53 protein-coding genes (1 of these 53 running past the window's edge) are annotated in these 57,053 nt (G+C 71.2%); 20 read left to right on the forward strand and 33 right to left on the reverse strand.

The features are described from left to right. Positions 1–55: 55 nt before the first annotated feature. The gene (locus HGK34_RS14440) at positions 56–1,582 is read right to left on the reverse strand and encodes a DUF6114 domain-containing protein (RefSeq protein ID WP_201848594.1); all 1,527 of its coding nucleotides are present in this window, start codon (positions 1,580–1,582) and stop codon (positions 56–58) included. After that, positions 1,573–2,166 carry a DUF6230 family protein gene (locus HGK34_RS14445; RefSeq protein ID WP_201848596.1) on the reverse strand — a complete coding sequence of 198 codons (594 nt, stop codon included), beginning with the start codon at positions 2,164–2,166 and terminating at the stop codon, positions 1,573–1,575. The genes HGK34_RS14440 and HGK34_RS14445 overlap by 10 nt, the downstream gene beginning before the upstream one ends. Positions 2,167–2,365: 199 nt before the next feature. Here HGK34_RS14445 and HGK34_RS14450 point away from each other — a divergent pair, with 199 nt between their 5' ends. After that, positions 2,366–2,986, forward strand: coding sequence for a TetR/AcrR family transcriptional regulator (locus tag HGK34_RS14450; RefSeq protein WP_201848598.1), 621 nt, complete (start codon positions 2,366–2,368; stop codon positions 2,984–2,986). A 69-nt stretch (positions 2,987–3,055) separates the two neighbouring features. On the opposite strand, the gene HGK34_RS14455 is transcribed toward HGK34_RS14450, so the two are convergent. The 4 genes from HGK34_RS14455 to HGK34_RS14470 all read right to left on the reverse strand — a co-directional run bounded on the left by HGK34_RS14455 (position 3,056) and on the right by HGK34_RS14470 (position 6,488). Further along, on the reverse strand, positions 3,056–3,604 hold the full coding sequence (locus HGK34_RS14455) for a GNAT family N-acetyltransferase (RefSeq protein WP_201848600.1): 549 nt from the start codon (positions 3,602–3,604) through the stop codon (positions 3,056–3,058). A gap of 176 nt (positions 3,605–3,780) precedes the next feature. Next, positions 3,781–5,526 (reverse strand): S1C family serine protease, encoded by a 1,746-nt coding sequence (locus HGK34_RS14460; RefSeq protein ID WP_307815966.1) that lies wholly within the window; start codon positions 5,524–5,526, stop codon positions 3,781–3,783. A gap of 150 nt (positions 5,527–5,676) precedes the next feature. Then, entirely contained in the window at positions 5,677–5,880 is a 204-nt protein-coding gene (locus tag HGK34_RS14465) for a PLDc N-terminal domain-containing protein (RefSeq protein WP_201848604.1), read from the reverse strand. Between the two features lie 131 nt (positions 5,881–6,011). Then, positions 6,012–6,488, reverse strand: coding sequence for a PLD nuclease N-terminal domain-containing protein (locus tag HGK34_RS14470; protein ID WP_201848606.1), 477 nt, complete (start codon positions 6,486–6,488; stop codon positions 6,012–6,014). 118 nt (positions 6,489–6,606) lie between these two features. Between HGK34_RS14470 and HGK34_RS14475 the strand changes: the two genes are divergently transcribed. Beyond that, on the forward strand, positions 6,607–6,879 hold the full coding sequence (locus HGK34_RS14475; protein ID WP_201848608.1) for a DUF4229 domain-containing protein: 273 nt from the start codon (positions 6,607–6,609) through the stop codon (positions 6,877–6,879). Positions 6,880–7,076: 197 nt separating this feature from the next. After that, a complete protein-coding gene (locus HGK34_RS14480; protein ID WP_201848610.1) occupies positions 7,077–7,946 on the forward strand; it encodes a 1,4-dihydroxy-2-naphthoate polyprenyltransferase in 870 nt (289 codons plus the stop codon). Positions 7,947–7,982: 36 nt separating this feature from the next. On the opposite strand, the gene HGK34_RS14485 is transcribed toward HGK34_RS14480, so the two are convergent. Continuing rightward, complete coding sequence (locus tag HGK34_RS14485) at positions 7,983–9,104, reverse strand: DUF3048 domain-containing protein (protein WP_201848612.1); 1,122 nt, start codon at positions 9,102–9,104, stop codon at positions 7,983–7,985. A gap of 125 nt (positions 9,105–9,229) precedes the next feature. Here HGK34_RS14485 and HGK34_RS14490 point away from each other — a divergent pair, with 125 nt between their 5' ends. After that, positions 9,230–10,435 carry an AMP-binding protein gene (locus HGK34_RS14490; protein WP_201848614.1) on the forward strand — a complete coding sequence of 402 codons (1,206 nt, stop codon included), beginning with the start codon at positions 9,230–9,232 and terminating at the stop codon, positions 10,433–10,435. Between the two features lie 56 nt (positions 10,436–10,491). Continuing rightward, the gene (locus tag HGK34_RS14495) at positions 10,492–11,121 is read left to right on the forward strand and encodes a maleylpyruvate isomerase family mycothiol-dependent enzyme (RefSeq protein WP_201848616.1); all 630 of its coding nucleotides are present in this window, start codon (positions 10,492–10,494) and stop codon (positions 11,119–11,121) included. Positions 11,122–11,203: 82 nt separating this feature from the next. Here HGK34_RS14495 and HGK34_RS14500 read toward each other — a convergent pair whose 3' ends face one another. Beyond that, a complete protein-coding gene (locus HGK34_RS14500; RefSeq protein WP_201848619.1) occupies positions 11,204–12,187 on the reverse strand; it encodes a 1,4-dihydroxy-2-naphthoyl-CoA synthase in 984 nt (327 codons plus the stop codon). A gap of 38 nt (positions 12,188–12,225) precedes the next feature. Between HGK34_RS14500 and HGK34_RS14505 the strand changes: the two genes are divergently transcribed. Beyond that, the gene (locus tag HGK34_RS14505) at positions 12,226–13,269 is read left to right on the forward strand and encodes an o-succinylbenzoate synthase (RefSeq protein WP_201848621.1); all 1,044 of its coding nucleotides are present in this window, start codon (positions 12,226–12,228) and stop codon (positions 13,267–13,269) included. A 141-nt stretch (positions 13,270–13,410) separates the two neighbouring features. Beyond that, complete coding sequence (gene menD / locus HGK34_RS14510; RefSeq protein WP_201848623.1) at positions 13,411–15,252, forward strand: 2-succinyl-5-enolpyruvyl-6-hydroxy-3-cyclohexene-1-carboxylic-acid synthase; 1,842 nt, start codon at positions 13,411–13,413, stop codon at positions 15,250–15,252. Positions 15,253–15,306: 54 nt separating this feature from the next. On the opposite strand, the gene ccsB is transcribed toward menD, so the two are convergent. From ccsB to HGK34_RS14535, 5 genes are read right to left on the reverse strand one after another with little or no spacing between them, the layout of a single operon-like run. Next, positions 15,307–16,299 (reverse strand): c-type cytochrome biogenesis protein CcsB, encoded by a 993-nt coding sequence (ccsB, locus tag HGK34_RS14515; protein ID WP_201848626.1) that lies wholly within the window; start codon positions 16,297–16,299, stop codon positions 15,307–15,309. A 3-nt stretch (positions 16,300–16,302) separates the two neighbouring features. Next, a complete protein-coding gene (resB, locus tag HGK34_RS14520; RefSeq protein ID WP_201848628.1) occupies positions 16,303–18,102 on the reverse strand; it encodes a cytochrome c biogenesis protein ResB in 1,800 nt (599 codons plus the stop codon). Further along, positions 18,103–18,930 carry a cytochrome c biogenesis CcdA family protein gene (locus HGK34_RS14525; protein WP_201848630.1) on the reverse strand — a complete coding sequence of 276 codons (828 nt, stop codon included), beginning with the start codon at positions 18,928–18,930 and terminating at the stop codon, positions 18,103–18,105. After that, a complete protein-coding gene (locus tag HGK34_RS14530; RefSeq protein ID WP_201848631.1) occupies positions 18,930–19,574 on the reverse strand; it encodes a TlpA family protein disulfide reductase in 645 nt (214 codons plus the stop codon). Before HGK34_RS14530 ends, HGK34_RS14525 begins: the two co-directional genes overlap by 1 nt. Then, positions 19,571–20,215: a histidine phosphatase family protein gene (locus tag HGK34_RS14535; protein WP_201848633.1), complete on the reverse strand. Its 645-nt coding sequence runs from the start codon at positions 20,213–20,215 to the stop codon at positions 19,571–19,573. The genes HGK34_RS14530 and HGK34_RS14535 overlap by 4 nt, the downstream gene beginning before the upstream one ends. A gap of 215 nt (positions 20,216–20,430) precedes the next feature. Here HGK34_RS14535 and aqpZ point away from each other — a divergent pair, with 215 nt between their 5' ends. Further along, positions 20,431–21,225 carry an aquaporin Z gene (aqpZ, locus tag HGK34_RS14540; RefSeq protein ID WP_244666764.1) on the forward strand — a complete coding sequence of 265 codons (795 nt, stop codon included), beginning with the start codon at positions 20,431–20,433 and terminating at the stop codon, positions 21,223–21,225. Between the two features lie 468 nt (positions 21,226–21,693). Here the strand turns inward: aqpZ and HGK34_RS14545 are convergent, their stop codons facing one another. Then, positions 21,694–22,185 (reverse strand): MarR family winged helix-turn-helix transcriptional regulator, encoded by a 492-nt coding sequence (locus HGK34_RS14545; protein WP_201848635.1) that lies wholly within the window; start codon positions 22,183–22,185, stop codon positions 21,694–21,696. Positions 22,186–22,360: 175 nt separating this feature from the next. Between HGK34_RS14545 and HGK34_RS14550 the strand changes: the two genes are divergently transcribed. Then, the gene (locus tag HGK34_RS14550; RefSeq protein WP_201848637.1) at positions 22,361–22,912 is read left to right on the forward strand and encodes a YceI family protein; all 552 of its coding nucleotides are present in this window, start codon (positions 22,361–22,363) and stop codon (positions 22,910–22,912) included. A 447-nt stretch (positions 22,913–23,359) separates the two neighbouring features. Here HGK34_RS14550 and HGK34_RS14555 read toward each other — a convergent pair whose 3' ends face one another. Continuing rightward, positions 23,360–23,953 carry a helix-turn-helix domain-containing protein gene (locus tag HGK34_RS14555; protein ID WP_307815967.1) on the reverse strand — a complete coding sequence of 198 codons (594 nt, stop codon included), beginning with the start codon at positions 23,951–23,953 and terminating at the stop codon, positions 23,360–23,362. A gap of 207 nt (positions 23,954–24,160) precedes the next feature. Here HGK34_RS14555 and HGK34_RS14560 point away from each other — a divergent pair, with 207 nt between their 5' ends. Together HGK34_RS14560 and HGK34_RS14565 are read left to right on the forward strand one after the other, a co-directional pair. After that, a complete protein-coding gene (locus HGK34_RS14560; RefSeq protein ID WP_244666765.1) occupies positions 24,161–25,777 on the forward strand; it encodes an NCS1 family nucleobase:cation symporter-1 in 1,617 nt (538 codons plus the stop codon). Positions 25,778–25,787: 10 nt separating this feature from the next. Continuing rightward, positions 25,788–26,507, forward strand: a complete 720-nt coding sequence (locus HGK34_RS14565; protein ID WP_201848641.1) for an aspartate/glutamate racemase family protein — start codon at positions 25,788–25,790, stop codon at positions 26,505–26,507. Between the two features lie 84 nt (positions 26,508–26,591). On the opposite strand, the gene HGK34_RS14570 is transcribed toward HGK34_RS14565, so the two are convergent. Beyond that, entirely contained in the window at positions 26,592–27,245 is a 654-nt protein-coding gene (locus tag HGK34_RS14570; RefSeq protein WP_201848644.1) for a redox-sensing transcriptional repressor Rex, read from the reverse strand. Positions 27,246–27,305: 60 nt separating this feature from the next. Continuing rightward, a complete protein-coding gene (locus HGK34_RS14575; protein WP_307815970.1) occupies positions 27,306–27,560 on the reverse strand; it encodes a glutaredoxin family protein in 255 nt (84 codons plus the stop codon). Positions 27,561–27,687: 127 nt separating this feature from the next. Here HGK34_RS14575 and HGK34_RS14580 point away from each other — a divergent pair, with 127 nt between their 5' ends. Then, the gene (locus HGK34_RS14580) at positions 27,688–28,494 is read left to right on the forward strand and encodes an HAD family hydrolase (protein ID WP_201848646.1); all 807 of its coding nucleotides are present in this window, start codon (positions 27,688–27,690) and stop codon (positions 28,492–28,494) included. Between the two features lie 72 nt (positions 28,495–28,566). Here HGK34_RS14580 and HGK34_RS14585 read toward each other — a convergent pair whose 3' ends face one another. Together HGK34_RS14585 and HGK34_RS14590 are read right to left on the reverse strand one after the other, a co-directional pair. Continuing rightward, positions 28,567–29,238 carry a potassium channel family protein gene (locus tag HGK34_RS14585; protein ID WP_201848648.1) on the reverse strand — a complete coding sequence of 224 codons (672 nt, stop codon included), beginning with the start codon at positions 29,236–29,238 and terminating at the stop codon, positions 28,567–28,569. Between the two features lie 108 nt (positions 29,239–29,346). Continuing rightward, the gene (locus HGK34_RS14590) at positions 29,347–30,753 is read right to left on the reverse strand and encodes a TrkH family potassium uptake protein (protein ID WP_201848650.1); all 1,407 of its coding nucleotides are present in this window, start codon (positions 30,751–30,753) and stop codon (positions 29,347–29,349) included. A gap of 176 nt (positions 30,754–30,929) precedes the next feature. Between HGK34_RS14590 and HGK34_RS14595 the strand changes: the two genes are divergently transcribed. Continuing rightward, entirely contained in the window at positions 30,930–32,108 is a 1,179-nt protein-coding gene (locus HGK34_RS14595) for an acetoin utilization protein AcuC (RefSeq protein ID WP_201848652.1), read from the forward strand. Positions 32,109–32,290: 182 nt separating this feature from the next. Then, on the forward strand, positions 32,291–32,389 hold the full coding sequence (locus HGK34_RS14600) for a 30S ribosomal protein bS22 (RefSeq protein ID WP_003792170.1): 99 nt from the start codon (positions 32,291–32,293) through the stop codon (positions 32,387–32,389). 118 nt (positions 32,390–32,507) lie between these two features. Here the strand turns inward: HGK34_RS14600 and HGK34_RS14605 are convergent, their stop codons facing one another. From HGK34_RS14605 to HGK34_RS14665, 13 genes are all read right to left on the reverse strand, one after another. Continuing rightward, positions 32,508–33,233 (reverse strand): ABC transporter permease, encoded by a 726-nt coding sequence (locus tag HGK34_RS14605; RefSeq protein WP_201848654.1) that lies wholly within the window; start codon positions 33,231–33,233, stop codon positions 32,508–32,510. Continuing rightward, positions 33,230–34,081: an ABC transporter ATP-binding protein gene (locus HGK34_RS23845; RefSeq protein ID WP_201848656.1), complete on the reverse strand. Its 852-nt coding sequence runs from the start codon at positions 34,079–34,081 to the stop codon at positions 33,230–33,232. The genes HGK34_RS14605 and HGK34_RS23845 overlap by 4 nt, the downstream gene beginning before the upstream one ends. 8 nt (positions 34,082–34,089) lie before the next feature. Beyond that, positions 34,090–34,743 carry a TetR/AcrR family transcriptional regulator gene (locus HGK34_RS14615; RefSeq protein WP_201848659.1) on the reverse strand — a complete coding sequence of 218 codons (654 nt, stop codon included), beginning with the start codon at positions 34,741–34,743 and terminating at the stop codon, positions 34,090–34,092. A 209-nt stretch (positions 34,744–34,952) separates the two neighbouring features. Continuing rightward, on the reverse strand, positions 34,953–36,137 hold the full coding sequence (mmsB, locus tag HGK34_RS14620) for a multiple monosaccharide ABC transporter permease (protein ID WP_201848661.1): 1,185 nt from the start codon (positions 36,135–36,137) through the stop codon (positions 34,953–34,955). Next, positions 36,134–37,699 carry a multiple monosaccharide ABC transporter ATP-binding protein gene (gene mmsA / locus HGK34_RS14625; protein ID WP_201848663.1) on the reverse strand — a complete coding sequence of 522 codons (1,566 nt, stop codon included), beginning with the start codon at positions 37,697–37,699 and terminating at the stop codon, positions 36,134–36,136. Before mmsA ends, mmsB begins: the two co-directional genes overlap by 4 nt. A 78-nt stretch (positions 37,700–37,777) precedes the next feature. Further along, positions 37,778–38,950 (reverse strand): multiple monosaccharide ABC transporter substrate-binding protein, encoded by a 1,173-nt coding sequence (gene chvE, locus HGK34_RS14630; protein ID WP_201848665.1) that lies wholly within the window; start codon positions 38,948–38,950, stop codon positions 37,778–37,780. Between the two features lie 261 nt (positions 38,951–39,211). Beyond that, complete coding sequence (locus tag HGK34_RS14635) at positions 39,212–40,285, reverse strand: arabinan endo-1,5-alpha-L-arabinosidase (protein WP_201848667.1); 1,074 nt, start codon at positions 40,283–40,285, stop codon at positions 39,212–39,214. An 8-nt stretch (positions 40,286–40,293) separates the two neighbouring features. Next, positions 40,294–41,805: an arabinosylfuranosidase ArfA gene (arfA, locus tag HGK34_RS14640; protein ID WP_201848669.1), complete on the reverse strand. Its 1,512-nt coding sequence runs from the start codon at positions 41,803–41,805 to the stop codon at positions 40,294–40,296. Between the two features lie 140 nt (positions 41,806–41,945). After that, entirely contained in the window at positions 41,946–43,847 is a 1,902-nt protein-coding gene (locus tag HGK34_RS14645) for a glycogen debranching N-terminal domain-containing protein (protein ID WP_201848671.1), read from the reverse strand. Beyond that, positions 43,844–44,995 (reverse strand): ROK family protein, encoded by a 1,152-nt coding sequence (locus HGK34_RS14650; RefSeq protein ID WP_201848673.1) that lies wholly within the window; start codon positions 44,993–44,995, stop codon positions 43,844–43,846. Before HGK34_RS14650 ends, HGK34_RS14645 begins: the two co-directional genes overlap by 4 nt. Position 44,996: 1 nt before the next feature. After that, positions 44,997–45,863: a carbohydrate ABC transporter permease gene (locus tag HGK34_RS14655; protein WP_307815971.1), complete on the reverse strand. Its 867-nt coding sequence runs from the start codon at positions 45,861–45,863 to the stop codon at positions 44,997–44,999. Further along, a complete protein-coding gene (locus tag HGK34_RS14660; protein ID WP_307815972.1) occupies positions 45,860–46,798 on the reverse strand; it encodes a carbohydrate ABC transporter permease in 939 nt (312 codons plus the stop codon). Before HGK34_RS14660 ends, HGK34_RS14655 begins: the two co-directional genes overlap by 4 nt. Next, positions 46,795–48,189, reverse strand: coding sequence for an ABC transporter substrate-binding protein (locus tag HGK34_RS14665; RefSeq protein WP_201848675.1), 1,395 nt, complete (start codon positions 48,187–48,189; stop codon positions 46,795–46,797). Before HGK34_RS14665 ends, HGK34_RS14660 begins: the two co-directional genes overlap by 4 nt. 97 nt (positions 48,190–48,286) lie before the next feature. Between HGK34_RS14665 and HGK34_RS14670 the strand changes: the two genes are divergently transcribed. From HGK34_RS14670 to HGK34_RS14690, 5 genes are all read left to right on the forward strand, one after another. Beyond that, complete coding sequence (locus HGK34_RS14670; protein ID WP_307815973.1) at positions 48,287–50,041, forward strand: alpha-amylase family glycosyl hydrolase; 1,755 nt, start codon at positions 48,287–48,289, stop codon at positions 50,039–50,041. A 256-nt stretch (positions 50,042–50,297) separates the two neighbouring features. Further along, a complete protein-coding gene (locus tag HGK34_RS14675) occupies positions 50,298–51,644 on the forward strand; it encodes an ABC transporter substrate-binding protein (protein WP_201848677.1) in 1,347 nt (448 codons plus the stop codon). Beyond that, positions 51,644–52,534 carry a carbohydrate ABC transporter permease gene (locus HGK34_RS14680; protein ID WP_201848679.1) on the forward strand — a complete coding sequence of 297 codons (891 nt, stop codon included), beginning with the start codon at positions 51,644–51,646 and terminating at the stop codon, positions 52,532–52,534. Before HGK34_RS14675 ends, HGK34_RS14680 begins: the two co-directional genes overlap by 1 nt. 15 nt (positions 52,535–52,549) lie before the next feature. Next, positions 52,550–53,662, forward strand: coding sequence for a carbohydrate ABC transporter permease (locus tag HGK34_RS14685; protein WP_244666766.1), 1,113 nt, complete (start codon positions 52,550–52,552; stop codon positions 53,660–53,662). A 1-nt stretch (position 53,663) separates the two neighbouring features. Next, complete coding sequence (locus HGK34_RS14690; RefSeq protein ID WP_201848681.1) at positions 53,664–54,500, forward strand: DUF624 domain-containing protein; 837 nt, start codon at positions 53,664–53,666, stop codon at positions 54,498–54,500. Here the strand turns inward: HGK34_RS14690 and HGK34_RS14695 are convergent. After that, positions 54,385–55,479 carry a LacI family DNA-binding transcriptional regulator gene (locus HGK34_RS14695; protein WP_307815974.1) on the reverse strand — a complete coding sequence of 365 codons (1,095 nt, stop codon included), beginning with the start codon at positions 55,477–55,479 and terminating at the stop codon, positions 54,385–54,387. The genes HGK34_RS14690 and HGK34_RS14695 overlap by 116 nt on opposite strands. Positions 55,480–55,767: 288 nt before the next feature. Here HGK34_RS14695 and HGK34_RS14700 point away from each other — a divergent pair. Further along, positions 55,768–57,053: part of an alpha-N-arabinofuranosidase coding region (locus HGK34_RS14700; RefSeq protein WP_201848683.1), annotated on the forward strand (this coding region is incomplete at its 3' end). Its footprint extends 296 nt past the window's final position; the window shows 1,286 of its 1,582 annotated nt.

Consider the following 57,053-nt stretch of genomic DNA (forward strand, 5'->3'; position numbering starts at 1 on the left):
GAGATCTACACGAGCCTTATCGTCGGCAGCGTCAGATGTGTATAAGAGACAGGGGTTATGGGGTGCCCGCCTTCGGGCCCTCGCCGATGGGGTGGAGCGGGTCGCCCCAGACCTGCTCGCGGAAGTTCGACCAGACCTGCACGTCGCTGGTGGCGCCCAGCAGGTCGATCTGCGCGCCGGACAGAGCCAGCAGCCACGCGATGACCGACGTCGGCGGCTCGTCGACGATGTCCCCGAAATCGGGGCAGCCCAGGTTGATGCCGGAGATGTACATCGTCGCGTCGCCGTCCATGGAGACGTAGCCCGCGCTCGTGTCCGTCCCGGCCACGGTGGGCTCGCCGCCGGCGGGCGTGTCGTACGCGTAGGTCTTGAGCCAGAATCCCGGGACCTTCACGTGGTCCGCGACGATCCTCAGCGCGTCACGTCGCTCGACCTCGTGCGTCACGGGGACGGAGACGAGCGCGACGGACTTGATCCCGCTGATCTCCAGGTCCTTCGTGCGCAGGTCCGCCGGGAGCGAGAACGTGGTGGTGTTGTCCTGTCCCGCCGGGATCATCGGCAGGGTGACGTTCTGCTTCTCGCCGTCGCAGACGTAGCCGATCGAGAGCCCCTTCTCGGACTCGTCGGTCGAGAAGAGCTCGCCCGCCGCCGCGTCCGACTCCTCGGACGACGTGCCGTCGTCCCCGGACCCGTCGGAGGTCCCGGGCGAGTCGTCCTGCGATCCGCCGGTGACACCGTCGACGGCGTCGCCCACCCCGTCGGTCACGTCGTCCACCACGCCCGTGACCGGGTCATCGGCCGGTGTGCCGCTCGGGGACGGGGACGCCGAGGGAGACGGGGTCGGCTCCGGGTCCTCGTCGTCGCACGTGATGATCGGGAGCCAGTCGATCGGGTCCCAGCAGTCCTCGCCCGTGTGCAGCGCGGCCGGCTGCACACCGCCCAGGACGAGCGCACCGGCCAGCATCACGACGGCCGACCTGGCCGGCAGGGAGCCGCCGCCGGCACCGGAACCGCGCTCGGCGGCCGACGCCGGACCGCCGTCGGGCTCGTCGTCCGGCCCGTCGTCGTCGGACACCTCGAACACGCCGTTGCCCGGGGCTCCGGCCACGGGAACGCCATCGCTCCCGGAGGCGCGGTCCGAGGGCGACCACGAGACGACGACGATGCCGCCGACCGCACCGAGCAGGAACCCGATCAGCCAGCCGCCCAGGTTCACGCCGGACAGCGTGTACACCGAGATGGCGAGGATGATCACGCCGTAGAAGATCCGGTGCACGGGCTGCACCGCGGACAGCACGCCCAGGAGGATCAGCGCGATCGGCAGGACCGTCGCCTGGGCCCCCTCGATGCCGACCTGGAGCTGCATGTTCGGCACGCCCTCGGCGCCGAACGCGTCGGCGAGCGCACCCAGGTCGATCGGGCCGGACAGCAGGAGTTCCAGGCCGGCCAGGATCACGAGAACGCTCCCGACGAACGGGCGCCCCTTCCGCCACGGGCCGAACGCCCGTCGCGCGGCGGCCAGCCGGCCCCGCAGCGCGGGGCGGCCGGCGCCGGCCTGACCGGCCTTCCGGTTCAGAAGCACTCCTCGCCGTTCGTGAGCTGCAGGTGCAGGTTGGTCAGCTTGAACACGGCCGCCTGAGTGCTCCAGGAGACCTGCTGCAAGCCGTCGATGTCGATCGCGTCGGAGTCCATGGCGAAGTCGCCCTTGTCACCCTTGTCGTGCGTGTTGACCTTCGAGGCGTCCACGCCGATGCGGATGTTGGTGAACGTCGCGGTACCGGAGAGGTCAGTCATACCGATCTGGAGATCGGTCGCCGAGGCGGGCTTGTCCTGGTTGCCGGCCGTGATCTTGAGGCCCACCTTGCCGAGCTTCGTGTCCTGCACCACCGTCTGGCACAGGTTGTAGAGCTTCGCGTCCTTGATGTTCGCGATGGCGGCCGGGTGCGGCGTGCCGTCGGCGTCGACGGCGACGCCGGCGTACTGCGAGAATCCGGTCCCGTCCAGCCTGTCGGCCGCGATCTTGAACGGGGTGCCCGCGATCGCGAACGAGACCGGCACGGCGCCCTGAGCCACACCGCCGAGGAGCAGGGTGGAGGCCACGGCGACCGGGATGGCGGCGAGCGCGACGCGCCCCTTGCGCGACTTCGTCAGGTTGCTGAGCTTCATGTGATTCCCCTTTGGACACAGATAGAGGCGACTCCTTCGTCGTCGAGCGAGACCGTAGCCGACTACTGAGTGGCAGTCAATTGTCGCGACATGGTCCCTGGATGCCGACCTCCGCCGACGGCCCGATTCCGGGCATCTGCGGCAACCGTTCCGGTCAATTCACCCAGGCAGCACCCAGGTGGGTCGATATGCTCGCACCATGGCAACCAGCCGCAGAACCCGACTCCGTCCGGAGGAACGCAGGGACCAGCTCGTGGCACTCGGCGTGGCCACCCTGGCGAACCGCCCGCTGTCCGAGGTCACCGTCGAGGAGATCGCCGCGGAAGCGGAGGTCTCGACGGGCCTCGTCTACTACTACTTCGGCTCGAAGAACGGGCTGCACCACGAGATCGTGCTGCGGGCCCGCGACTCGATGCTGCACGCGAGCGAGCCCCGGCCGGAGCTCCCGCCGCTCGACCGCCTGCACAACACCCTGGAACGGCTGGTGAACTACGTACGCGAGCACGGACCGACGTTCTACTCGCTGGTGAGAGGTGCCGCCAGCGGCGACGAGGAGGTGCGGGAGCTGATCGAGAGCGCGCGGCGCGAGCAGACCGAGCGCGCCGTCGCCGCGGTGACCGAGATGGGCGTCGAGGACACGCCGATGCTGCGCATGGCACTGCGGTCCTGGGTGGCCCTGGCGGAGCAGGCGCTGGTCGACGGCGGGCTCAACGCCGACGTCCCGGGCCCGGAGCTCGTCGCATATCTGGAGAGCAGCATGTTCGGCGTGGTCAGCGCGACCGGCGCGCAGCTCGACGCGGGGCCGCTGGCGAAGGCCTGAGCGCCAGGCGCCGGCCGCCTGACCGCCAGGCGGCCGGCCGCCCGGCCATGGCCCGTCGGGCGAGCCGGCTCAGAGCACCTTTGCCATCAGCAGGCAGGGGTTCTCGACCCACATGTCCGGGAACTCCTCGACCGGGAGGAAGCCGACCGCCTCGTAGAACGCCCGCGTCTGCTCGTATCCCGGGTCCGGCAGCGAGGGACCGAGCGTCTTGACCGTGAGCAGCCGCACGCCCCGGCTGCGCATGTCGTCCTCGACCTCCCGCAGGAGCGCCCGGCCGATCCCCGCCCGGTGATGCTTGCGCCGCACGGCGAGGAGATGCACCTCCGCCGTGCTGTCGTAGCGCGGGTCCAGCAGGAGGATGCCCATCACCTCGTCGACGGGAATCCGGGAGCCGTCGAGGGCACCTGTGCCCAGCGCTCCCACCTCGGCGCCCCGGAACTCCGCGCAGCGGGTGTCGGCATGGGTGTCGACGGCGAGATAGTTGGGGAACTTCCGGGCCGCTTCCTCGTATTCGTCGGTGAACTTCTCGAGGCCGAACCATTCGGGAAGTTCGCCGAGAATGTCATGGGCCGCATCCGATCGGCCGCGCGTTCGCACAACGTCATAGGTCCCAATCACGCGCTTCAAGGTAGTACCTGATCGGACTATTTACTATGCACGCTAGTGGTAATTCCTGAAAGACCTCTTTGCACCTTTGCCGCCCATTAGGACCCATCCGCGGCATCCTGACGACCCGACGTCGCGCCGCCGCCCGCCCGGTTCCGGGCGGGCGGCGGCGCGTCAGTTCCCTCCCGTCAGTTCCCGAACAGGTCCCGCAGCCAGCCCGGGATGTTGCCCGGATCGGTCTGGTCGGAGCCGGAACCGCCCGACTCCCCCTGCCCCTGTCCCTGCTGGCCCTGTCCCTGCTGGTCCTGCCCCTGCTGCCCCTGCTGGCCGAGGTCGCTCTCGTCGCGCACCGCGAGACTGGCGGAGACCTGCCGGGTCTCGCCGCTGCGCACCACGGTCAGGGTCACCGACTCCCCGGCGGCGTGCTCCCGCACGAACGCCGTCAGCGACTCCGCTCCGTCGACCGGCTCGTCGCCGATGGCGACGATCACGTCACCCGCCTTGAGGCCCGCGCCGTCGGCCGGCGAACCCGAGACCACGTTCTCGACCTTCGCGCCACGCCGGGTGACGCCGTCGGCCGTCGCCGTGCCGTCGGAGAGCGAGACACCGAGGAAGGCGTGCTGGGCCGAGCCGTTGTCGATCAGCTGCTTGCTGATGTTCGAGGCCAGGTTCGACGGGATCGCGAACCCGAGCCCGATCGACCCGGACTGCTGCGCCGAGCTGGAAAGGGTCAGGATGGAGGAATTGATGCCGATCACCTCACCCGAGGAATTGAACAGGGGGCCGCCCGAGTTCCCGGGATTCACCGCGGCGTCGGTCTGCACCGCGTTGGTGACCACCACGTTGCCGCCGTCCCTCGACGACGCCGACACCGGACGGTTCAGCGCGGAGACGATGCCCGTGGTCGCCGTGTTCGCCAGGCCCAGCGGATTGCCGACGGCCATCACCGCGTCGCCCACGGCGACCGCGTCCGAGTCGCCGAGCGTCGCGGGCGACAGGTCGTCCGGAGCATCCTCGAGCTGGACGACGGCGAGGTCCGTGGCCGAGTCGGTACCGACGACCTTCGCGTCGTAGAGACGCCCGTCGGCCAGCGTGACCTGCACCTGCTGGGCCCCGGAGACCACGTGGTTGTTGGTCAGGACGTGTCCGGCGGAGTCGATGACGACGCCCGAGCCCTCGGCCGCTCCCTGCTGCGTGGCGACCTGGATCGAGACCACCGACTCCGAGACGGCGTCGGTGACCGCCTGCCAGTTCGGCGCGTTGCCCGTCGACGAGACCGGTACCGCGTGCTGCTGCGTGCGGCCGACATCGGCCAGTGACGCCGTCTGCGTGTCGTTGCCCATCAGGGCGATCGCTCCCGCCGTGCCCGCGCTCGCGAGGATCGCGGCGGCCGCGGCCGCGCTCACCACGGGGACCCAGCGGCGGTCCTTGCGCCGCGGGGTGGTCACTGTCGCCGGCGCGGCGTAGGGGTTGTGATAGGTGTTCGCGCCGTCCGACGGCGTCCCCGGACCGGCCGGGTGGCCCGCCTGCGGTTCGGCCACCGGAGCAGTTGCGGACGCGAGCCCCGGGCCCGGCCGGTCCGCGGAGGGCGGCTGCTGCGCGGCGGGAGCCTGCTGTGCTGCGAGCGGCGGCGTGGCGGGCTGTTGTGCTGCGGGCGGCTGGGTACCGGCGGGTGATGCGGCGGGCGGCGCGGTCGCGCCCTGCTCCGCGGCGGGAAGCTGCTGCGTGGGTTGCGCGGCCGGCCGCTGCACGGCCGGGGTCGACGTGGTCGGCACACCAGCGCTGGGGACCTGCGCCGCCCGCGCCTGCGCGGCGGGTGTCGTGTCGGGTGCGTCCGGGTGCTGCGCGGGTGCCTCCGGGTGCTGCGGTGTGGCGGCGTCGGCCGCCTCCGGCTCCTGGCCCTGCGGGGGTGTGGGGTTCTGCTCGGTGTTCACGGTGCCCTCCTTCATCCGCGAACCACTACACACCCCCACGCTGACGCGGTGCTTGATCCCACCTGTGAGTTCCCTGCACACGCCCGCCGGCGGGCCGCCACCACCCGGCCGGACGTGGCTGTTCAGGCGCCGCGCCCGCCCCGCCCGCCGTCAGCGGTCGCGGCGGCCGGTGTGCCGTACCACCGTGCGGACGTAGATCCACGCCAGCGGGCCGAGGACGGGGATCAGCACGATCAGGACCCACCCCCAGCGCGGCAGGCCGGCCCGCTCGTTCGCCGGTGCGCCGAGGACATCGACGAGCGCATAGACGAGGAGCCCTACGGCCAGGATCGGGAGGCCTACGCGGATCAGCATGCCCTCAGCGTAGGCCCGACTTCCTGAGAGAAGTACGGCCGCTCCCGCCGTACGACCGGGTCCGTCCTGTCACGGCCTCCGTGCGCCAGGTGGCGCGGCCGCCTCGGTGTGCCTTCGGGCGGTGGGGTCCCTCAGTCCGGGGAGTCGGTGGGGCGGTTGCCGTTCCGGGGCCGCTCGTCGGCTCCGGACTCGTCGACGTCGGGCTCGGCGTCGGGCTCGGCATCGGGGGCGTCGTCGGGGGCGTCGTCGGTCTCGGCCTCACGCCGTCGTTCCTCGCGCTCCTTCTTGCGCCGGGCCTGCTCCAGGAGCCACATGTACTCGGCGTCGTCCTCGGGCCCCGTGGGAGGCGCCTCGCGGACGGCCGGGCCGGCGGGAGCATCGCCGCCGGCGCGCTCCCAGGGAGCCGCGGCCTCGCGCCCCTTGCGGCGGCGCGCGACATAGGCCGCGGCGATCCAGGCGATCGAGCCGACCAGCGGCAACAGGATGATCGCGCCGAACCACAGGATCTTGGGCAGGCCATGGCGGTCCTCGTCGTCGGACTGGGCCACGTCGACCAGTGCATACACGACGAGAGCGACGTACAGGAACCCGAGCAGAAGGCGGTACACGTCGGAGAGGCTAATCCCCCTCGGGCCCGGACGTCTCGTTCCGCGCGTCCGCCCGCAGTGAACCTGGCGTGAACCCCGGTGTGATCGTGGTGCCGCCTGGGAGACCTACCATGGTGACGTGCCCCTCGTGATCTACACCGTGCTGCGCCTGGCCCTGTTCGCCGGCGCCCTCGGCCTGCTGTACGTCGCCGGCCTGCGGAGCTGGCTCCTGGTCGGAGTCGCCGCGGTGGCAGCGTTCGCCCTGTCCTACGTGCTGCTGAGCGGCCCGCGTGACGCCGCCGCCACCTGGCTGGCGGACCGCCGCGAGCGCCGTCGCGCCAGGCAGGGCGGGTCGGTGGCGGATGCGGACGCCGCCCACGAGGACGCCGTCATCGACCGCGCGACCGAGTAGGCCGCCGTCCGGGAGCGACGAACGCGGTGTGCGCCTGGCCGGCCGCGACGCCGGGGCCGTGCGCACCGGTCCGGTCGGCGCCGGCCCGGCACCAGCGGCGGTGATGACCGCCGGCGGCCGGCCGTGAGCCATCCTCAGGAACTGCGGGCTGAGCGGGCTCGTTGACCAGGCCAGATCGATATCGAAGGAGTGCACGTATGGCGACAGCCGCCGAGTGGATCTCCGGGGCGCGGCCCCGAACCCTTCCGGCCGCGGCCGCACCGGTCATGGTGGGCACGGGTGCCGCGGCGCAGGTGGGTTCGTCGGCCTGGCTCCCGGCGCTGCTCGCGCTCGGTGTGGCCCTGGCTCTGCAGGTCGGGGTCAACTTCGCGAACGACTACTCGGACGGCGTGCGCGGCACCGATGTCGACCGGGTCGGCCCCATGCGGCTCACGGCGTCCGGCGCGGCGGCGCCCAGAGCCGTGAAGGGTGCCGCGTTCGGCTCGTTCGGCGTGGCGGGCGTCCTGGGCCTGGCGCTGTGCGCGGTGAGCGGGCACTGGTGGCTGCTGGCCGTCGGTGTGCTGTGCGTGGCGGCCGCGTGGTTCTACACGGGTGGCCGGAGGCCGTACGGGTACGCGGGGCTCGGTGAGGTCGCCGTCTTCGTGTTCTTCGGCCTGGTCGCCGTGCTCGGCACCACGTACACGCAGGCCGACGTCGTGACGTGGCCCGCCGTGCTCGGTGCGGTCGGGGTGGGCCTGATCGCGTGCGCGCTGCTCATGGTGAACAACCTGCGCGACATCCCGGGTGACGTCCTGGCAGGGAAGAAGACCCTGGCGGTGCGCATCGGGGACTACCGGGCGCGGCGGGCATACCTGGGGCTGATCTGGCTCCCGCTGCTGCTGGGGATGGTGTGCGCGTTCTGGGCGCCGTGGTCGCTGCTCGTGGTGCTGCTCGCCGGTCCGGCGGCGCTGCTCACCCTGCCGATCGTCGCAGGGGCACGCGGCAAGCTGCTCGTCCCCGTGCTGGCGGGAACGGGCCTGTTCGAGCTCGGGTACGGCGTGCTGCTCGGGCTGGGCCTGGCGCTCTGACCGGTGGCGGGGCCGCTCAGGCGGCGGGCCGGCCGATCAGGAGACCGACCAGGAGCCCGAGGCCTTGGGCACCAGTTCGATCCACGTGTTGCCGGGGGCGAGTCTCGCGGGCTCGCCGTTCTCGAGGGTGAGTTCGACGGGCCGGCGAAGCTTCGACTTGCTCCAGTGCACCTTCACGACCTTGCCTTCGGCGGCGATGATGCCCGTGCCGGAACCGACCAGCTTCGTCTCCGGCACGTGTGAGCCGGCGGCGTCCACGTACGGCGTCATGACCACGTCCACCTGCAACGCCACGACGTTCCGGGCCGCGTGTCGTACGCCCGACGCCGACATGGAGGCCACGCCTCCCTCGCTGCGCCTGTAGGTGTGGCTTCCGCCGTCCCAGTACCAGTTGCTGGTCTGCTGGTTCGACAGCCGCACGCCGATCGTCCCCGCCCGGCGCCCCTCCACCGCGGCCGACGACTCCCCGGCCTCGGGGGCATGGAGGAACTGCTCCGGTGGCGGAGCGGAAAGCCGCAGGTCCTCCCTCTCCTGGGACAGGAACACCTCCGGACGGCCGATCACGTTGTGCGGCGCGGGACGACTCGGGTCGCGGGAGAACCCGGCGTCCCCGTCGTCCATGATCACGGACTGCGTCGACACCCGGTTCACCCGGTCGATGAACGGGGACTGACCGCCCGAGTAGGCGAGCATGCCCTTCATCGGCGCGACGATCGCGGCGTCCATCGGCCGCACGGACCGCACGGGCTCCACGGTGTCGGGCAGCGTCGAGTGGTAGGTGGCGACGAAGCGCGTGATCCCGCCCTCCACGACCTCCTCCCAGACGAGGTCCGCGTACTCCAGGCCCCGGGTGGGGCGGGCCTCCGGCGCGTTCTCGATCTTGACCGAGAGCGCGGGACGTCCCATCGCCTTCTCCTTGCCCTCGATCCCGGTCAGCGGCCAGTACACCGGCTTCGGCACGGGTTCCGGCGCCTCCGTCTTGGGGGTCGCCGTCTCGGGCTCGACCGTCGCGGTCGGGGTGGCCAGCGGCTCCGGTTCGTCCCACGGCCACGCCAGCCTCTGCCCCCAGGGCGTGCTGCAGGCGCTCATCCCGATCGCCACCGCCGTGACCAGAGCGAGAGCCCCGGCAGCTCGCTGACGTCGCAGCGTCCGTCTCATGTTTCCTCCGGGTCCGCGCGTGATGCTGTCGCCCGGCCGCCCCCGGGACTGGCGCCACACCCTAACGGGTTTGCACTTCTTCAGGTTAAGCCCGTTTGCCCAGGCCGCAGGTCTAAGCTGGCACGGTGCGGGATGAGTTGAGAGACGTGGTCGCGGCAGTCCGCACGGCCCTGCACGGCGGGGCTCCGTACGCACCGCACCCGCTGTCCGCCGGCCCCCCACCGCCGGACGGCACGGCTCTGGTGGTTCGCACCTCCGGCTCCACGGGAACACCCCGCCAGGTCACCCTGTCCGCGGCGGCGCTCCGCGCCTCAGCCTCCGCGACCCACGAACGTCTCGGCGGACCCGGCCGGTGGTTCCTCGCCCTTCCCGCCACCCACGTCGCAGGCCTCCAGGTGATCTCGCGGTCCGTGATCGCCGGGACCTCCGTCGGCGGCGGGACGGACGGGCCGTTCACCCCCGACGGCTTCGCCGCCACGGCCGGGACGTTCCTGTCCGACGACGCCGGCTCGCGCGCCTACGTCTCGCTCGTGCCCACCCAGGCCCATCGGCTCGTCGAGGCCGCCGACGGCGGCGCACCCGCCGGCCTGGACACGCTCGCGCGGTTCGACGCCGTCCTCCTCGGAGGTGCCGCCACACCGGACGCACTCCGCGTCCGGCTCCACGACGCCGGCGTGCGTGCCGTCACCACCTACGGCATGTCCGAGACCTGCGGCGGATGCGTGTACGACGGCGTCCCGCTCGCGGGCGTGCGGGTCCGGCTCGCGCAGGACCGGGCAGGCCGGACCGGTGCACCCGGCATCGTGGAGCTGTCCGGGCCGGTGCTCGCCGACGGCTACCTCGGGAACCGGAGCGCCACCGCGGCCGCGTTCCGCACCGATCCCGACGACACCCGCTGGTTCCGCACCTCCGACCTGGGCGCCCTCGATCCGCAGGGCCGTCTCACGGTCCTCGGCCGCGCCGACGACGTCATCGTCACCGGCGGCGTCAACGTCGCCCCCGCCGCGGTGGAAGCGGCGCTCGCGGAGCTCGGCGAGGTCTGCGTGGTCGGTGTCCCCGACCGGGAATGGGGGCGGTCGGTCACAGCGGTCCTCACGCACCCGGCGGGCCGGCCGCTCGACCTCGACCCCTCGCTCCCGCCACGGCTGGAGCCGGCCCCGGCCGAGGTGACCGATCGCGTCCGGCAGCTGGTGACCGAGCGGCTCGGCCGGGCCGCGGTCCCGCGCCAGGTCTTCCTCACGGACGCCATCCCCCTGCGCGGGCCGGGCAAGCCGGACCGCGCGGCGGTCGAGGCGGCGGTGGCGGACGCCAGATCCCGGACGGCACCCTGAGCGCCCTCGCGGGATCCACGTTGCGGCGGTGCGGGTGGTTCGGCCAGCATGTGATGATGCCCCGAACCGACACCGTGTGGCCCGTCGTGCACGACGAGCGTGCCGCCCTGGTCCGTGACCTGGAAACGCTGACGCACGAGCAGTGGGAGGCCCCGTCACTCTGTGCGGGCTGGACGGTTCACGACGTCCTGGCCCACCTGATCGACAGCGCGACGACGACCCGCCGCGGTTTCGTCCGGCGGATGATCGCTGCCCGGGGAGACTTCGACCGGGACAACGCGGTGGGCGTCGAACGCGAGCGTGCCACCCACCCGGATGCGACTCTCGCGTCCTTCCGCCGGGTCGTGAACCGGACCGACACCCCACCTGCGGCCCTGGCCACCCGCCTCGTCGAGGCCTTCGTGCACGGGGAGGACATCCGCCGTCCTCTGGGGATCTCCCGCGGCTACCCGGCGCAGCACGTCCTGACCGCGCTGCGCTACCAGGCCAGGACCCCCGAATCCTTCGGCGGCGGCAGGGAACGGGCGAGAGCGGTACGCCTCGTCGTCACGGACGCCGGCGTGACGATCGGTTCCGGCCCGGAGGCGACGGGCACCGCGACGGCTCTCCTGCTGGCACTCTCGGGACGACCGGTCCGGGAGGGCGAGATCCAGGGCCCGGGCGCCGGGCCGGTGGTCCGGCGCTGACGGGCCCCGCCCCGACACCCGGGCGCAGCACGACGGCACCCCGGACCCGGCACGGCACGCGCCCTGCGGGGAGCGCCCGCGCTCAGAAGTAGTAGGGGAACTGGCTCCAGTCCGGGTCACGACGCTCCAGGAACGCGTCGCGTCCCTCGACCGCCTCGTCCGTCATGTAGGCCAGGCGCGTGGCCTCCCCGGCGAAGACCTGCTGGCCGTTGATGCCGTCGTCGGGCAGGTTGAACGCGAACTTCAGCATGCGGATCGCCTGCGGCGACTTCGTCGCGATCGTGCGCGCGTACTCGATCGCCAGGCCCTCCAGATCGGCGTGCTCCGCGACCTCGTTGACCGCTCCCCAGCGCTCGGCGTCGTCCGCTGAGTACTCCCGGGCCAGGAAGAAGATCTCCCGGGCCCGCTTCTGCCCCACCTGACGGGCGAGATAGGCCGAGCCGTAGCCGCCGTCGAACGAGCCGACGTTCGCGTCCGTCTGCTTGAACTTCCCGTGGTCCCGGCACGCGATCGTCAGGTCGCACACCACGTGCAGCGAGTGCCCGCCGCCGGCCGCCCAGCCGTCCACGACGGCGACCACCACCTTCGGCATCGTCCGGATCAGCCGCTGCACCTCCAGGATGTGCAGCCGGCCCGCCCGGGCAGGGTCGACGGCGTCGGCGGTGGCGACCTCCCCGCCGCCGTCGGGAGCCGTCGTGTACCGGTACCCGGACCGGCCGCGGATGCGCTGGTCCCCGCCGGAACAGAACGCCCACCCGGCATCCTTGGGCGAGGGCCCGTTGCCCGTGAGCAGCACCGTGCCGACGTCGGACGTCATGCGCGCGTGGTCCAGCACCCGGTACAGCTCGTCCACGGTGTGCGGCCGGAACGCGTTGCGCACGTCCGCACGGTCGAAGGCGACCCGCACCACCGGCAGGTCGCGACCCGTCGCGTGGTCGTGCCCACGGTGGTACGTCATGTCCGTGAGGTCCTCGAACCCTGTGACCTCCCGCCACTGCTGCGGGTCGAAGGTCTCGGAGACCTGGCGGGGCAGGGGCGCGGCCGGCTGATCGGTGGAGGTGCTCACGGGGGAAGCGTAGTTCGTCGGTCCACTAGCCTGAACGGGTGCACGAGTCCATCGTCTGGTCCACCCCGCTGCGCACCCGGTTCCGCGGCCTCGACGTCCGCGACGGGATGCTCCTGCGGGGCGACGCCGGCTGGGGCGAGCTCTCCCCGTTCTGGGACTACGACGACGCCGAGTCCGCCACCTGGCTCCGTGCCGCCCGCGAGGCCGCCGACACCGGCTGGCCCGACCCGGTGCGCGAGGCCGTGCCCGTGAACGTGACGGTCCCCGCCGTCGGGCCGGACAAGGCCCGCGAGATCGTGCTCGCCTCCGGGGGCTGCCGCACCGCCAAGATCAAGGTCGCCCAGCGCAGTCCCGGCGGCGGCATCGAGCCCCTCGCCGCCGAGCAGGCCCGCGTCGAGGCGGTCCGCTCCGCGTTCGACGAGCTGTACGCCGGCACCCACCAGGAGGCCCGCATCCGCGTCGACGCCAACGGCGGCTGGAGCCTGGACGAGGCGCTGCTGCGGCTGCCCGTGCTCCACCGTGCCGCCGGCGGGGACGGACGCGCCGGGAGCGTCCACGGCCTGGAGTACGTCGAGCAGCCCTGCGCGTCCGTCGAGGACCTCGCCGCCCTGCGCCGTGCGCAGCACGTCCCCGTCGCCGCCGACGAGTCGATCCGCCGCGCCGAGGATCCCCTGCGGGTGGTCCGGCTGGACGCCGCCGACGTCGTGGTGCTCAAGGTGCAGCCGCTCGGCGGTGTGCGGGCCTGCCTCGACCTGGCCGAACAGGTGAGGCTTCCCGTGGTGGTCTCCTCCGCGCTCGAGTCCTCCGTCGGGCTCGCGGCAGGCGTGGCGCTCGCCGCGGCTCTCCCGGACCTGCCGCACGCCTGCGGCCTCGCGACGGCGCAGCTCCTGGAGCACGACGTGGTGGCGGACCCCCTGCTGCCGGTCGGCGGGGCGATTCCGGTACGCCGGCCCGCCCCCGACCCCACCGCACTGGCCGCCGTCCCGGCACCGGCCGACGTCGCGGGCCGCTGGCGAGCCCGGCTCCACCGTCTCGCTCGGCTCCTCGACGCGGACGAGGCCGTGGCCTCCGCCGCCCGCTGACCGTCCCGGCCCCGCGGCGCCCCGCGGCGAGCCGGCGACGCCGCGACGGGCCACGTCGCCGCCGCGGCCCTCGGCCGCCCCGCGCCACCGATCCGGGCGCGGTGGACGGCAACGGCACGATCGCGCGGCTAGCCTGGCTGCATGCCTGAGAATCCCGCCTCGGTCGGCGCCGCGCGCGGCCTGATCTCCGAGCTCGTCGCACACGGGGTCCACGACGTCGTCCTGGCACCCGGGTCCCGTTCCGCGCCGCTCGCCTACGCGACGGCCGAGGCCGCCGACGCCGGCCTGCTGACCCTCCACGTGCGCATCGACGAGCGCACGGCCGGGTTCCTGGCGCTCGGCCTCTCCCGGGGGAGCGCCCTGACCGCGGGGTCCGGGGCGGACGGCGCCCACGACGACCCGTCCGTCCCGTTCGCGGGCAGTCCCGTCGCGGTGGTCACCACCTCCGGCACCGCCGTCGCCAACCTGCACCCGGCCGTGCTCGAGGCGCACCACACCGGCGTCCCGCTGATCCTGCTCACCGCCGACCGGCCCCACGAGCTGCGCGGCACGGGTGCCTCGCAGACCACGCACCAGCCCGGAATCTTCGCGGGGGCCGTGCGCTACGAGGCGGACGTCCCGGCGCCGTCGGGCACGGACCTCGCCACTCGCGCGGCCGAGACCCGCGACCTCGCCGCCCTCGCGGCGCGGGCCGCGTCCGCCGCGCTCGGCCTGCGCGACGGAACCCCCGGCCCGGTGCACCTGAACCTGTCCTACCGCGACCCCCTCCACCCCGCCCCACGACCGGCCGAGACGGACGAGCCCGCGTCCCCGCACCGGCCGGGCAGCGGCCGGGACACCCCCCTGACCACCGTCGTCCCCGGTACCGTCCGGCACCACGCCTCCCCGGCCCTCCCCGGCCCTCCCGCGCGGACCGTGGTCGTCGCCGGCGACTGCGCCGGACCCGGAGCCCGCCGGCTCGCCGAGGCGCAGGGCTGGCCCCTGCTGGCCGAACCGTCCTCGGGCGCGTGCGGAGGCCCGAACGCGATCCCGGCATACCGGCTCGTGATCGGCGACGACGGCCTCGCGGGCGAGATCCGGCACGCCGTCGTCCTCGGCCGCCCCACGCTCTCGCGCCCGGTGCAGCGCCTGCTCGCCAGGCCCGACGTCGTCGTCACCGTCGTCACGCCCGGGGGCCTGCCCTGGCCCGACGCCGCGCGCAACGCTGCCCTGGTGGTACAGGGCCTCGCACCGGAATGGTACGAGCCGCGGGAGAACGCGGACCGCGACTGGCTCGACCGCTGGCGGGCCGCGGGACGCGCAGCCACGACGGTCATCGACGAGGCCACCCGGGACGACGCCGTCGCCGGCGGGCCCACGGCGCTGTCCGTGGCCCGGGCCATCGCCACCGTCCTCGGCGACGAGGACGTGCTCGTCGTGGGGTCGTCGAACCCGGTGCGCGACCTCGACCTCGTGCTCGGCACGGACGACGTCGGCGGCCTGCCCGCCGTGGTGGCCAACCGCGGGCTCGCCGGCATCGACGGCACCGTCTCGACCGCCACCGGCCTCGCACTCGCCGCGGCGCGCGCGGGGCGCCGCACCCGCGCGCTCCTGGGAGACCTCACGTTCCTGCACGACGTCGGCGGCCTGCTGCGCGGACCTGGTGAGGCCCACGTCGACCTGGAGATCGTCGTCGTGAACGACGACGGCGGCTCCATCTTCGCCACCCTGGAGCACGGGGACCTGGCGGCGACCTCCGAAGCGGCGGGTGCCCGGTTCGAGCGGGTCTTCGGCACTCCCCACGGTGCGAACCTCGCGCAGCTCTGCGCGGGCTACGGCGTGGACCACCAGCTCGTGAAGGACGTGCCGAGCCTGCGTCACGCGCTCATGGCCCCGAGCCATGGCGTGCAGGTGATCGAGGTGCGGGTGCCGCGCACGGACCGCCGTACGGAGGCACGCGACCTGGCACGCCGCGTGGCCGACGCGGTGCGGGGAGTGAGCTGAGGCCGGGGCGGCAACCGCCGCCCCGGCCTCGACGCACGTGCCGGCGGATGTCGCCTACGTGAGCCCGGAGTACGAGTGCTTCCCGTTGATGACCAGGTTGACGCCGGTGAAGTTGAACAGCACGCAGGCGTACCCCACCACCACGAACCACGCCGCACGGCGCCCGGACCAGCCGCGCGTCGTGCGCGCGTGCAGGTAGGCCGCGTAGACGACCCAGACCACGAAGGACCAGACCTCCTTGGGGTCCCACCCCCAGTAGCGTCCCCACGCGTCCTCGGCCCAGATCGCCCCGCCGATGAGCGTGAACGTCCACAGCACGAACCCGACGGAGTTCAGGCGGAACGACAGGGCCTCCAACGCGGTCGGCGACGGCGTCTGGTCGAGCCACCGCCAGGCGGCGAGCCACGGCGTGCCCTCGTCGCGGGCGTCCCGCAGGAGCTGCAGCACCGAGGACACGAACGCCACCGTGAAGATGCCCGTGGCCGTGATCGCCACGCCGACGTGGATGACGAGCCAGTAGTTCTGCAGCGCCGGCTGCAGGCCGGTGGCCGCCACGAAGAACACGTTCTGCGCCAGCACGAGGAACGTGGCGCCCAGCCCGGCGACGAACGCCCCGAGGAACCGCGCCTCGCGGACGGTGCACACGCCCACGAACACGGCGACCGCCACGAAGGTGCCCACCAGCACGAACTCATACATGTTGGCCCAGGGGGTCCGCCCGGAGGCGAGCCCGCGCAGCACGATCGCGGCCAGCAGCATCGCCGCGGCGAGCCACGACAGCGCCATCCCGATCCCGGCGCCCTTCCGGGAGACGCCGCCCGCCGCCGTGCCGTTCCCGGGGCCGTACGCCGCCGCGGGGCCGGGCGCGGGTTCCGCCTCCGGCGCGCCGCCGCCCGCGGCGACCGTGACCTTCTCCCGCGCCGCGTCCCGCTCGGCCACACGCGCGCCGGAGAGCCGCGCCAGGTCCACCGCGAACGCGATCATCGCGATCGCGAGCGCCGTGGCGGCAGCCCACACGAGCAGCACGCTCAGGTTCGCCATCTCCATGTCTCAGTCCTTCGTCGTCTCGTCCTCGGCCTCGGCAGACCCGGCCGCCGGCCCTGCCCCGTCGTCCTCCAGCTCCGGCAGCACCGACATCGCCCGGTCCACCTCGCCCTGGAGCCCCGCGTCATCCCCCCGTGCCAGGCCCGCGGCCTCCACCACAGTAGTCCCGTCGGCCGACGCGAAGGCCCGCACCCACACCCGCCGTCGCGGGGTGAACAGGCTCAGGGCCAGCCCGCCGAGCGCGAGCAGCGCGAACGTCAGCACGTACGCGAGCGACGGGTCGTGCCGCAGGTCGAGCGCCACGTATCGCGGCACGTCCTCGCCGAGCGTCACCGTCCCGAGACCGTCGGGCAGGTCCACCGTCTCACCGGGCCGCACCAGCAGCTTGACCCGCGCCCCGTCCTGGTCCACCGATGGTGTCAGCGACGCGGTGTCGAGCCGGTACACGTTGCGCGGCACGCCGTCGTCGAGCCCCAGGTCTCCCCGGTACACCTCCAGGACGAGCAGCGGGTCGAGCGGCTGGGGGAAGGTGGAGCGGGCGGTGCCGTCGTCGTCGACGACCGCCGTCGGCAGGAAGTAGCCGACCAGGCCGATCTGGTCGCCGCGTGAGACGTCGGGCACCTTGACCACGCCGCGGGACGTGTACAGCTGGTCCTCCGGCAGGAAGGGGACGCGCTGGGAGAAGGCGACCTCGCCGTCGGAGTCGGTCACGGTGATCTTCGGGGCGAAGCCGTTGCCCTGCAGGTAGATCTTCGCGCCGTCGGTGACCAGCGGATGGTTCACCTTGATCTGCTCGGGGTGCCGCGTACCATCCGGCTCGGTCACCGTGACGTGCGCGGTGAAGTCCCTGGCCTGGGCGAACGCCACCGTCTCACTGGCGAACTCCGAGTCGAACGCGTCGAGGGTCATCGAGAACGGCACCAGTGAGGACGGCCGGAACCAGGCGCCCTCGGTGAACGTGTCGTAGTCCACGACGGCGTTGGCGAACCCGCGCCCCTCGGTGACGATGGCCTGTCCCGTGTAGTGCAGCATCTGTCCCAGCGCCACCGACACCAGCAGGCCCAGCAGTGCCAGGTGGAAGACGAGGTTCCCCGTCTCGCGCAGGTAGCCGCGCTCCGCGCTGATCGTCCGGGACTCGGGCCGGTGTGCCCGGGCCGCCTCCGTCCGGCGGTCGACGCGGAAGGTGGGCAGGTAGCGCGGCCCGCGCAGCCTGGCAGCGACCAGTTCGACGGCGTCGTCCGGGGCCAGCCCGGTGGTCGCGCTCGCCTGGGCGGGGAACCGCGTGAACCGGAAGGGAACCTGCGGCGGACGGGCGCGCAGCGCCCGCCAGTGTGCCGCGGTCCGCGGCACGATACAGCCCACCAGCGACACGAAGAGCAGCAGGTAGATCGCCGAGAACCACACCGACGTGTACACGTCGAAGAAGCCGAGCCGGTCCAGCCAGTCGCCGAGATCGGGGTGGTCGCCCAGGTACTCGGCCACGGCGGCGGGGTCCTGCCCGCGCTGCGGCAGCACCGACCCGGGCACCGCCGCGACCGCGAGCAGCATGAGCAGCATGAGCGCCACCCGCATCGAGGTGAGCTGGCGCCACATCCACCGCAGCATGCCGACGACGCCGATCCTCGGCGCGGACGGTGTCGAGCCGTCCTTGTCCCCGGCCCCGCGGGTGTCCGGCGCCGGTTCCGCCGCCCCGGAGGCCTCCGCGAACTCGTCGTCGATCCCGTGCGGCACGTACCCGCCCCGGTGCGGCCGCGATCCCGCGGGGACTTCCGCCGCCGCGACGTCCGGCTTCTGGTCGCCGCTCATCTACAGAACCGTCCAGTATCCGTTGATCCACGACTGGAGCGAGGTCGTCAGCACACCCCACAGCCCTGTGACCAGGGCCAGTCCGATCGCGACGAGAAGGGCACCGCCCGCGCGCATCACCGCGAGCCGGTGGCGCCGCAGGAACGTCATCATCCGGTCCGAGGCCGTCGCTCCCAGCGCGACGAGCAGGAACGGCACGCCCAGCCCCACGCAGTAGGCGACGCCGAGCAGAGCCCCCCGCCACACGGAGGCCTCGTCGAGCGCGAGCGTCTGGACGGCCGCGAGAGTCGGCCCCATGCAGGGAGTCCAGCCCAGCCCGAACACGAAGCCCAGCACGGGCGCGCCCCAGAGCCCGGTCCGCGGCACGACGTGCAGGCGTGCCTCACGCTGCAGCCAGGGCACCAGGCCCACGAACGACAGCCCCATGAGGATCACGACGACACCGAGGACCCGGAACAGCACGTCCTCCCAGCGCACCAGGTAGACGCCCACCGCGCCCGCCGCCGCCATCAGGGTGACGAACACCGTCGTGAACCCGGCTACGAACAGGGCGACTCCGGCGAGCACCCGGCCCCTCCCGGTCGCCGGCGGGCGGAGTCGGAGCGCCCTCGCCCCCCGGCGCCCGGCGTCGTCGGCGGGCGGCGTCGTCCCCGAGGCCTGCACGCGGGCGGGCCCGGCCGTTGCGGCGGACATCCCGCCCACGTAGCCGACGTACCCCGGCACCAGCGGCAGAACGCAGGGTGACGCGAACGAGACGAGGCCGGCCAGGACGGCCACGGGGACCGCGACCAGCAACGACCCGCTGAACGCGAGCGAACCGGCGTCCATCACGCCTCCTCCGCGAGCACGTCGTCCAGCAGTGCCTCCAGCGTGGGGCGTTCGATCTCCCCGATCACCCGGGCGGCCACCATGCCCTCGCCGTCGAGCACCACGGTGGTGGGCACGGCCTGCAGCGGTACGACGCCGGACAGGCCCGCGATCACGCTGCCGTCACCGTCCTCGAGACTCGGGTACGGGGTACCGAAGGTGCGTTCGAACGCCTGCGCGGTGGCCGCGTCGTCCTCGGTGTTGATGCCGAGGAAGTGGACGCCGTCGTCCGCGTAGGCGGTGGCCACCTCGGCGAGATCGGGTGCCTCGGCACGGCACGGGGGGCAGCCGGCGTACCAGGTGTTGAGGACGACGACGTCGCCCGCCCAGTCCGTGGTGTCACGCCGCTCGCCGTCGAAGCCGGTCCCGCTGATCTCCACCGGACCGCGGCGGTCACCCGCGTCCCAGCTCTGCACCGAGCCGTCGCCGGAGACGTAGCCCTGCCCCGCGATGTCGCCCGCGCCGGAGTCCGCGGCGGTGCAGGCGGCGAGCGTCGCCGCGCAGGCGGCGGCGAGCACCGTGGCCGCCAGGCGGCGGGCCCGGCCGGGTGAGGTGGCGCGAGACGGGGTGCCGCGAGACGGGGTGCTTGGAGTCGTGGCGCTCATGCGCCGGGGAGCTGCTTGGCGCCGTCGTACAGGTCAGCCACCGGCTCGCTGTAGTGGAGGCCGATGAACCGGCCGTCCTCGAACCGGAGGCTGGTCAGGGAGGCGAGGTTGCACTGCCGGTTGCGAGGGTCGTGCCAGAGGCGGCGTCCCTCGAACGCGCAGCGGGTGAGCCAGACCGGGAGCTGATGGCTGACCAGCACCGCCTCATGCCCTTCTGCGGCCTGGCGCGCGGTCTCGACGGCGGCGCGCATCCGCCGCACCTGGTCCGCGTAGGGCTCCCCCCAGGAGGGGCGGAAGGGGTTCCACAGGTACTTCCAGTGCGCGGGCCGGCGCAGCGCACCGTCGCCCACACCGAACCGCATCCCCTCGAAGTGGTTCTCGGCCTCGATGAGGCGGTCGTCGGTTCCCAGCTCCACGCCGAACGCCTCCGCGATCGGTGTTGCGGTCTCCTGGGCACGCTGGAGCGGGGAAGCGATCACGGCGGCGACGTCGCGGCCGCGTCCCGTCAGGTGCTTGGCGACGCGCGCCGCCATCTCCTGACCGCGGTCCGACAGCCGGTAGCCGGGCAGGCGGCCGTAAAGCACACCTTCGGGATTATGGACCTCGCCGTGACGAAGCAGGTGGACGGTGGTGGAGACCATGAGCCTCAGTGTCCCATCGGTTCCTGAGTGATTCAGCACCTGAGGACGTGGTGTGAGCCACTGGCCGCCGGTGATTTTCCCGGACTCGCCGGAAGTAGCGGCATGGCGCGCGCCCGAGGCGGTCCGCCGTAGCGTCCGAAGGGCCGGTCTCCCGCATCGCACCGCCGGAACGGGGCAGGTCCGGCTCCCGGCACGCGTCCTTTGAGGAGGACCTCATGAATGCTCCGTCCGACGCCTCGCAGGCGCCCGAGGCGACACCGCCGATCGTCCCCAGGTCGCACAGCATGACGGCCCGGCTCGCCGCCGAGTTCCTGGGCACCTTCGTCCTCGTCTTCGGCGGTGTCGGGACCGCGCTCTTCGCGGCGAACTTCCCGGACCCGGAGAACAACACGCTCGGTGTCGGCTTCCTCGGCGTCGCGCTCGCGTTCGGGCTGACGGTGGTGGTGGGTTCCTACGCGATGGGGCCGATCTCCGGCGGGCACTTCAATCCCGCCGTGACGCTGGGCGTCGCCGCGGCCGGCCGGTTCGCCTGGCGGGACACCGGCGGCTACCTCCTGGCCCAGTTCGCGGGCGGCCTCGTCGGGTCGAGCGCCCTGGCCGCGATCCTCTCCGGGACCGACGGCGCGTTCGCGGCGGCGCACGAGGGCGGGTTTGCCTCGAACGGCTACGGCGAACTCTCGCCGGGCGGCTACGGGATCGGCTCGGCCATGCTGGTCGAGACGATCCTCACCGCGGTGTTCCTGTTCGTCATCATCGGCGCGACGGCGAAGATCGCCGCACCCGCCATGGCCGGGCTCGCCATCGGCCTCACCCTCACCCTGATCCACCTCGTCTCCATCCCGGTGACGAACACGTCGGTGAACCCCGCCCGCTCCCTCGCCGCCGCGGTGTACGGCGGCGGCGAATGGCTGGGGCAGGTGTGGCTGTTCTTCGTCTTCCCGGTCCTCGGCGCACTGATCGCCGGGTTCGCCTACAAGGCTTTGTTCGGCCCCACCGCCGCAGAGGGCTGAGCGCGCCGGGCCGGAGCCGGCCCGGCATGGCGGTCGGGTCTCGCGGTGGCCAGGAACGGGCCGCACCCGGCGAGCAGCCAGGGGTCTCGGAGGCGATCGGGGGCTCCGATGCCGCGGGAGCGCTGCGTGTGGTCGGTCGTTTGGCGTGTGGTCGGTCAATCACTTGACCGACCACACGCCAAACGACCGACCACACGCCAAACCCCCGACCACGCGGAAGGGCCTCCGACGACGTGCGGGACCACACGCACGTCCCCGTCGGGGTGGGCCGCACCCCCGGCGGCTCCGCCTCACGCAACAAGCTCGCAGCGGCAGCAGCGGGGCCACATCCCGGCAACACGCACCCCACGCAACAAGCTCGCAGCGGTAGCAGCGGGGCCACATCCCGGCAACACGCACCCCACGCAACGAGCTCGCGGCCGGCAGCAGTCAGGGCCCTCGGACGCGGATACCGCGTGCGCGCGGGCGTCAGCAGTCGGCCGCGCCCTCGCTGAGTTCGCGGCGGGCAGCAGTCCCGACCTTGCTCATGATGCGACCGAGCGCCTCCAGCTCCTCCGGGTCGAGGACGTCGACGAGCAGCCGGCGCACCGCGCGCACATGCCCGGGCGCGGCGGCCACGAGCGCCTCGTAGCCGAGGTCCGTCATGCGGCAGTTCACGCCGCGCCGGTCCCCGTCCGCGGCACACCGGCTCACGAGACCTCGCTGCTCCATCCGCGTCACGGTGTGCGTCAGGCGGCTGCGCGACAGCACGAGGCCGTCCGCGAGCGCCGACATGCGCTGGGTTCGGTCGGGCTGTTCGGAGAGCTGCACCAGCAGGGTGTACTCCCCGATGTTGAGATCGAGCTCGGCGTCGTGCGCGGCACCGAGCGCCTCGAAGAACCGGGCGTTCCCAGCCAGGAAGGCGCGCCAGGCGATCTGCTGCCACTCGTCGAGCCAGCGCACGTCGTTCGTCTCGCCCATCCCCTTGCCGACCTCCTCGGGTGCGGTTCGCCCACGGGCCCGGCAGATCACATCCGGCCCTGGGAATACTTTACGGAGCAGAGTATGTTGGGCCAGGCGTTGTAGTTGAGATATCAACTACTTGATCGCCGGGACCGCTCCAGCGGCCGCCAGCACGACAACAAGGAGAACAACCATGGCCACCCCGCTCCCCGCCGGCATTGCCGCGGGCACCTACGACATCGACCCCTCGCACTCCACCGCCGCCTTCTCCGTGCGCCACGCGGGCATCGCCAAGGTGCGCGGCACGATCGACATCGCCTCGGGCACGATCACTGTGGGCGAGGACGTCGAGTCGTCCGGCGTCACGGCCGAGCTGGACGCGAAGTCGGTCAACACCGGCGACTCCGGCCGCGACCAGCACCTGGTGAGCGCCGACTTCTGGGGTGCCGACGAGAACCCGGCCTGGACCTTCCAGTCCGGCGGCGTGCAGGTGGACGGCGGCGACATCACGGTCGCCGGCGACCTGACCATCAACGGCATCACCAAGGCCGTGGAGCTGGCCGGGGAGTTCACGGGCACCGCGACGGACCCGTTCGGCAACGCCCGCGCGGGCTTCGAGGCGAGCACGGAGATCAACCGCAAGGACTTCGGCATCACCTGGAACGCCGCGCTGGAGACCGGCGGCGTGCTGGTCAGCGACAAGGTGAAGATCACGCTGGACGTCTCGGCCATCTCCAAGAACTGACCTAGTCCACCCTGGCCGGACCGTACGGACCTGGCCCGGTGTGCCCCACGGCAGGGCCGGGCACGCCCGGCAACAAGTCTCCCGTCCCGACCACGAGCCTTCCGCACACCGTCCGAGACGCGTGCACGGAAGGCTCGTGGTCGGGACGGGAGACTCATGTCAGGGCGGGGAACCCTCCTCGCGACAGGAGACCCATCTCAGGTCGGGGAACGCACGTCTGCCCGGGAAGCCCATGCCCTCGCCAGATCCATGCCCTCGCCAGCCCTATGCCCTCACCAGCCCCATGGCCTCACCGAAGAGCCATGCCCGGGGCAGCGAGCCCGCCGGGACAGGGCGCCCGTGCCGGGCGCCGGCGGAAGAGGACCCCGGCAAGCAGAGCCCGGCGAGCAGGACCCCCGGCAGGCAGAGCGTCCGGCAAGCAGGACCCCCGGCAGGCAGAGCGTCCGGTCAGGGATGCACGATCAGCCAGGTCGCGACGGCGGGTCGCACCCCGGCGTTCCACACCCGATGTGGCACGGAGCACGGGTAGCTGATCGAGTCACCGGCCGCGAGCACCACCTCGTCGTCGGCCAGCTCGACCGTGAGCTCGCCCGAGACGACGTTGCCGATCTCGTAGCCCTCGTGCTTGAACAGCCCCGCGTCACCCAGCGTGGCTGTCGCGCCGGGCGGGTAGACGGACTCGAAGAAGTCGAGGCCGCTCGTCGGGTGCGGTGAGAGCCGGCGGAAGGAGACCCCGCCGTCGAGCGTCACCGGCGACACCTCCCAGGCCCTCGTGACCGCGACCCCCGAGCGCTCCAGCCCCGCAGCCCCGCCGCGCGGCCCGGCCGCCGCCTCCGGCGGTTCGAACACGTCTGCCAGCGGCACCCCGAGCGCGTCCGTGATGGCGAGCAGGCGGACCACGGAAGGGCGCATCACATCCCGCTCGATCTGCGACACGGCGCTTGCGGAGATGCCGAGCGTGGCCGCCAGGCTTCGCGCGGAGACACCGCGCGCTTCACGGAGGGCACGTAGTCGGGCACCGAGCGACGGTTCGGAGGACACGGCCGAATCGTACGGTCGAGCCGGGTCGGGATGCGCCCCCGGCGACACGACACGCCGCGTGACACGCTCGGTGAATCTCTCGTAACACTCGTGAAGTGATTACTGAACATGAGCCTTACCGCCTCGTTACTTCGGCGAAACCGCGGAGAGCCTGTTAACCCATAGCTTCATGGGGCACGGAATCCCCTCCCCCGGAAGGCACGGCTCATGACCGAGAACACGGAGGTGTCGTCGCCGATGGCGACCGCACCGTCGAGCCCCACCAGCACGCCCCCGCCGAGCGAGTACGACCTGGTGGAGGCCGCAGGCCATCCCGTCGGCTCCGGCAACGTCAAGGCCTCCTACGACCCTCGGCTGGCCAACGAGGACCTGGCGCCCCTGCGGCAACAGAAGTGGTCGTCGTACAACATCTTCGCCTTCTGGATGTCCGACGTGCACAGCGTCGGCGGCTACGTCACCGCCGGAAGCCTCTTCGCCCTCGGCATCGCGAGCTGGCAGGTGCTGCTGGCGCTGCTCGTGGGCATCGTGATCGTCCAGGTGTTCACCAACCTGGTCGCGAAGCCCAGCCAGAGCACCGGCGTCCCGTACCCCGTGATCAACCGGGCCGTCTTCGGGATCCGAGGCGCGAACATCCCCGCCATCATCCGCGGACTCATCGCCGTGGCCTGGTACGGCGTCCAGACGTTCCTGGCGGCCGAGTCCCTGAACATCGTCTTCCTCAAGTTCGTGCCCGGCGCGGAGGCGCTCGTCGAGCCGTCGTTCCTGGGGCTCAGCGCCCTGGGCTGGATCTCGTACGCCATTCTCTGGGTGGCCCAGGCCGCGGTCTTCTGGAACGGGATGGAGACCATCCGCCGGTTCATCGACTGGGCGGGGCCGGCCGTCTACGTCGTGATGATCGTGCTGGCCGTCTACCTGGTCTCGCAGGCCGGCTGGTCGAACATCAGCCTGAGCCTCGCCGAGGGCGAGCCGCTCGGCGGCTGGGAGCAGGTGGGCGTGTTCTGCACCGCCGTCGCCATCGTGGTGTCCTACTTCTCCGGGCCGATGCTGAACTTCGGGGACTTCGCGCGGTACGGCCGGTCGTTCGCGGCCGTCAAGAAGGGCAACCTGCTCGGCCTGCCCGTGAACTTCCTGTTCTTCTCTCTGCTGACGGTCATCACGGCGTCCGCGACCATCCCCGTCTTCGGAGAGCTCATCACCGACCCGATCCACACGGTCGAGCGCATCGACGCCCCGTTCGCCATCCTGCTGGGCGGCCTGACCTTCGTCACCGCGACGGTCGGCATCAACATCGTGGCCAACTTCATCTCCCCCGCCTTCGACTTCTCCAACGTGGCCCCGCAGAAGATCAGCTGGCGGATGGGCGGCATGATCGCCGCCGTCGGCTCCGTGGTACTCCTGCCCTGGAACTGGTACGACGACGCCGACGCGATCCACTACACGCTCGGCGTGCTCGGCGCCCTGATCGGACCGCTCTTCGGCATCCTCATCGCCGGGTACTACGTCGCCGCCCGCCAGCGCATCCGGGTGGACGACATGTACACGATGTCCGAGGGAGGCGCCTACTGGTACCGGAACGGGTACAACCGCAACGGTGTCCTGGCCATCCTCCTGGCCGGCGTCCCGACCGTCCTGCTGGGCGTCCTGCCCAAGCTGGTGGCCGATCTCGGCTGGTTCGACATCTCCTGGATCGGCAACTGGACCTGGTTCATCGGCTGCGGGCTGGGCTTCGGCGTGTTCTGGGCGCTGGAGCGCCGGAACCCGCAGGTGCCGTCGTTCGACGGCGTCACCGAGGGCGTGGCCGACGGCGCCGCCGGTACGGCATGAGGCGGCGCCGGTGCTGATCCGCGTGATCAACCCCAACACCTCCCGGGCGATGACCGAGAAGATCGGCCGTACCGCCCGGGAGGTCGCCGGTCCCGGTGTCGACGTCGTCACGACCTGCCCCGCGCCCGGCGCCGGGCCGGCAGCCGTCGAGAGCCACACCGACGAGGCATGGGCCGCCCTGGCCGTGGCCCAGGAGGTCGCGGACGCGCGGGCGGACGGGTTCGTCGTCGCCTGCTTCGGCGATCCCGGCGTCGACGCGGCCCGGGAGCTCGCCACGGGACCGGTCATCGGTATCGCCGAGGCCGCCATGCATGTCGCGACGCTCTCGGGCCGCACGTTCGCCGTGGTCACCACGCTGTCCCGGACCCTGGGCCGGGCGCACGACCTGATCCGGCGCCACGGCTTCGAGGACGCGTGCGTCGCCACCTACGCGGCCGACGTCCCCGTCCTGGAGCTGGAGTGCCCTGGATCAGCCGCCCGCGAGACGATCGCCGCGCTCGGCGAGCGTGCGGTCCGCGAGGACGGTGCCGACAGCGTCGTCCTCGGCTGCGCGGGGATGACGGACCTGTGCGCGGAACTCACCGAGCGGCTCGGCGTCCCGGTGATCGACGGGGTCGCGGCGGCCGTCGGCCTCGTCGCGGGGATGGTGCGCATGGGAGTGGGAACCAGCAAGCGCGACGAGTACGCGCCCCCGCCCCGGCCGCCGGCGAGCACGACGGCGACGACCTGACGACGCCGCGGCGCCGCGACGCCGCGACGCCACCGGTCCCGGCCCCCGGAGACCAGTGGCCCGGCCGTCGGCGGGCCGTCTGCCTCAGTCCCGCGCCCCGGCGGCCCGGGCGGCGGCGTGGAACGCCAGGATCTGGAGCTCACCGCCGACGTCCACCGACCGCACCACGACGTCGTCGGGCACCTGCAGCGCCGTCGGCGCGAAGTTCAGGATCTCCCGCACGCCGGCGGCGACCACCTGCTCCGCGATCCCCTGCGCCACACCTCCCGGCGTCGCGAGCACGACCATGGACACGCGGCGCTCGGTGATCACCTCGGTCAGATCGGCGATGTCGTCCACGCGGACTCCGGCCACCTCGGTCCCCACCACCTCCGGGGACGCGTCCAGCAGCGCCGTCACCTGGAAGCCGCGCTGGGTGTAGCCGGAGTAGTTGGCCAGCGCGTGGCCGAGGTTACCGATCCCGACGATGGCCAGCCGGTGCTCGGACTCCAGCCCCAGGGCCGCCTTGATGTAGTCGGCGAGCGACTGGACGTCGTACCCGACGCCCCGCGTGCCGAACGAGCCGAGGAACGACAGGTCCTTGCGCAGTTGCGCCGACCCCACGCCGGCACGTTCCGCCAGCTCCGAGGACGACGTCAGGGGCACGCCCTCGTCCGCCATGTCCCGCAGCGCGCGCAGGTAATAGGGGAGGCGACCGACAGTCGCCGCCGGGACAGCGTTCTCGCTGAGTTCGGCCACGCAGCTCGCTCCTTCCCCGGGACGACGACGTCTGCCGGGATCGCTCCTTCGCTCGTCAGATCATGCCAGGAGACGGGCAAGTCGTGCCTGGTCGATGCGCCAGAATCCCTGCTGCACACCATCCACCTCCACGACCGGCACGTACTCCCCGTACTTGGCGGTGAGCGCCTCGGCCCGCGGACCGGCGGAGATGTCCACCTCACGCCACGCCGTCCCCGTGTGGGCCGCGACGGTCTCGACAACCTCGCGCGCGGTCTCGCACAGGTGACAGGACGGCCGGGTGTACAGGACGATGCGCGGTTCGGAGGTGGTCACGAGCAGAGCCTACGACGGCGGTCGCGCACGGCAACGCCGCCGACGTCGCGGTGACCGCCCGCGAGACCCTGGGAACCTGGATTCACGTGCGGCTCCGCACGCCTCCGGCGCCGATAGAGTGAGGCGCATGTCGTCGACGCAATCCGGAACCGCTACCGCGGCGTTCTTCGACGTCGACAACACGATCATTCGTGGCGCGAGCGCGTTCCACCTGGCGCGCGCCGCCTACCAGCGCGGCTTCTTCCGCACTCGTGACCTGCTGCGCTTCGGCCTCATCCAGGCGCGCTACCTGACCTTCGGCGAGAACCGGGAGCAGATCGACGAGGTGCGCAACCGGGCGCTCGAACTGATCGCCGGCCGCACGGTCGCCGAGGTCACCACTCTCGGCGAGGAGGTGTACGACACCGTCCTGTCCCTGCGGATCTTCCCCGGCACGCGGCGGCTCCTGGAGGAGCACCTGGCCGCTGGGCACCAGGTGTGGCTCGTCACCGCGACACCCGTCGAGATCGCGGAGCTGATCGCCCGTCGCCTCGGCGCGACAGGGGCTCTGGGCACCGTCACCGCGCACGAGGACGGGTTCTACACCGGCCGGCTGGTGGGCGACCTCATGCACGGCGCCGCGAAGGCCGACGCCATCCGGGAGCTGGCCGGCACGGAGGGGATCGACCTGAGCGCGAGCTACGCCTACGGGGACTCGCTCAACGACCTGCCGATGATGAACGCGGTGGGACACCCCTGCCCGATCAACCCGGACATCCGCCTGCGCCGCCACGCGCAGGACGTGGGCTGGCCCATCCGGGAGTTCCGCGGACGCCCCCAGCGGCTGGCCGGCCGGGGCGTGCGCACGGCGTCGTGGGCGGGCGCGGCCTGGGTGTTCGGCCTGGTGATCCGCGCACTGCGGCGGCGCATCCGAGGCCGCGCCCTCAACGACTGACGCGGGTTCGTCCCGGGAGGCAGGCTCGGGCCCGCGACTCGGACCGCTCCCCGCCACCACGGAACGGCCCCGTCAGGGCCGGGCCGCGAACCGCTCCAGGAGCTCGGCGTGACCGGAGACGACGAGGAGGTCGTTCACCGAGACGCGGGTCTCCGGCGTGGCGTAGAAGAACTCCTGGCCCGGGGACTTCACGCCCATCACCGTGATCCCGTACTTGCGCCGAATGTTCGACTGCGCCAGCGTGAAGCCCTGCATCTCCTTCGGGGGGCGCATCTTGACGATCGTGAACCCGTCCTCGATCTCGATGTAGTCGAGCAGCTTGCCGCTGACCAGGTGGGCGACGCGGGCACCGGCGTCGGCCTCCGGAAAGACCACGTGGTGGGCACCGATCCGCGTCAGGATGCGGCCGTGCTCCGCGGAGATCGCCTTGGCCCAGATCTGCGGCGTGCCCAGATCCACCAGGTTCCCGGTGATCAGCACCGAAGCCTCCAGCGATGACCCGACCCCGACCACGGCCGCGCCGAAGTCCTTCGCGCCGAGCTGTTCGAGCGCCTCGGGGTTCGAGGCGTCGGCCTCCACGAGCGGGATGCGGCCGGACCACTGCGCCACCAGCGCCTGGTCCTTCTCCACCGCGAGCACGTCCTCGCCCAGCCGGTCCATCGTCGTCGCGAGCGACGACCCGAACCTGCCGAGCCCGATGACGAGCACGCCGGCCTCGCGGGCCGGCCCCTTCTTCTCCGCCACGGTGTTCCCTCTCCTCTTCCTCGTGCGATCTTGCCCCGGCCTCGGTCTCGGCTCCGCTCCGGGCGGGAACCTCGTACCTCGGCCCCCACCCTGCACTGCACCTCCACCTCAACCGATGATCGGTCGTTCCTCGGGGAAGCGTATGATGCGACGCCGGTCCCGGAGCGCCAGCGCGGCCGCGAACGTGATGCCGCCCGTACGCCCCACGAACATCAGGGCGCTCAGGAGGTACTTGGCCACGTCGGGGAGGGCGCCCGTGATGCCGGTCGACAGTCCCACGGTCGCATAGGCCGACAACGTCTCGAACAGCACGCGGCTCAGGTTGTAGTCCGTCAGGTGCAGCAGCATCACGCTGCTGAGCAGCACCATCGTGGCCCCGAAGAACGTCACGCCGAGCGCCAGCCGCAGCACGTCCAGCGGGATCCGGCGCCCGTAGGCGTCGATGTCACGGTCGCCGCGCGCCTCGGCGACGATCGCCAGGAGGATCACCGCGAGCGTGGTCACCTTGATGCCGCCCGCCGTCGACGCCGAGCCGCCGCCCACGAACATCAGTGCGTCCGTGACGAGCCACGTGGACTGCTCCATCGCCCCGGTGTCCACCGTGCTGAAGCCGCCGGATCGCGGCATCACCCCCGCGAACAGCGTGGCGAGGACCTTGTCCGGCCAGTCCAGCGGCCCGAACGTGTCCGGGTTGCGCCACTCCAGCAGGCCGATCACCAGCGAGCCCAGGACCAGCAGGCCCAGGCTCGTCGTCAGCGTGAGCTTGGAGTGCAGCGTCAGCCGCAGGGCCCAGCGCCGGCCGAGCCCGCGGCTGCGTCCCTCGCGCAGTGCCCGGTACACGTTGAGGATCACGGGGAACCCCAGGGACCCGAGGAACACGCCCAGCGTCACGGGCAGCACCAGCCCCCAGTCACCGACGTGGGGCAGCAGGCCCTCCGCGGTGGGGACGAACCCGGCGTTGTTGAACGCCGAGATGCCGTAGAAGAGCGCGTGCCAGGCCGCGAGGCCCACGTCGTCCTCGATCACGACGAACCGGGGGAAGAGCAGTACCGCGATCGCCAGCTCGAGCGTCGTCGCGGTCACGATGATGGTGCGGACCAGCGACCCCACCTCGCCGAGCTTGCTGGTCTTCGTCTCGGACGCCGTCAGCAGCCGTTGCGTCAGGCCGATCTTGCGGGAGACCACCATGCCGATGATCGAGGCGATCGTCATGATCCCGAGGCCACCCACCTTGATGCCCGCGAGAATCACGACCTGCCCGTACAGCGACCAGTACGTCCCGGTGTCCTGCACCACGAGTCCCGTGATGCACACCGAGGAGACGGCCGTGAACAACGCGTCCACGAACCGGGCAGGTGTCCCCGACGCCGTCGCCCACGGCGCGAGCAGCAGCACCGTGAACACCACGATGACGGCGGCGAACACCACGATCGCGAGCCGGGCAGGGCTGTGCCGGGCGATCTCGTCCACCATCTCCCGGAGCGCGAAAAGCCGCGTCCGCACCCGCCACTTCATCGCCGTGCCCGTCCTCCTCGAGTCTCCGCGCACCTGAGGCGCTCATCGGACCCTATCCTCGCGTCGGCCGGCTCGTGGTACGCGCGCCGGTGTGCGCCGCGCCCGACCCCGGAGCGGCCGACGCACCGGAACGAACAGGTCGAAGCCGCAGCCACGATCTCGGTTACCGTGGACGCGTGCACCGCGCCCGACTGGCCTGGAGCCCGGAACTCCTCGAGTACGACTTCGGGCCCGGGCACCCCATGGCTCCCGTCCGGCTCGACCTGACGATGCGGCTGATCCGCGCCCTGAGGCTGCCGGAGCTTCCGTCGCTCGAGCTCGTCGACGCCCCACCCGCCTCCGACGACGTGCTGCTCACCGTGCACGACGCCGACTACGTCGCCGCCGTCAAACGCGCGTCGACGGCACTGGAACCCGATCCGGCCCGGGGTCTCGGCACCGAGGACGACCCGCTGTTCCTCGGCATGCACGACGCCGCAGCACGTCAGGTGGGCGGGTCGGTGTCCCTGGCCGAGGCCGTCTGGCAGGGCCGGATCGACCACGGGGTGAACGTGGCGGGCGGCATGCACCACGCGCAGCGGGGAGCCGCGTCGGGCTTCTGCGTCTACAACGACGCCGCGGCGGCCATCCGGCGGCTCCTCGACCTGGGCGCGGAGCGGGTCGCGTACGTCGACCTCGACGCCCATCACGGTGACGGCGTGGAGGCGGCCTTCTGGGACGACCCCCGGGTGATGACGGTGTCCGTGCACCAGGACGGCCGGACGCTGTTCCCCGGCACCGGGTACCCCGGCGACGTGGGCACGGGACGCGCCGAGGGGACCGCGGTGAACGTCTCGCTGCCCCCGGGGACGCACGGCGCGGCCTGGCTGCGCGCCATCGACGCCGTCGTACCGGCCGTCGTCCGGGAGCACCGGCCCGACGTCGTCGTGTCCCAGCACGGCTGCGACGCGCACGGCAACGACCCACTCTCGCACCTCGAGGTCGACGTCGACGCGCAACGCACGGCCCAGCAGTGGGTGCACGCGCTGGCCCACGAGTCGGCCGGCGGGCGCTGGCTCGCGCTCGGGGGTGGCGGGTACGCGGTGGTCGACGTCGTCCCGCTCGCCTGGGCCTCCCTCGTCGCCGAGGCGGCGCACGCCCCGCTCGCGTCCGGGATGCCCCTGCCGGCCGACTGGCGCGAGGTGGCCCTGGAGCTCTCGGCGATCGAGCCGGCCAGGACGCTCGGGACCACCGAACCCGTCCGGTGGCGCCACTGGAAGGACGGGTGGGACCCCGCCGATCCGGTCGACCGCGCCGTCCAGGCCACCCGCAAGGCGGTGTTTCCGCTCCTGGGCCTGGACCCGTTCCACGACTGACGTCGTGCCGGTGGTCGCGATCTCACATCGGCCCGATTACTGCTGTGGTCGGATCAGCCGTTATCCTGACCGACAGACTCTTTCTCGTGTTGGTCGGCGTATGTCCGCGGGACCAACCGTGGATCACGTCAGCCGCGGCCCGTCGTCGGGCCGCCCGATCATCACAGACAAGTGAGGACCTCATGGGCTCCGTCATCAAGAAGCGCCGCAAGCGTATGGCCAAGAAGAAGCACCGCAAGCTGCTTCGCAAGACTCGCCACCAGCGCCGCAACAAGAAGTGACGCACGAAGGGCCCGGCCGCCACGGCCGGGCCCTTCGTCGTTCCCGGGGCGGCGAGGCGGCCGCCCAGGAATGCCGTCCATTGCGTGCCGGACCGCGGGCCCAGCGCGCGAGGTCATGTCAGGGCGTGCGGCGGCGGAGGGTCAGGACGCCCAGGACCACCGCGCCCACGGTGAACAGGGCGATCACACCGACGGCGCCCTGGATGTCCGCCCAGTCCTCGCCGAGGGCGAGGTGCTGCATGGCATCGACCGCGTAGGTGAGCGGCAGCACGCGCGACAGCCACTCCAGGACCTCGGGCATCTGGTCCCGCGGCATGAGCAGTCCGCAGGTGATGAGCTGCGGAAACACGATCGCAGGCATCATCTGCACGGCCTGGAACTCCGTCCGCGCCAGGGCCGACGCCGCCAGCCCGAGAGTGCACCCCAGGAGCGCGACCAGCAGCGCCACCACGAACACGAGCCACAGCGGCCCCAGCACGTCCATCCCGAGCCAGACGGACCAGCTCACCACCACCACCGCCTGGAGCAGCGCCAGCACCGCGAACGCGAGGGCGTAGCCCGCCACGAAGTCGCCCTTGCGGATCGGCGTGGTCATCAGGCGCTCCAGCGTCCCCGACTGGCGCTCGCGCAGCGTCGCCACGCTGGTGACCATGAACATCACGATGAGCGGGAAGATCCCCACGAGCAGCGGGCCGAACCGGTCCAGCACCGCGGGGGTGTCGTGGAACATCCACGCGATCAGCCCGATGAGCAGGCACGGCAGCACGATGATGAGCGCGATGGTGCGCTTGTCCGCACGAAGCTGGGCGAGGACGCGACCGGCGGTCGCGAGGGTCAGGTTCATCGCGTGCCCTCCTCGGGGACGGAGGCGGTCGTGGCGGGTGCGGCCGGTCCGGGCTCGGGCGCGGCACCGGGGGTGCGGCCGTCACCCCCTTCCTCCGCCGCGGCGTTCGCCTCGTCGATGAGGGTGAGGAACGCCCGCTCGGCGTCGGGGGCACCTGTCTCCGCCAGCAGCCGCTCGGGCGTGACGTCGGCCACCAAGGCGCCGTCCCGCAGGAGCAGGAGCCGGTGGCACTGCACGGCCTCGTCCATGACGTGCGAGGACACCAGCAGCGACTTTCCCCCCTCGGCAAGCCCCCGGAACGTGCTCCACAGGTCCCGGCGCAGCACCGGGTCGAGGCCGACGGTCGGTTCGTCCAGGACGAGCAGTTCGGGGTCACCCACCAGCGCCGCCGCCAGCGACACCCGCGACATCTCCCCGCCCGACAGGGTTCCGACACGCTGCTTCTCGTGCCCGCCCAGGCCGACGTCGTCCACGGCCTTGCCCACGACGCCCTTGCGGCCGCGCGAGGGGACTCCCGCGAGGGAGGCGAAGTAGTCGAGGTTCTGCCAGACGGTCAGGTCCCCGTACACGCTGGCGTCCTGCGTGACGTAGCCGACGCGGCGACGCAGCGCCGGGGAGCCCGCCGGGAGGCCGAGCACCTCGACCGTTCCGGAGACCTTGTCCTGCACCCCCACGATGGAGCGCATCAGCGTCGTCTTGCCCGACCCGGACGGCCCGAGCAGCCCGACGACGGATCCGGTGGGCACCTCGACGTCCAGACCGGAGATGATCGTGCGCCCACCACGTACGACACCGAGCCCCACGACGCTGATGGCCGCGGACCGCTCTTCCGGCGGTTTTTTCCTCATGCGAGGAATTATGCTCCCGCGCCGAGCCCCTCCGCAAGAGGGTCGCCCGCCCCCGAGACGTCCCCCGTGAGATACCGCTGGACGGTCGGCGCGACGGCGGCCACGACCGCCTCGGCCGGGAGCGAGGCGAGTGGCTCGATCCCGACGACGTACCGCGCCATCATCAGGCCCACCATCTGCGTGGCGAGCAGGTTCGTCCGGACGGCGGCCTCACCCGGCGGCAGCATCGCGGAGATGGGGCCGAGGACCTCGGCGAGGAGGAACTGCGGCAGGATGCCGCGCAGGCCCGGATCGGACAGAACGGCGGGCAGGGCAACCCGCAGCGGCTCCGGGCCGACGTCGTCCCAGGTCGCCAGGGCAGCGCGGAGCAGTCGCTCGCCGAACGCGTCCAGCGGGCCGTCCAGCGACCGCAGGATGGCCTCGGTCGGCGCGACGTCGGCCAGCCCGAGCGCGGCCGGGAGCAGCCCCGCCTTGTCGCCGTACCAGTGCCGGATGGTGCCCGGATCGACGCCGGCCCGCCGGGCGACGGAGCGGATCGACGCGGCCACGTAGCCGCGTTCGGTGAACTCGGCCCGGGCCGCGGCAAGGATCGCGGCGCGCGCGTCCTGCCCGGCGGGCCGCCGCCCACGCCGGGGCGTGCGTTCGGAGGAAGACGTGGCCATCTGCCCATTCTCACCCGAGGGGCCGTGCCGCACGGCGTGGGTCGGCGACGCCCCGTCAGGCTCGCTCTTGGTCCTCGCCCAAGGCGCGCCGGCCCCGCCGGCCGCCCTGGGAATGACACAGGAGTGACACGGGAGCACGAGAAACGGCGGCAGACGCCGCGAGACGCCGAGTAGCGTCGTCGCAGGTCAGCCGCCGTTTCCGCGGGCGGTCAGGCCGTACGGGCCCCGGAACGCTTCTTGTTCCAGATGTCGTAGCCGACGGCGAGCAGCAGCACCAGGCCCTTGACGACCTGCTGCGTCGACTGGTCGACGCCCATGAGCTGCATGCCGTTGGACATGACCGCCATGATCAGGCCACCCACCATCGCGCCCACGACCGTGCCGACACCACCGGTCACGGCGGCACCGCCGATGAAGCAGGCGGCGATGGCGTCGAGCTCGAACATGTTGCCCGCGCCCGGCTGCGCCGAGCTGGACCGCGCCGAGAAGACGACACCGGCGATCGAGGCGAGGAAGCCCATGTTCAGGAAGATCAGGAAGTTGACCCGCTTGACCCGCACACCCGAGAGCTGTGCGGCGGCGAGGTTGCCACCGATCGCGTACACGTGGCGGCCGAAGATGCTGTGCTTGGTGATCATCGAGTAGGCGAGGATCAGCGCCGCGAGGATGATCAGCACCACGGGCAGGCCCCGGTAGGTGGCGATCTGCCAGGCGAACCACATCACGACGGCCGCGACCAGCACGGTCTTCACGACGAAGAGCGGCATGGCCTCGACGTCCTGGTTGTAGGACAGCTTGGCGCGGCGGTTGCGGTAGGCGGCCACGGCGTAGCCGAGCACGGCGAGCCCGAAGACGAGCAGCGTGAACGTGTCATACCCGTACCCGCCCAGCAGGCCGTTGACGAAGCCCTGCGCGATGGTCGAGTACTCACCCGGGAACGGCGAGAGCGAGACGTTGTCCAGGACGATGTACGTGAGCCCTCGGAACAGCAGCATGCCGGCGAGCGTCACGATGAACGCGGGTATCCCCACGTACGCCACCCAGAATCCCTGCCAGACGCCGACCAGCAGGCCCGTGGCGATCGCGGCGAGCACGCCGACCCACCAGGGCGCGCCTCCCTTGATGACCAGGACGGCGGAGACGGCACCGGTGAGGGCGACCACCGACCCGACGGAGAGGTCGATGTGCCCGCCGATGATGACGATGACCATGCCGATCGCGAGGATCAGGATGTACGAGTACTGCTGCGTGAGGTTCGAGACGTTCCGCGGGCTGAGCAGCAGCCCGTCGGTGAGCGCCGTGAAGAACGCGACGATCAGCACGAATGCCACGACGATGCCGCTGGAACGCAGGTTCCGCGTCATCAGGTCCTTGAGGTTCGCGATCGTGGTCATGCGTCAGCCTCCTGTGTCATGAGCGACATCAGTCCTTCCTGGGTGGCCGACGCGACGTCGACCTCGCCGGTGATGCGTCCGGCGGCGAGGGTGTAGATGCGGTCGCAGGTGCCCAGGAGCTCGGGGAGCTCCGAGGAGATCACCAGGACGGCCTTGCCGTCCGCGACCATCTTGTTGATGAGGGTGTAGATCTCGTACTTCGCGCCGACGTCGATACCGCGCGTCGGCTCGTCGAGGATGAGCACCTCGGGGTCGGTGTAGATCCACTTGGACAGGGCGACCTTCTGCTGGTTGCCTCCCGAGAGCTTGCCGACCGGGACCAGCACGTTCGGTGTGCGGGTCCCCATGGACTCGCGGTACTCCTCGGCGACGCGCAGTTCCTCGTGCTCGTTCACCCAGCCGGCGCGGGAGAGCTGCGGCAGCCCGGCGGCGGAGGTGTTGCGCCGCACGTCCTCGATGAGGTTCAGCCCGAGCTGCTTGCGGTCCTCGGACACGTAGGCGATGCCGGCGTCGATGGCGCTCGGCACGTCCTTCACCGACACCTCGCGGCCGTGGACGAACACGCGCCCGGAGATGTCGCGGCCGTAGGAGTGGCCGAACACCGACATCGCGAGCTCCGTCCGCCCGGCGCCCATGAGGCCGGCGATGCCGACCACCTCGCCTGCGCGCACGGACAGGGCGGCCTTGTCCACCACGACGCGGCCCGGCTGGGTCGGGTGGTGCACCGTCCAGTCCTCCACGCGCAGCACCTCGTCGCCGATGACCGACGTGCGCTCGGGGAACCGGTTGTCCAGCGAGCGTCCGACCATGCCGCGGATGATCCGGTCCTGCGTGCTGTCCGGGTCCGTCATGTCAATGGTCTCGATGGTCTGGCCGTCGCGGATGATCGTGGTGCGATCGGCGATCTCTGCGATCTCGCCCAGTTTGTGGGAGATGATGATGCAGGTCACGCCCTCTTCGCGGAGGCGGCGCAGGATGTCGAGCAGGTGCTCGGAGTCCTGGTCGTTCAGGGCGGCCGTCGGCTCGTCGAGGATGAGCAGCCGCACCTCCTTCGACAGGGCCTTGGCGATCTCGACGAGCTGCTGCTTGCCCACGCCGAGCGTGGAGACCGGCTGCGTCGGCGACTCGGCGAGCCCGACACGGGTCAGCAGCTCCGCCGCCTCCGTGTTGGTCGAGTTCCAGTCGACGAGTCGCCCGGCACGTCGCCGCTCGTTGCCGAGGAAGATGTTCTCCGCGATCGACAGGTACGGGACGAGCGCGAGCTCCTGGTGAATGATCACCACGCCACGCGCCTCGGAGTCGTTGATGGACCGGAAGGTCGCGGGGGTGCCGTCCAGCACGATCTCGCCGTCGTAGGTGCCGTGCGGATGGACGCCCGACAGCACCTTCATCAGCGTGGACTTCCCGGCGCCGTTCTCGCCGCAGATCGCGTGGATCTCGCCGCGGTCGACCGAGAGATTGACGTCGCTCAACGCCTTCACGCCGGGGAACGTCTTCGTGATGCCCCGCATCTCGAGGATGGGGCCGTCACCGTACGCGGGTGACGCAGTGGATTCAGACATGCGCTGTCCTTGCTTCCTGTGCACGGCCGCCGAGGCGGCACCCCGGACGAACCAGGGCACCGCCTCGGCGATGAGACGTCACTCGTCGGCGACGCCGGCCTTGACCTCGTCGGCCGTCCAGTACCCGGACTCGACCAGCGCGGACTGGATGTTGTCCTTGGTCACGACCTCCGACTCGAGGAGGTAGGACGGGACGACCTTCACACCGTTGTCGTAGTCCTCGGTGTTGTTCGCCTCGGGCTCGTCGCCGCCGAGGTACGCCTCGGTCGCGTCGACGGCCTGCTCGGCGAGCAGACGGGTGTCCTTGAAGATCGTGGAGTACTGCACACCGTCGTCGATCAGCTTGACCGAGGCGATCTCGGCATCCTGACCGGTGATGACCGGCATGTCCTTGTCGCCCTTGCCGTAGCCGTCGTTCTGCAGGGCGGTGATGATGCCGCGGGACAGGCCGTCGTACGGAGCGAGGACGCCGTCCACGGTCTCACCCTTGTTGTAGGTGGAGGTGAGCAGGTCCTCCATGCGCTTCTGCGCACGCTCCTGCTCCCAGCGCAGCGTGGCGACGGTGTCGAAGTCCACCTGCTCGGACGGGACCACCAGGGTCTCGTCGTCGAGGTAGGGCTGCAGCACCGACATGGCGCCGTCGTAGAAGAAGGTCGCGTTGTTGTCGTCGGGCGAACCGGCGAAGAGCTCGACGTTCAGCGGGCCCTTGGGGGCGTCCTCGGCCGGGTCACCGTTCTCGTCGACCAGCCCGAGCCCCTCGACGAGCGAGGTGGCCTGCTGCACGCCGACCTGGAAGTTGTCGAACGACACGTAGAAGTCGACGTTCTCCGAGTCCCGGATCAGGCGGTCGTAGGAGATGACCGGAATGCCCTCGGCTGCCGCGGCGTCGAGCTGACCCTTCAGCGCGGTCCCGTCGATGGCCGCGATGATCAGGGCGCGAGCACCCTTGGTGATCATCTGGTCGATCTGCTGCTGCTGCGTCGGGATGTCGTCGCCCGCGAACTGCAGGTCGACGTCGTAGCCGGCCTCTTCGAGCCCGTCCTCGACGGACGCGCCGTCCGCGATCCACCGCTCCGACGTCTCGGTGGGCATGGCCACACCGACGAGGCCGCCCTCCATGTCCGCGTCGTCGTCGGCGTCAGCGCCACCGGTGGCGCCGGCACCGCCGCCGCCGCACGCCGCGAGCGTGAGGGCCAGGGCACCGGTCGCGACCGCGGCGACCGCCCGGCTGTACCAGAGCTTGTTTGCCATGAGGTCTCCTCTTCGAGAGTCGCCGGATCATTCGCCCGGCACTACCCGGAGATGTTAACGCTCACACCAATCGGCTCCAAACCTCCTCTGTCACGATCCCGTCACGACTACGGGGCGCAAAACTCCCAATCCTGATAGGCCCGGACATCCGCCTCGGCGCACCGACTACCTGAGGCCGGCTCAACAGGGTCTCCCAGCCCCCCCCGACGGCGAACGATTGGAGGCAACACCCGGGCCTGCCGGCCCTCCGCCACCGCTCGCCTACCCGTTCCCGTGAACGCTCGGCCAGCCGTCGGCGTCCCAGTCCAGCTCCCGCACCGCCAGGGTCGGCGCGCCCCCGTCGTCGCCGTCGTAGAAGTGGTAGGCCAGGTAGTACGCCGACGACGACGCCCCCGGCTCCCCCACCACCGACACCGTCTGCCCGCCGGGCCCGATCATCCGGCCCGACGTGCTCGCCACCTCCGTGCCGCCGCCCAGCATCAGGTCCGTGCCCTCGGCGTCGAGGTAGGGCCCGGTGACCTCCCGCGAGCGCCCCACCATGATCCGGTAGGTGGAGTCGACGCCGCTGCAGCACTTGTCCCAGGAGACGAACAGGTAGTACCAGCCGTCGCGTGCCACGACGAACGGCGCCTCGATGGCGTTCTCGGACACCCCGATGCGTGAGGCGACGGTGACGGGCTCGGCGCCCGCGGCGGGCTTGCCCGACGGCCACTCCAGCGGGAGCACCTGGATCCCGCCCCAGAACGACCCGAAGAACAGCCAGGGCGTCCCGTCGGCGTCCTCGACCACGCCGGGGTCGATGGCGTTGTAGTGCGTCTCGCCGGGTGTGGAGCGCACCACGACACCCTGGTCGTGCCACCCGTAGTCCGGGTCCTGCGGATCGAGCGTGGTCCCGGTGGCCAGCCCGATCGCGGAGTCGTTCGAGCCGAAGGTGGACGCGGAGTAGTAGAGGTACCAGATCCCGTCGTGCCGGTGGAGCTCGGGCGCCCAGTAGTTCTCCACGCCCGCGATGCCGGTCCCGGGCTCGCGCACCCAGGCCGGGTCACCGGCCTGGTCCCACGCGGTCCCGGCGTCGGCCCAGGTGGTCCCGCCGTCGTCGGACCGCAGGATCTGCGGGGCGCCGAATCCCTTGCGGACGTCGCCGGTGCCGTAGACGAACCACGGCGCGGCGTCGTCCCCGGCCACGAGGGCCGGGTCGTGGACGTGCAGTTCGCCGGCCGCGGCGAGGCCGCCGTCCGTCGGCAGGTCCGACGACGGCGCCCCGCCGCGCGCGATCGTGTACGCGCCGCCCGCTCCGGTGATCGCGAGGAGCCCTGCGGCCAGCCCGATGACCATGCCGCGCCTCACGCCCGTGCCAGGCGCAGCATGGACCAGGACACGGGCGGCAGCTCGGCCCGGGCACGGTCGTCGGCGACCTTGGCGGACGTGTTGGGCCGTGGCGCCACGGAGGTCGAGTCCTCGGCGGTGGCGCTCCAGGTGTGGTCGGGGTTGGCCAGGGTGACCGCCTCGGCGACGCGCAGTCCGGGGAAGCCGCGCAGGTCGACGTCGAGGGCCACGGCGTCGGTGACCGACCGGTTCACGGCGAAGACGACCACGTCCCCGGACTCGGGGTCGTGGGTGGCGACGGTGTCGAGCACCGGCACCTCGCCGAACTTCGCGGTCTCCTGCACCGGGGAGTCCACGGCGAGCCGCAGCACGTCGCCCTTGGCCCGGGCGGAGGTCAGCGCGAACGGGTGGAAGATGGTCTGCTTCCAGGACCGGCCGCCGGGCTCGGTCATGATCGGTGCGATGACGTTGACGAGCTGCGCGAGGGATGCGGCGTGCACGCGGTCGGTGTTGCGCAGCAGCGAGATGAGCAGGTTGCCGACGACGACGGCGTCGGCCACGTTGTACCTGTCCTCCAGGAGCACCGGGGCCACGGGCCAGTCGTCGCCCTGCGGTGGCCGGGACTCGGCGCGCTGCTGGTACCAGACGTTCCACTCGTCGAACGAGACGTGGATCTTCTTGTCGAGCTTGCGGGCGGCGCGGACCTGGTCGGCGGTGGCGGCGACGGCGGCGACGAAGTTGTCCATGTCGACGCTGCTGGCGAGGAACGAGGTGAGGTCGCCGTCCTCCTCGTGGTAGTAGGCGTGCGCGGAGACGTAGTCGACGTGCTCGTAGGTCTCGGTGAGCACGGTGCGCTCCCACTCGCCGAACGTGGGCATCGACGAGCTGGAGGAGCCGCAGGCGACGAGCTCGATGTCCGGGTCCATCATGCGCATGGCGCGAGCGGTCTCCGCGGCGACGCGGGCGTATTCCTCGGCCGTCTTGTGGCCGATCTGCCACGGGCCGTCCATCTCGTTGCCCAGGCACCACATCCTGATCCGGTACGGGTCCTCGGCGCCGTTCGCGCGGCGCTGGTCCGCCAGGTACGAGCCGCCCGGGACGTTGCAGTACTCCAGCAGGTCGAGGGCCTCCTGGATGCCGCGGGTGCCGAGGTTGACGGCCATCATCGGCTCGACGCCGGACCGCTGGGCCCAGCGCATGAACTCGTCCACACCGAACGTGTTCGGCTCGGTGGAGTGCCAGGCGAGGTCGAGGCGGCGAGGGCGGTCGGCGACCGGCCCGACGGCGTCCTCCCAGCGGTAGCCGGAGACAAAGTTGCCGCCGGGGTAGCGGACGGTGGAGACGCCGAGCTCGCGGGTCAGCTCCATGACGTCGCCGCGGAAGCCGTCGGCGTCGGCCGTCGCGTGCTCCGGCTCGTAGATGCCGGTGTACACGCACCGGCCGAGGTGCTCGACGAACGTGCCGAAGGTACGGCGGCGGACGGGACCGACGACGAACGCGGGATCGACGGTGACGGTGGCGGCGTGCATTGGTGCTCCTCGTGGACGTGGCTCGCGCGCCCCTCAGCAGCCGCGCGGACGTGTACATCGTTGTAGACACAGGAATGGTGCCCACTCCACCCGTCCCGGGTCAAGCCGCGACGGCCTTCGGGCCCGCCACGTTCACCGGTTCAGGTGGCGAGGGACCGAACGACCGGGAAGACAGCCGCAGCGCTCCATGCCTGCGGCCGGCACGCGGTGGGGTACTCGACCGGGACTCCTGTGAGGGTCGCGTCCTGACCGCCGATGAGTTCGGGCATCCGCCCGCCCAGTGCCCGTGCCGCGGAGAGGAGCTGCCGGGCCAGGATCTCGGCATGCCCCGTCAGGCCCGACCGCTGCATGCCCGCGAGGATGATCGCGGTGTCATGGGCCCAGACGCTGCCGCAGTGATAGGACAGCGGCCAGTAGCCGGCCGAGGTGGTGGACAGCGTCCGCACGCCGTAGCCGGAGAGCATGTCGGGGGCCACCATGAGGTCCGCGACGGTCAGTTCCTCCTCCTCGGTGAGCAGCCCGGTCCCGATGAGATGCCCGGCGTTCGAGGTGAGGGAGTCGACGGCTTCGCCGTCGGCGTCGAGGGCCAGTGCGGGATACCGCCGTCCGCCGACCTCGACCCAGAAGGAGTCCCGGAACCGTTCCCGCAGCGCGGCGGCCCGGGCTCGCAGCTCGTCCGCTCCCTCGACGGACAGGACGTCGAAGAGTTCAGCTCCGTCCAGGAGCGCCCTGTAGGCATACCCCTGCACCTCGCACAGCGCCACGGGCCCGGTCGCGAGGTGACCGTCATGGAACACGACAGCATCGCTCGAGTCCTTCCAGCCCTGGTTCGCAAGGCCCGTACCGGCAACGTCGTGGTACCGCATGAACGAGCCCTCGGCCGTCTGGTCGAGGAGCCAGGTCAGAGCCGCGCGGACCGCCGCACTCAGGCCATCGAGCGCTTGCCGGTCCCTCGTGGTTCGCCAGGCCTCTGCGACCGCGTGCACCCACAGCGCCGTGGCGTCCACGCTGCCGTAGTAGACGGGCGGGAACGTCAGCGCCTCCCGAGGTACTTCATGGGGGTCCGCCCGGAGCTCGTGCAGGATCTTGCCCGGAGCGCCGCACGAGACCTCGTCGACCCTCGTGCCCTGATGCTCCGCCAGGGCGCGAGCCGTTCCCCAGGCGAGCGACGGGTCGTGGGGCAGAACGAACAGCGCCGTCCACAGCGAGTCGCGGCCGAAGAGCGTCAGGTACCAGGGAGCGCCGGCGGCGGCGAACGTGGTGTCCGTCCCGCCTCTCAGCACGAGGAGAAGTGCGTCGAGATCCGCGACGGCCTGCGCGCACCAGCGGTCGAGGTCGGGTACCCCGGTGGGCCGCACCGCGCGAAGCCGGTGAGGCGACCGTGCGACGACGGCGCCGGGATCGTCTGCGGTGACCTGGAGCAAGACCTCCGAGCTCGCGCCGGCCGCGACGGTGAGGTCCCAGCGCATGCGGATCGCCGTGCCGGAACCGTCGTGATGTACCGGGTCCGCGGCCTCGACGGTGACCACGGCGTCCGGGGCGTTGACGGTACAGGTGCGCCCGTTGGCCGTGAGACCGACCGTGGACGGGCCACCGCGGTCCTCGCGCCGCATCGGGCTCGGGCTCCGGGTACCGGAGCGGATCTCGTGCAGCGGCGATATCGCCGCGACCGCGTGCGCGGTGACCGTGAGTGTCAGGGGCCGCGAGCTCGCGTTCGTCACGGTCACGTGATCGACCAGCTCGCCGGACGTGAGGTTGCGGCGATGGTGGACGAGGTGACGCGGGTTCTTCGTCTCGTCGAAGGCCCGGAGCGCCCAGGTGTATTCGGCCGTCGTCGTGCGGTCGGTGAAGGCCAGAAGGGTGCCCTCCTCAGCGAAGGACCAGGTCAGCTCACTGAGGTAACGCCAGTCCGCATGATGCATGCCATGCAGCTCGGATCCTTGCCTCGAGCTGTCGAGGTTCCCGTCAAAGCCGCTCCAGATCTGGCTCGGGGCGCTGATCAGGACCGTGGATGTCGTTGTTGCCGGGCTTGGTCCGGTCATGATGAGTCTCCGAGTCGGCGGTTGACGGCAGCCGGCGAGTACTCCGTGTCCAGTGCGATCCTGGCCAGGCCGATGAGCGCGGAATCGGTCCCGACGGCGCTGGCGGAGATCTCGAGCCTCCTGGTGGCGCGAGGGAGGGCCGAGGCGTAGACGGCGGACCGGATGGAGGACACGAGAGGAACGGACTGCATCGCTCCGGCGATGACGATCGTGGCGGGGTTGAGCATGGCCGCGACGCTGCCGAGGACGCGTCCGATCTTCTCGCCGGCGCTCTGGACGACAGCCGTCGCGACGGCGTCCTGCTGCTCCAGCGCGAAGTTGAGTTCCGCGAAGGTGGTCACCGGGTACTGCTGCTCCGACAACTGCTCCAGCACCGCCCGGCCGCTGGCCTCGCTGGCGAGACATCCGCGACGTCCGCAGCGGCAGACCTTGTCCCCGCCGACCGGGATGTGGCCGAGGTCCCCGGCACCTCCGTCGACGCCCCGGTAGACGCGGCCGTCGATCACGATCCCGCCTCCGATGTAGTCCGCGACCTTGACCAGCAGCAGCGGCCGCGTGGGGTCGCCGTGCCGGTGCGACCACTCGCCGTAGGCCATGGCATCGGCGTCGTTCTCCATGTAGACCGGCACGTCCAGGTACTCCTGCAGGGCTTCGGTCACGGGCCAGCCGTCCCACCCCGGCATGATCGGAGGCTCCTCGGGGCGGCCGGTGATCGGGTCGATCGGCGCGGGCAACGAGATCCCCATCGCCAGCACGAGTCGCGGATCCTTTCCGCACTCCTCCAGCAGCTGGGTGAAGCCCTGGGTGATCGTGCGGATGGTGGCCTCGGCGCCGTCGGCGACGTTCAGGTCGAGGGTGCGGCGCCGCATGACCGAGCCGTGCGCGTCGACGGCCGCGATGAGTCCCGAGTCGAGGTCCAGTGCGGCCACCAGCACGAGCGTCGGCGGATCGAAGACGAACCGGACGGCGCGACGACCACCGGTCGCACCCGCATGTCCTGCCGGCCGGGTGATGCCGGCTTCGAGGAGAGCATCGACGCGCAGAGCGACGGACACCCGCGACATGCCTGTCGCACTGAGCAGCTCGCCGCGGGTCGCCGCTTCGCCGGAACGAATGAGTTCGAGGAATTCTCCAGGTCCCTGTGGCATCTCAACCCTTGCTCGCGCCCGCTGTCAGGCCCTCGGTCAGGTACCGCTCGGCCACGGAATACAGGGCGACGATCGGCACGGTCAGCAGGACGCTACCAGCCATGAGAATTGTCTTCGGTACCTCCTGGCCGTCCGACAAGAGATTGAGGCCCAGAGAAACGGTCCACAGATCCTTCTTCGCCGTCAGGAAAAGCAGCGCGAACAGGAACTCGTTCCACGCGATCATGAAAGCGAACAGGGCCGTCGACATCAGCGTCGGCATGCTCAGCGGGATCGTGATCCGCATCAGGACCTGCCAGCGGCCGGCGCCGTCGAGGTGAGCGGCCTCGTCGATGGACTCCGGGATCGACTGCATGTATGAGCGCAGCATGTGGACGCACACGGGCACCGTGAGGGCCACGTAGGCGACGGTCAGTCCGGGGAGGCTCGAACCGAGTCCGAGCACCTGGAAACCGACGAAGATGGGCACCGCGATGATGATCGTCGGGAACATGTAGACCGCGAGGAACAGCGCCGAGATCTGCCGCCGTCCGGCGAAACGCAGCCGGGTCATCGCGTAGGAGGCGGGCACCGCGAGGAGCATGGTCAGAACGGTCGCACCGGATGCCACGAACGCGGAGTTGCGCATGAACCTGGCGAAGCCAAATCCCCCCTCGTCCTCGGGTGCGAGCACTCGGCGGTAGGTCTCGGCACTGATCGCCGTCAGATCGGGAACCAGTTGCAGGGGGTTCCGCAGGAGATCTTCGATACGCACGAAACTCATCATGATCATGTAGTAGAAGGGGAAGACCGCACCGACCACGAGCGCGGCGATCACCACCCACCGCAACAGGCCGAGCCAGCGGAACCGGAACGGAGTCGTACTCACCGCTGCTCCTGTCGTCGGGTGATCCGGGTGTAGACGAGCAGGCCTGCGGCAAGGATGAGCGCCAGGACGACCGCGTTCGCGCTGGCAGCACCGATGTCACCGGAGCCGACGAGCTGTTCGTAGACGCGCACGGCGGCGACCTGCGTACCTGCGGCGCCACCGGTGAGCAGGTAGATGTCGTCGAACTTGTTGAACGTCATCACCAGTCGCAGCAGCGACAGCAAAGCGATCACGGGCAGCATCTGGGGCAGGATGACGTACCAGAGCCTCTGCACCGGCGTGGCGCCGTCGACGACCGCGGCCTCCTCGACCTCACGGCTGAGGCCGGTCAACGCCGCGGCGAAGAACATGAACGCGAAGGGGAAGTACCGCCAGACCTCGAACGCGATCACTGTGGTGAGTGCGAGAGGCGCGCTGCCCAGGAAGTTGACCGGCTCCTCCCAACCGAGGACCCGGGTGCCGATCGCGTTGACCACGCCGTATTGCGGGTCGAGGATGACGGTCCACACGTATGCCGCGGCGACCACCGGTGCGACATAGGGCAGGAGCATGGCGGCGCGAACCGCGCCCCGAGCGGGGAACGCGTCGCGCAGGGCCAGCGCCGCGATGAAGCCGACGACGATCGATCCCGCGGTCGTGGCCACCGTGTAGGTCACGGTGGTGCTGATCGAGGACCAGAAGCCGGGAGCGGTCACCGTATCGATGTAGTTGGCGAGGGTGAGATCGTTGAACAGCCCGTTGCGGGCGACATCGCTGTAGCGGGCCTCCTGGAAGGACAGCAGTACCGTCCACAGGATGGGGACGATGATGATTGCCGTCACGATCAACGTGATCGGAGCGGCCATCGTCAGGCCGTCCCTGTTCTCGATCGTTTGCCGCATCGAGCGGCGGGAGGTGCTGACTCCCGCCGCCGGCGGCGACATCGTCGTGGTCACGAGCCCTCGGCCACCTGGATGACGGCATCCTGCATCTGCTGCTGCGCCGTTGCCACGTCGATCGCCCCGCTGGACAGGTCTGCGAGGGACTTCGCGAACGGCAGCTGCGCGGTCAGCGGTCCCAGCAGGTCACCGTGACCCTGCGGCAGGGCCCAGCGTCCGATGTTCTGGGCGCCGCCGGTGATCTGCTCGATCGATGCGGGCGGGTACACCTCGGAGAGAGGGAGCTTGGTGTCGACCCCTGTCGGAAGGGTGGTCCAGTCGTCGATGTACTCGGTGGCGTTGTCCGCGTTGCCCGGGCGCACGGGGAACTTGCCCTCGGGCGCCATGCCGAACCAGCCGGAATAGCCGTCGCTGAGCATGAACTCCACGAAGTCAGCGGCGTCGTCGGCCGGAGCGCTGGAGGAGATCACCCAGGAGGTGATCTCACCGTATGAGGCGGCGTCCGAGCTGGCGTCCGGGCCGGTGACCAGAGGGACGATCCCGGTGTTGGCCGCAAGCCAACCCTGGTCGGAGCACTCTTCGCAGCTCGGCGCGGCGTCGTCGCGAAGCCCCGCGAGTTCGTCGAGCAGGAAGGTGGACCAGATGGTCATCGCCGCCTGACCCGAGAAGTAGGCGGCACGGGTCGACTCCACGGTCTGCGTCCCGGCCGGCGAGAAGTCCTGGCTGAGCGCCGCGTAGAGCTCGACCGCCCGGGTGCACTCGGGGCTGTCCAGGGTGGCGTTGCCGTCGTCGTCGATCATCTGGCAGTTGTTGCCCAGGGCCAGGGACTCGAAGGTCTGCTGGGTGAACGGATTCGACGCGTCGCCGGCCAGGGAGATGCCGTACGAGCCGTCGCCGGTCAGGGTCTCGGCGGCGTCAAGCAGCGCGTCGTACGTGTCCGGAGCCTCCAGACCGGCTTGGTCGAACAGGTCCGTGCGGTAGACGAGAATCTGGCTCCAGGCGTCGCTGGGCACGCTGAGCTGTTCCCCGTCCTGACTGGTCAGAGCGAGCGCCGAGGTGTTCCAGGTGTCCGGGCCGAGCTCGTTCACCACGGCCTGGGCCGCGTCATGGTTGAGGTACTCGTCCCCGTCGAACGAGCGCACGAGGCCGAGGGAGACCGACCCCACGACGTCCGGCAGCTCGCCGGCGAGTGCGGCAGCAGACATCAGCTGGGGCACCTGGTCCTCCTGGACGGGCACCAGCTCGACATCGATGCCGGTCCGAGCGGTGTACTGCTCGATGACTGCTTCGGTCGCTGCGACGCGATCCGGCTGGACCTCCAGGCTCCAGACCAGGAGTGAGCCGTCGGACTCGCGTCCTTCGATCGCTCCGCTGCCGCAAGCGGCAGTGAGGGCGACGGCTCCGGCTGCGGTCGCGGCCAACAGGGCACGACGTTGAGGTGTGGTCACGGGACGCTCTCTTCCTTGAGAAACCTCGACGAGCTTTCGTCGGACATATGTCTATCATGAAGACGGAAGTCTGTTCAATGTTGAGAGAGGGAGTGGCGTGAGCCGCCTGCATCAGACCAATGAAGATCTGCGGACCGAGCTCGAGAGGGGGCTCGAGGGCCTCCGGCCGGCTCTGACACCACTCGCGCGCGTCCTGCATCCGCGCGATGCGGCCCGTGCGCAAGCCGTCGTCGAGGGGATGCATCGGCTCGCCGCGACGTTCAGGGACCGCCTGCCCGAGACACGGCGGCCCGTGGTGGACGAGGCGACCGCCTACCTGATCTGCTACGGCGACTCCATCTGCCGCGACGGGCAACCGCCCTTGGCGACGCTCGCGCAGGAGCTGCGCACGCACGTCGGCGACGCCGTGACCGACGTCCACCTGCTGCCGATCTTCCCGTGGACGTCCGACGACGGGTTCGCCGTGGTCGACTACCGCGAGGTCGACCCGGAGCTCGGCCAGTGGCACGACGTCGCGGAGATCGGTCGCGACTACCAGCTCATGCTCGACTTCGTCGCCAACCACACCTCTGCCTCGAGCCCGTGGTTCACCGGCTGGCTGGCCGGCGACGAGCGGTACCGGGACTACTACCTGGCACCCGGCCCCGAGATCGACACGTCGAAGGTCGTTCGTCCCCGGACGACGCCGCTGCTGCACCCGTTCGAACGACCGGACGGCCATCAGGTTGCCGCCTGGACGACGTTCGGACCCGACCAGGTCGACCTCAACGTCGCGAATCCCGCGACGCTGCTCGAACTGACCGAGATCCTCCTGGAGTACATCGTTGCCGGCGCGACGACGGTCCGCCTCGATGCGATCGGCTACCTCTGGAAGGAGAGCGGCACGGGCTGCATCCACCTGCCGGCGACCCACGCCGTCATCAAGATGTGGCGGGTCGTGGTCGACGCCGTCGCACCCGGGGTACGGCTCCTGACCGAGACCAATGTCCCGCATGCCGAGAACATCACCTATCTTGGCGATGGCTCCGACGAGGCCCACATGGTCTACCAGTTCGCCCTGCCCCCCTTGGTGCTGCACTCCTTCGTCTCGGGCTCGAGCAGGCGCCTGACCGACTGGGCGGCCTCGCTCGAGGACCTGGGCGACGACGCGACATGGTTCAACTTCCTGGCCAGTCATGACGGCATCGGAATGCGTCCGGCGCAGGGAATCCTCTCCCCGCACGAGCAGGAGGCTCTCGCCCGACGGGCGCTGGCACACGGAGGACGCGCCTCCTACGCGACGGGGCCCGGCCCGGAGCGATCGATCTACGAGCTGAACGTCTCCTACCTGGACGCGCTCGTCGATCCGTCCGAGCGGGCCGACGTGGAGCACGTGATCCGGCGAGTGCTCGCCGCGCATGCCATCCTGCTCGGCCTCGCGGGCGTGCCGGCCATCTATTACCACTCGATCTTCGGCTCGACCAGTGATCTCGACGGGCTCGCCGACAGCGGGATCAACCGGCGGATCAACAGGGAACGCCTGGATGCGGACACCCTGGCGGATGAGCTCCGGCACGACCCGCGCCGCCGCGGAATCCTGAACGGCTTGAAGCGTCTGCTCACGATCCGCGCGGGCCAGCCGGCCTTCTCTCCGTTCGCCCAGCAGCGCATCCTCGACCTCGACGAGCGTGTCTTCGCAGTCGAACGGCGATGCGACAGGCAGATCATCCGGGCCGTCGTCAACGTCAGCAGCGAGCCGGTTGACGTCCCCGGGATCTCCGGCTGGGATCTGCTCACCGAGAGCCGGGTCGACGGGCGACTCGGGCCGGACGACGTCGTCTGGGTCGCCGAGACCCTGACAGCGGCACACTGACACCAGGTTCCGGTCGGACCGCACCCTCGCCCGCCGTGGAGGATCCGGCGGCTGCCCGCCTGGATCGCGGTCGCCCCCACCGGCGGACGAGGGTGTCGCGGGGCGACGACGGCCGCCACTTGACCATCCAGCACCCTTCGTGCCACGGTTTCACCGTCGATATCTCTTCATCGATGTAAAGCGCGTCGAGGCGGACGCCGGGACCACCCTCCCCACGCCTCGGCACCGCACCAGGCAGACTTGAGAGGAATCCGTGATGAGGAAGTCACGAATGGCCGGCGGCATCGTCGCCGCCCTGGTACTGGCCGGGACCGCCGCCTGCAGCGCAGGCTCAAGCACCGACGACGACGGCAAGCTCACCTTCATGTTCCGCGGCGGCGAGGACGAGAAGGCCGCCTACCAGGAGGCGATCGACCGCTTCAGCGCGGACACCGGCGTCGAGGTCGAGGTCATCGTGACCGACCCCGACCAGTACGGCACCAAGCTCCAGGCCGCGATCTCCGGCCACAACGTGCCCGACGTCTTCTACATCGAGCAGGCGAGTCTGCAGTCGTACGTGACCTCCGGCATCCTGCTCGACATCACCGACCTCGTCGCCGACTCCGGCATCGACCTGGACAACCTCTGGGAGTACGGCGTCGACTCCTACCGGTACGACGGCAAGCTCCAGGGCACACCCGACGGCGCCCTCTACGGCCTGCCGAAGGACGTCGGCCCGTTCGCCATGGGCTACAACAAGACGATGCTCGAAGCCGAGGGCATCGAGCTCCCCGACCCTGACGAGCCCCTGACGTGGGACGAGTGGCTCGACATCATGAAGCAGGTCACCAAGGACACCGACGGTGACGGCGACATCGACCAGTGGGGCACCGGTCTGAACGTCCAGTGGAACCTCCAGGCCCTTGCCTGGTCCAACGGCGCCGACTGGACGAACGCGGACAAGACCGAGGTCACCGTGGACACCCCGCAGATGGCCGAGGCGCTTCAGTACATCGCGGACATGACCACGGTCGAGGGGGTCACCCCCTCCTCCGAGCAGCAGGCCACGCTCGACACCTACCAGCGCTGGATGGAGGGCGAGCTCGCCTTCTTCCCGGTGGGCCCGTGGGACGTCAGCACCTACAACGAGCTCGACTTCGACTACGACCTGATCCCCTACCCGGCCGGCGCGACCGGTGAGCCCGCCACCTGGGTCGGCTCGCTCGGGATCGGCGTCTCCGCCACGACGGCGATGCCCGAGGAGGCCACCGAGCTGGTCACCTACCTGTCCGCCGACGAGACCGCCCAGGAGACGCTGGTCGACGCCGGCATCCAGGTCCCCAACCTCAGGGACATGGCCGCCGAGTACGCCTCCGGTGAGGGCACCCCGGCCAACCGGCAGGAGTTCCTGGACATCGTCGAGGACTACGGCCGCCCGATGCCCGCCGCGGTGACCTACGGCGCCGCCTGGTACGACGAGATGTGGACCAACATCCAGCCCGTGCTGGACGGCAAGCAGACGGCGGCGGACTACCTCGCCGAGGTGCAGCCGCGGATGCAGCAGCTCCTCGACGAGTCGAACGTGCAGGCCGAGCAGGCCGCGGCGGCGAACGCGAGCGAGTGATGACGCGTTCGTCGCGGCTGCACCAGGCCGAGCACCGGTGGGCGCTGGCGTTCGTCGCCGCGCCGGTGCTCGGCTACGTGCTCTTCACCGCCTATCCCGTCGGTTTCGCGCTGTACACGTCCATGACCCGGTGGAACGGCCTGGGCGCGATGCGGTTCATCGGCCTGGACAACTACGTGCGCCTGTTCGGGGACCAGTACTTCTGGCAGTCGATGGGCAACACCGTCTTCTACATGATCGGCATCCCGATCGGCCTGGCGCTCTCCCTCGCCCTGGCGATCGGTATGAACCGGGCCATCCCGCTGCGCTCCATGCTGCGCACGGTCTACTACGTGCCCGTGATCTCGTCCCTCGCGGCGATCGCGATCCTCTGGCAGTGGGCCTACAACGGGGACTTCGGGCTGGTGAACCAGTTCCTGGCCTGGTTCGGTATCGACGGCCCCAACTGGCTCGCGAGCACGCTCTGGGCCAAGCCCGCGATCGTCATCATGCTGATCTGGAAGGGCCTCGGGTACTCGATGATCCTGTACCTGGCCGCCATCCAGTCGGTGCCGCGCTCCCTGTACGAGGCGGCAGAGCTCGACGGCGCGAACGGCTGGCAGAAGTTCCGCACCATCACGCTCCCGATGGTCCGCCCGGTGACGTTCTTCCTGGTGGTCACGCAGGTGATCGCCGGGTCGCAGATCTTCACCGAGATCAACATCATGACGCCCGGCGGAGGCCCCGAGTACAGCACCGCGTCGTCCGTGTTCCACATCTGGCGGCAGGCGTTCCGCTACCAGGACATGGGGTACGGCACCGCCATGGCGATCATGCTGGGCGTCCTCATCCTGATCATCACGCTGGTGCAGTTCCGCCTGAACCAGCGCAACAGCTTCGTGCTCGACTGAGAACCCGGAGAAACCATGACTGAGGAATCGGCCACCTCCTCGGCGTCGTCGACCACGACCGGCACGACGCCGGGACGGGGCGGGACGGCGCCGGACACGGCGGAACGCACACCGCCCCGAGCTGGAACGACACCGGACAAGACCGGGACTCCGGCCGGAACGGCACCGGCGACAGCTGGAACGACACCGGACGGCGCCGGGAACGGCGCAGCGGGAACCGCACCGGGCGCGCCCCCGCCGGGCGGCGGGCCGGTGCGCACCGGCCGGCGGCCCGCGGCACGGCGGCTGGGGCGCAGGGCCCAGGGCCGTATCGCGGACTGGCTCGTCCTCGCCGTCCTCGCCGTCGGCGGGATCGCGATGGTCGCGCCGCTGGTGTGGATGTTCTCCACCTCGCTGAAGACCAAGACCGAGGTGTTCGCGCTGCCACCCGTCTGGATTCCCGAGATCCCGCAGTGGGACACCTACGTGCGGATGTGGGAGAACTCGAACATCCTGACGGGCTTCCAGAACAGCTTCGTCGTCGCCGCGTCGGTCACGGTGCTCGGCACGATCACGTGCTCGCTGGCGGCGTTCGCCCTGGCCAAGATGCGCCTGCCCGGCAGGAACGCGATCTTCGTCGGCCTGCTGACCGGCGTCATGATCCCGTTCCCGACCCTGATGATCCCGCAGTTCGTGATGTTCTCGCGGATCGGCTGGGTGGACACGCTGCTGCCGCTGATCGTGCCCGCGGTCTTCGGCAACGTCATCGTGATCTTCTTCCTGAAGCAGTACCTGGAGAACGTGCCCAACTCGATCATCGAGGCCGCGAAGATCGACGGTGCCAGCTACTGGCAGATCTTCTGGCGGCTGATCTTCCCGATCATCCGCCCCGCGGTATCGGCCCAGTTCATCCTCTGGTTCATGATGGTCTGGAACGACTACCTCGCCCCGATCCTGTACCTGAACACCCCCGAGCGGCAGACCCTCCAGGTGGTGATCGCGAACATGAACGTCCAGTACGCGACCCAGCGCGACTACCCGCTGATCATGGCGGCGTCCTTCGTGGCGCTCCTGCCGATCCTGGCCGTGTTCCTGATCTTCCAGCGGCAGATCATCGAGTCGGTCGCCCTGACGGGAACGAAGGGCTGACATGGCCACCCACCGCGCCCCCGAGGACCGCGCCCAGAAAGGTCCGCGCGAGCGCGAGGGCGCCCGGTCGGGGGCAGCGGGGGACGGCAGGGGGCGCGAGACGACGGACGGGCCCGGATGGCGGGCCGACGACGTTCCCGGGTGGGCCGGGAGCGTCATGGCCGTGCTGCGTTTCCTCACCCGACTGGTCGAGGTGAACCTGCTGGTGCTGGCCGGGACCCTGGCCGGGGGCGTGCTCCTCGGACTCGGGCCGGCGCTCAAGGCAGGGTCCGCGGCCCTGCACGACCCCGACCTCGCGATGGAGCCCTGGCGCGGGTTCTGGCGCGAGTGGCGTTCCCGCTGGGGCCGGTCGAACCTGCTGTTCGCGCCGTTCTGGCCGCTGGGGGCGCTGCTGTGGGCGGACGCGGTGGCCGTCGGGCAGGCATCCGGCCCGGTCCACGCGGCCACGCTGGCCGGCCTCACGATCGTGTCCGCCTGGACCGCCGTCGTGCTGACCTGGTGGCCGCGCGTCGTGCTCAGGTACGACGACGCGGCCCCGGCCGTCTGGCGCCACCTGCTCCTGACACCGCTGATGGCTCCGGGCGTGGCTCTGGCCGCCCTGGTCACCCTGGCCGCGACCGTCGCGGCGGTCCTGGGTGTGCCACCGGTGGCGCTCGTCGCGGGAGCCTCGTTCCCGCTCTGGGCCACCGGCAGACTCGTCGACAGCAGGTCGGCGCCCGGTGTCACACCGCCGCGGGCTCCCCCTGCGGCTCGACGCGCTCGACGCCGCCCTCCTGGACGGCCACGACCGTTTCCGCGCCGCTCGTCGGAGCGTCGCCCGTGGACTCGCGTCCGATGATGCGGGAATCGGGCACGACGCGGCGGAACGGGCCGGCGTCGGCGTCGGCGATCCGCGCCACGAGGAGCCCCACCGCGGTCTGTGCGATCTGCTCGCGGCCCGGGTCCACCGAGGACAGCGTAGGCGCGGAGTAGCGCGCGTCGTCGATGTCGTCGAACCCGATCACGGCGACGTCGCCCGGCACGTCCAGCCCCCGCGCATGCAGCGCGTGCAGCGCACCCAGCGCCAGGGCATCGTTCAGCGCGAAGACCCCGTCGATCTCGACGCCCTCGTCGAGCAGCCGGCCCATGGCCTCCGCACCCGTGGAGCGGTGCCAGAGCCCCGCCTCGGCGACGAGCGCCGGATCATAGGGCAGCCCGGCCTCCTCCAGCCCCTGGCGGTAGCCCGTGGTGCGCAGCGCGGCAGAGCCCACGTGCTCGCCCTCGTGCCCGCCGATCAGGGCGATCCGCTTCCGCCCCGACGACGCCAGGTGCAGAGTGGCGGCCTGCGCCGCGGCCACGTTGTTCATCGTGACATGGTCCGCGGGCGCCCCGAAGACGCGTTCGCCGAGCACGACGAGCGGGAAGTCGACGTCGAACAGCGCCAGGTCCTCGGGCCCGAGTTCGAGCGGCGAGAAGATCAGCCCGTCGGTCATGTTCCGGCGCTTGCCGGTCAGGACGTCCACCTCGCGGCTCCGGCCCGCGCTGGTCTGCTCGATGAGGACGGTGAGCCCGCGGGCGTCGGCGGCCTGGATCACGGAGTCGGCGAGTTCGGCGAAGTACGGCAGCGACAGCTCGGGAACCGCGAGGGTGATCATGTCGGTGCGCCGCGTGCGCAGGCTGCGCGCCGTCTCGTTGATCCGGTAGCCGAGGTGGTCGATGGCCTCCTCGACACGCTCACGCGTCGCGGGGCGGATGTGCGGGTAGCCGTTGACCACGTTGGACACGGTCTTGATCGAGACACCGGCCCGCGCGGCAACGTCCTGCATGGTCACAGCCACGAAAACTCCTTCCGCCACCGACCTCTGCGCCGGCCACCGCCCAACAGCGTATGCCACGCCGCCCGCCGGGACGCCCGCCCGCGGCCCCGGCCGCCGAAGTCACCCCGTACCAGAACGAGCGGACGCACCATGGGAACGTTCACATGATGCGTAGGGTTGTCCCCGCCCCGCCGGACCGCTTTCCGGCGGTGGTCGCGGACCGAGGGCCCCGGGCGCGCACCGGAGTGCGCGGCACACCTTCCGTCCGCTAGCCTACAACGTTGTAAAGCACGCGCGAAGGAGCCCTGCATGTCTGACCTCGCACTCGACGCCGTCGTCGACCTCGACGTCCCCGGCGCACGCATCGACCGCCATCTCTACGGCCAGTTCGCCGAGCATCTCGGGCGCTGCGTCTACGAGGGCTTCTGGGTCGGCGAGGACTCGCCGGTCCCGAACGAGGGCGGCATCCGGCTCGACGTCGTCGAGGCACTGCGTGAGCTCAGGATCCCGAACCTGCGGTGGCCGGGCGGCTGCTTCGCGGACTCGTACCACTGGCGCGACGGCGTCGGCCCCCGCTCGGAGCGGCCGCGGATCGCGAACGTGCACTGGGGCGACGTCGTCGAGGACAACGCGTTCGGCACGCACGAGTTCCTCGCCCTGTGCGAGCTGCTCGGCACCCAGCCGTACGTCTCGGCGAACGTCGGCTCGGGAACGGTGCAGGAGACCGCCGACTGGGTCGAGTACCTTACCCGCGACGACGACGCCCCGATGGCCCGCCTGCGCCGTGAGCACGGGCGGGACGAGCCATGGCCCGTGACGTTCTTCGGCCTCGGCAACGAGCCGTGGGGCTGCGGCGGGAACCTGCGCGCCGACCAGTACGCCTCGCTCGCGCGGCTGCACTCGACGTACGCCCGCGACCTGTCGGGCAACAGGCTCCAGCGCGTGGCGGCAGGCGCGAGCGACGACGACTACGCCTGGACCGAGACCCTGATGAAGCAGGTCAGCAAGGGCCTGGGCGACGAGGACCCGGCGCCGCTGTTCCAGGCGGTGTCCTTCCACTACTACACGATCCCCGGCACGTGGGGGGCCAAGGGGTCCGCCACCGACTTCACGCAGGACGCGTACTGGACCACGATCCGCAAGGCGCACCGCGTGCGCGACCTGATCCGCGGACACTCCGCCGTGATGGACGCCTACGACCCGAACGCCAGGGTGGCGCTCGCCCTCGACGAGTGGGGCACCTGGTTCGACGTCGAGCCCGGCACGGAGCCCGGCTTCCTGTACCAGCAGAACACGATGCGCGACGCGCTGGTCGCGGCCGTGCACTTCGACGCCTTCCACGACAACGCCCGCCGGCTGCGCCTCGCGAACGTCGCGCAGGTGGTGAACGTGCTCCAGTCGATGGTCCTCACGGACGGGTCGCGGATGCTCCGGACGCCCACGTTCCACGCGTTCGCGATGTCGGTGGGCCACCAGGACGCCTCGGCCCTGACGGTGCACGACGTCGCGGCGCGCAGCACCCGCGGCGTCGACGGCACCGACCTGCCGACCGTGTCGACGTCGGCCTCGGTCAAGGACGGCGCCGTGCTGGTCTC

It is taken from the genome of Myceligenerans indicum, assembly GCF_016742955.1.
Classification (GTDB): domain Bacteria; phylum Actinomycetota; class Actinomycetes; order Actinomycetales; family Cellulomonadaceae; genus Myceligenerans; species Myceligenerans indicum.

What these genes read in the sequence shown, in the direction of transcription:
- HGK34_RS14465 (WP_201848604.1), bottom strand. Translation starts at nt 5,880, where the DNA reads ATGCTGATCCGCGTAGGCCTCCCGATCCTGGCCGTAGGGCTCCTCGTC.
- HGK34_RS14580 (WP_201848646.1), top strand. Translation starts at nt 27,688, where the DNA reads ATGTCGTCGACGCAATCCGGAACCGCTACCGCGGCGTTCTTCGACGTC.
- HGK34_RS14445 (WP_201848596.1), bottom strand. Translation starts at nt 2,166, where the DNA reads ATGAAGCTCAGCAACCTGACGAAGTCGCGCAAGGGGCGCGTCGCGCTC.
- HGK34_RS14600 (WP_003792170.1), top strand. Translation starts at nt 32,291, where the DNA reads ATGGGCTCCGTCATCAAGAAGCGCCGCAAGCGTATGGCCAAGAAGAAG.
- arfA (WP_201848669.1), bottom strand. Translation starts at nt 41,805, where the DNA reads ATGCACGCCGCCACCGTCACCGTCGATCCCGCGTTCGTCGTCGGTCCC.
- HGK34_RS14485 (WP_201848612.1), bottom strand. Translation starts at nt 9,104, where the DNA reads ATGAGACGGACGCTGCGACGTCAGCGAGCTGCCGGGGCTCTCGCTCTG.
- menD (WP_201848623.1), top strand. Translation starts at nt 13,411, where the DNA reads ATGCCTGAGAATCCCGCCTCGGTCGGCGCCGCGCGCGGCCTGATCTCC.
- HGK34_RS14535 (WP_201848633.1), bottom strand. Translation starts at nt 20,215, where the DNA reads ATGGTCTCCACCACCGTCCACCTGCTTCGTCACGGCGAGGTCCATAAT.
- ccsB (WP_201848626.1), bottom strand. Translation starts at nt 16,299, where the DNA reads ATGGAGATGGCGAACCTGAGCGTGCTGCTCGTGTGGGCTGCCGCCACG.
- HGK34_RS14675 (WP_201848677.1), top strand. Translation starts at nt 50,298, where the DNA reads ATGAGGAAGTCACGAATGGCCGGCGGCATCGTCGCCGCCCTGGTACTG.
- HGK34_RS23845 (WP_201848656.1), bottom strand. Translation starts at nt 34,081, where the DNA reads ATGAGGAAAAAACCGCCGGAAGAGCGGTCCGCGGCCATCAGCGTCGTG.
- HGK34_RS14590 (WP_201848650.1), bottom strand. Translation starts at nt 30,753, where the DNA reads ATGAAGTGGCGGGTGCGGACGCGGCTTTTCGCGCTCCGGGAGATGGTG.
- HGK34_RS14650 (WP_201848673.1), bottom strand. Translation starts at nt 44,995, where the DNA reads ATGCCACAGGGACCTGGAGAATTCCTCGAACTCATTCGTTCCGGCGAA.
- HGK34_RS14685 (WP_244666766.1), top strand. Translation starts at nt 52,550, where the DNA reads ATGACTGAGGAATCGGCCACCTCCTCGGCGTCGTCGACCACGACCGGC.
- HGK34_RS14480 (WP_201848610.1), top strand. Translation starts at nt 7,077, where the DNA reads ATGGCGACAGCCGCCGAGTGGATCTCCGGGGCGCGGCCCCGAACCCTT.
- HGK34_RS14495 (WP_201848616.1), top strand. Translation starts at nt 10,492, where the DNA reads ATGCCCCGAACCGACACCGTGTGGCCCGTCGTGCACGACGAGCGTGCC.
- HGK34_RS14450 (WP_201848598.1), top strand. Translation starts at nt 2,366, where the DNA reads ATGGCAACCAGCCGCAGAACCCGACTCCGTCCGGAGGAACGCAGGGAC.
- aqpZ (WP_244666764.1), top strand. Translation starts at nt 20,431, where the DNA reads ATGAATGCTCCGTCCGACGCCTCGCAGGCGCCCGAGGCGACACCGCCG.
- HGK34_RS14680 (WP_201848679.1), top strand. Translation starts at nt 51,644, where the DNA reads ATGACGCGTTCGTCGCGGCTGCACCAGGCCGAGCACCGGTGGGCGCTG.
- HGK34_RS14615 (WP_201848659.1), bottom strand. Translation starts at nt 34,743, where the DNA reads ATGGCCACGTCTTCCTCCGAACGCACGCCCCGGCGTGGGCGGCGGCCC.
- HGK34_RS14530 (WP_201848631.1), bottom strand. Translation starts at nt 19,574, where the DNA reads ATGAGCGCCACGACTCCAAGCACCCCGTCTCGCGGCACCCCGTCTCGC.
- mmsA (WP_201848663.1), bottom strand. Translation starts at nt 37,699, where the DNA reads ATGTCTGAATCCACTGCGTCACCCGCGTACGGTGACGGCCCCATCCTC.
- mmsB (WP_201848661.1), bottom strand. Translation starts at nt 36,137, where the DNA reads ATGACCACGATCGCGAACCTCAAGGACCTGATGACGCGGAACCTGCGT.
- HGK34_RS14525 (WP_201848630.1), bottom strand. Translation starts at nt 18,930, where the DNA reads ATGGACGCCGGTTCGCTCGCGTTCAGCGGGTCGTTGCTGGTCGCGGTC.
- HGK34_RS14545 (WP_201848635.1), bottom strand. Translation starts at nt 22,185, where the DNA reads ATGGGCGAGACGAACGACGTGCGCTGGCTCGACGAGTGGCAGCAGATC.
- HGK34_RS14560 (WP_244666765.1), top strand. Translation starts at nt 24,161, where the DNA reads ATGACCGAGAACACGGAGGTGTCGTCGCCGATGGCGACCGCACCGTCG.
- HGK34_RS14635 (WP_201848667.1), bottom strand. Translation starts at nt 40,285, where the DNA reads ATGGTCATCGGGCTGGCCGCAGGGCTCCTCGCGATCACCGGAGCGGGC.
- HGK34_RS14645 (WP_201848671.1), bottom strand. Translation starts at nt 43,847, where the DNA reads ATGACCGGACCAAGCCCGGCAACAACGACATCCACGGTCCTGATCAGC.
- resB (WP_201848628.1), bottom strand. Translation starts at nt 18,102, where the DNA reads ATGAGCGGCGACCAGAAGCCGGACGTCGCGGCGGCGGAAGTCCCCGCG.
- HGK34_RS14550 (WP_201848637.1), top strand. Translation starts at nt 22,361, where the DNA reads ATGGCCACCCCGCTCCCCGCCGGCATTGCCGCGGGCACCTACGACATC.
- chvE (WP_201848665.1), bottom strand. Translation starts at nt 38,950, where the DNA reads ATGGCAAACAAGCTCTGGTACAGCCGGGCGGTCGCCGCGGTCGCGACC.
- HGK34_RS14605 (WP_201848654.1), bottom strand. Translation starts at nt 33,233, where the DNA reads ATGAACCTGACCCTCGCGACCGCCGGTCGCGTCCTCGCCCAGCTTCGT.
- HGK34_RS14690 (WP_201848681.1), top strand. Translation starts at nt 53,664, where the DNA reads ATGGCCACCCACCGCGCCCCCGAGGACCGCGCCCAGAAAGGTCCGCGC.